The 57,096-nt window shown below is 73.2% G+C and carries 46 protein-coding genes and 3 tRNA genes (1 of these 49 cut by a window edge); 30 read left to right on the top strand and 19 right to left on the bottom strand.

Annotated features, from left to right (window positions below):
- The 3 genes from scpA to ACZ6RT_RS06240 form a co-directional block, all read right to left on the bottom strand.
- Window positions 1-1,588 carry the 5' portion of a methylmalonyl-CoA mutase gene (gene scpA / locus ACZ6RT_RS06250; protein ID WP_470152429.1) on the bottom strand. The gene continues 578 nt to the left of window position 1, outside the view, so only the first 1,588 of its 2,166 coding nucleotides appear in the window; the start codon lies at window positions 1,586-1,588; its stop codon lies off the left edge, out of view.
- Entirely contained in the window at window positions 1,585-3,378 is a 1,794-nt protein-coding gene (locus tag ACZ6RT_RS06245; RefSeq protein WP_470152428.1) for a methylmalonyl-CoA mutase family protein, read from the bottom strand. The genes scpA and ACZ6RT_RS06245 overlap by 4 nt, the downstream gene beginning before the upstream one ends.
- A gap of 79 nt (window positions 3,379-3,457) precedes the next feature.
- Window positions 3,458-4,228, bottom strand: a complete 771-nt coding sequence (locus tag ACZ6RT_RS06240; protein WP_470152427.1) for a peptidoglycan recognition protein family protein — start codon at window positions 4,226-4,228, stop codon at window positions 3,458-3,460.
- 229 nt (window positions 4,229-4,457) lie between these two features.
- On the opposite strand from ACZ6RT_RS06240, the gene ACZ6RT_RS06235 reads away from it, so the two are divergent.
- From ACZ6RT_RS06235 to ACZ6RT_RS06205, 7 genes are all read left to right on the top strand, one after another.
- Window positions 4,458-5,585: a DUF5925 domain-containing protein gene (locus tag ACZ6RT_RS06235; protein WP_470152426.1), complete on the top strand. Its 1,128-nt coding sequence runs from the start codon at window positions 4,458-4,460 to the stop codon at window positions 5,583-5,585.
- A 196-nt stretch (window positions 5,586-5,781) separates the two neighbouring features.
- A complete protein-coding gene (locus ACZ6RT_RS06230; RefSeq protein WP_470152425.1) occupies window positions 5,782-6,168 on the top strand; it encodes a DUF1622 domain-containing protein in 387 nt (128 codons plus the stop codon).
- Between the two features lie 1,044 nt (window positions 6,169-7,212).
- On the top strand, window positions 7,213-7,596 hold the full coding sequence (locus ACZ6RT_RS06225; RefSeq protein ID WP_399194124.1) for an Lsr2 family protein: 384 nt from the start codon (window positions 7,213-7,215) through the stop codon (window positions 7,594-7,596).
- Between the two features lie 842 nt (window positions 7,597-8,438).
- Window positions 8,439-9,845: a lipopolysaccharide biosynthesis protein gene (locus ACZ6RT_RS06220; protein ID WP_470152424.1), complete on the top strand. Its 1,407-nt coding sequence runs from the start codon at window positions 8,439-8,441 to the stop codon at window positions 9,843-9,845.
- A gap of 54 nt (window positions 9,846-9,899) precedes the next feature.
- Window positions 9,900-11,078 carry a DegT/DnrJ/EryC1/StrS family aminotransferase gene (locus ACZ6RT_RS06215; protein ID WP_470152423.1) on the top strand — a complete coding sequence of 393 codons (1,179 nt, stop codon included), beginning with the start codon at window positions 9,900-9,902 and terminating at the stop codon, window positions 11,076-11,078.
- 330 nt (window positions 11,079-11,408) lie between these two features.
- The gene (locus ACZ6RT_RS06210; RefSeq protein WP_399194130.1) at window positions 11,409-12,497 is read left to right on the top strand and encodes a GNAT family N-acetyltransferase; all 1,089 of its coding nucleotides are present in this window, start codon (window positions 11,409-11,411) and stop codon (window positions 12,495-12,497) included.
- Window positions 12,494-13,732 carry a DegT/DnrJ/EryC1/StrS family aminotransferase gene (locus ACZ6RT_RS06205; protein ID WP_470152422.1) on the top strand — a complete coding sequence of 413 codons (1,239 nt, stop codon included), beginning with the start codon at window positions 12,494-12,496 and terminating at the stop codon, window positions 13,730-13,732. The genes ACZ6RT_RS06210 and ACZ6RT_RS06205 overlap by 4 nt, the downstream gene beginning before the upstream one ends.
- 207 nt (window positions 13,733-13,939) lie before the next feature.
- On the opposite strand, the gene ACZ6RT_RS06200 is transcribed toward ACZ6RT_RS06205, so the two are convergent.
- Complete coding sequence (locus ACZ6RT_RS06200; RefSeq protein ID WP_470152421.1) at window positions 13,940-15,190, bottom strand: chymotrypsin family serine protease; 1,251 nt, start codon at window positions 15,188-15,190, stop codon at window positions 13,940-13,942.
- 189 nt (window positions 15,191-15,379) lie between these two features.
- Here ACZ6RT_RS06200 and ACZ6RT_RS06195 point away from each other — a divergent pair, with 189 nt between their 5' ends.
- Window positions 15,380-15,892, top strand: a complete 513-nt coding sequence (locus ACZ6RT_RS06195) for a DUF1203 domain-containing protein (protein WP_470152420.1) — start codon at window positions 15,380-15,382, stop codon at window positions 15,890-15,892.
- 88 nt (window positions 15,893-15,980) lie between these two features.
- Here the strand turns inward: ACZ6RT_RS06195 and ACZ6RT_RS06190 are convergent, their stop codons facing one another.
- The 3 genes from ACZ6RT_RS06190 to ACZ6RT_RS06180 all read right to left on the bottom strand — a co-directional run bounded on the left by ACZ6RT_RS06190 (window position 15,981) and on the right by ACZ6RT_RS06180 (window position 18,375).
- Window positions 15,981-16,421, bottom strand: coding sequence for an ATP-binding protein (locus ACZ6RT_RS06190; protein ID WP_399194138.1), 441 nt, complete (start codon window positions 16,419-16,421; stop codon window positions 15,981-15,983).
- Window positions 16,422-16,586: 165 nt separating this feature from the next.
- The gene (locus ACZ6RT_RS06185) at window positions 16,587-17,405 is read right to left on the bottom strand and encodes a DUF1206 domain-containing protein (RefSeq protein ID WP_399194140.1); all 819 of its coding nucleotides are present in this window, start codon (window positions 17,403-17,405) and stop codon (window positions 16,587-16,589) included.
- A 37-nt stretch (window positions 17,406-17,442) separates the two neighbouring features.
- The gene (locus ACZ6RT_RS06180; RefSeq protein WP_399194141.1) at window positions 17,443-18,375 is read right to left on the bottom strand and encodes a Ppx/GppA family phosphatase; all 933 of its coding nucleotides are present in this window, start codon (window positions 18,373-18,375) and stop codon (window positions 17,443-17,445) included.
- A 551-nt stretch (window positions 18,376-18,926) separates the two neighbouring features.
- Between ACZ6RT_RS06180 and ACZ6RT_RS06175 the strand changes: the two genes are divergently transcribed.
- Window positions 18,927-20,762: a tetratricopeptide repeat protein gene (locus tag ACZ6RT_RS06175; RefSeq protein WP_470152419.1), complete on the top strand. Its 1,836-nt coding sequence runs from the start codon at window positions 18,927-18,929 to the stop codon at window positions 20,760-20,762.
- 96 nt (window positions 20,763-20,858) lie between these two features.
- On the opposite strand, the gene ACZ6RT_RS06170 is transcribed toward ACZ6RT_RS06175, so the two are convergent.
- Together ACZ6RT_RS06170 and ACZ6RT_RS06165 are read right to left on the bottom strand one after the other, a co-directional pair.
- Complete coding sequence (locus ACZ6RT_RS06170) at window positions 20,859-21,860, bottom strand: phosphotransferase enzyme family protein (protein WP_399194145.1); 1,002 nt, start codon at window positions 21,858-21,860, stop codon at window positions 20,859-20,861.
- A gap of 189 nt (window positions 21,861-22,049) precedes the next feature.
- On the bottom strand, window positions 22,050-22,985 hold the full coding sequence (locus ACZ6RT_RS06165) for a class I SAM-dependent methyltransferase (RefSeq protein ID WP_470152418.1): 936 nt from the start codon (window positions 22,983-22,985) through the stop codon (window positions 22,050-22,052).
- Between the two features lie 392 nt (window positions 22,986-23,377).
- Here ACZ6RT_RS06165 and ACZ6RT_RS06160 point away from each other — a divergent pair, with 392 nt between their 5' ends.
- Together ACZ6RT_RS06160 and ACZ6RT_RS06155 are read left to right on the top strand one after the other, a co-directional pair.
- Window positions 23,378-23,779, top strand: coding sequence for a heme-binding protein (locus ACZ6RT_RS06160; RefSeq protein WP_399194149.1), 402 nt, complete (start codon window positions 23,378-23,380; stop codon window positions 23,777-23,779).
- A gap of 145 nt (window positions 23,780-23,924) precedes the next feature.
- Window positions 23,925-24,074 carry a hypothetical protein gene (locus ACZ6RT_RS06155; protein WP_399194151.1) on the top strand — a complete coding sequence of 50 codons (150 nt, stop codon included), beginning with the start codon at window positions 23,925-23,927 and terminating at the stop codon, window positions 24,072-24,074.
- A gap of 24 nt (window positions 24,075-24,098) precedes the next feature.
- Here the strand turns inward: ACZ6RT_RS06155 and rbsK are convergent, their stop codons facing one another.
- The 3 genes from rbsK to ACZ6RT_RS06140 form a co-directional block, all read right to left on the bottom strand.
- A complete protein-coding gene (gene rbsK, locus ACZ6RT_RS06150; RefSeq protein ID WP_344900192.1) occupies window positions 24,099-24,995 on the bottom strand; it encodes a ribokinase in 897 nt (298 codons plus the stop codon).
- 222 nt (window positions 24,996-25,217) lie between these two features.
- Window positions 25,218-25,865: a response regulator transcription factor gene (locus ACZ6RT_RS06145; RefSeq protein WP_399194153.1), complete on the bottom strand. Its 648-nt coding sequence runs from the start codon at window positions 25,863-25,865 to the stop codon at window positions 25,218-25,220.
- Entirely contained in the window at window positions 25,856-27,106 is a 1,251-nt protein-coding gene (locus ACZ6RT_RS06140) for a sensor histidine kinase (RefSeq protein WP_399194155.1), read from the bottom strand. The genes ACZ6RT_RS06145 and ACZ6RT_RS06140 overlap by 10 nt, the downstream gene beginning before the upstream one ends.
- Window positions 27,107-27,411: 305 nt before the next feature.
- Here ACZ6RT_RS06140 and ACZ6RT_RS06135 point away from each other — a divergent pair, with 305 nt between their 5' ends.
- The 5 genes from ACZ6RT_RS06135 (at window position 27,412) to ACZ6RT_RS06115 (ending at window position 32,646) form a co-directional block, all read left to right on the top strand.
- Window positions 27,412-28,638 (top strand): acyltransferase family protein, encoded by a 1,227-nt coding sequence (locus ACZ6RT_RS06135; protein WP_470152417.1) that lies wholly within the window; start codon window positions 27,412-27,414, stop codon window positions 28,636-28,638.
- Window positions 28,639-28,670: 32 nt separating this feature from the next.
- On the top strand, window positions 28,671-28,898 hold the full coding sequence (locus ACZ6RT_RS06130) for a hypothetical protein (RefSeq protein WP_470152416.1): 228 nt from the start codon (window positions 28,671-28,673) through the stop codon (window positions 28,896-28,898).
- Window positions 28,888-29,454: a hypothetical protein gene (locus ACZ6RT_RS06125; RefSeq protein WP_399194161.1), complete on the top strand. Its 567-nt coding sequence runs from the start codon at window positions 28,888-28,890 to the stop codon at window positions 29,452-29,454. The genes ACZ6RT_RS06130 and ACZ6RT_RS06125 overlap by 11 nt, the downstream gene beginning before the upstream one ends.
- A 120-nt stretch (window positions 29,455-29,574) precedes the next feature.
- Window positions 29,575-32,067: a DEAD/DEAH box helicase gene (locus tag ACZ6RT_RS06120; protein ID WP_399194163.1), complete on the top strand. Its 2,493-nt coding sequence runs from the start codon at window positions 29,575-29,577 to the stop codon at window positions 32,065-32,067.
- A 60-nt stretch (window positions 32,068-32,127) separates the two neighbouring features.
- Window positions 32,128-32,646 carry a DUF2087 domain-containing protein gene (locus ACZ6RT_RS06115; protein ID WP_470152415.1) on the top strand — a complete coding sequence of 173 codons (519 nt, stop codon included), beginning with the start codon at window positions 32,128-32,130 and terminating at the stop codon, window positions 32,644-32,646.
- A gap of 80 nt (window positions 32,647-32,726) precedes the next feature.
- Here ACZ6RT_RS06115 and ACZ6RT_RS06110 read toward each other — a convergent pair whose 3' ends face one another.
- The 4 genes from ACZ6RT_RS06110 to dusB all read right to left on the bottom strand — a co-directional run bounded on the left by ACZ6RT_RS06110 (window position 32,727) and on the right by dusB (window position 38,047).
- Window positions 32,727-33,689: a helix-turn-helix transcriptional regulator gene (locus tag ACZ6RT_RS06110; protein WP_399194166.1), complete on the bottom strand. Its 963-nt coding sequence runs from the start codon at window positions 33,687-33,689 to the stop codon at window positions 32,727-32,729.
- Window positions 33,690-33,772: 83 nt separating this feature from the next.
- Complete coding sequence (locus ACZ6RT_RS06105) at window positions 33,773-34,765, bottom strand: TAXI family TRAP transporter solute-binding subunit (RefSeq protein ID WP_470152414.1); 993 nt, start codon at window positions 34,763-34,765, stop codon at window positions 33,773-33,775.
- Window positions 34,762-36,684, bottom strand: coding sequence for a TRAP transporter permease (locus tag ACZ6RT_RS06100; protein WP_399194170.1), 1,923 nt, complete (start codon window positions 36,682-36,684; stop codon window positions 34,762-34,764). Before ACZ6RT_RS06100 ends, ACZ6RT_RS06105 begins: the two co-directional genes overlap by 4 nt.
- 241 nt (window positions 36,685-36,925) lie before the next feature.
- Window positions 36,926-38,047, bottom strand: coding sequence for a tRNA dihydrouridine synthase DusB (dusB, locus tag ACZ6RT_RS06095; protein ID WP_470152413.1), 1,122 nt, complete (start codon window positions 38,045-38,047; stop codon window positions 36,926-36,928).
- Between the two features lie 91 nt (window positions 38,048-38,138).
- Here dusB and ACZ6RT_RS06090 point away from each other — a divergent pair, with 91 nt between their 5' ends.
- The 12 genes from ACZ6RT_RS06090 to ACZ6RT_RS06035 all read left to right on the top strand — a co-directional run bounded on the left by ACZ6RT_RS06090 (window position 38,139) and on the right by ACZ6RT_RS06035 (window position 51,687).
- Complete coding sequence (locus ACZ6RT_RS06090; RefSeq protein ID WP_399194174.1) at window positions 38,139-38,801, top strand: amino acid-binding protein; 663 nt, start codon at window positions 38,139-38,141, stop codon at window positions 38,799-38,801.
- 171 nt (window positions 38,802-38,972) lie between these two features.
- Window positions 38,973-39,044, top strand: a tRNA-Gly gene (locus tag ACZ6RT_RS06085).
- 25 nt (window positions 39,045-39,069) lie between these two features.
- Window positions 39,070-39,140 (top strand) — tRNA-Cys (locus tag ACZ6RT_RS06080).
- Between the two features lie 16 nt (window positions 39,141-39,156).
- Window positions 39,157-39,231 (top strand) — tRNA-Val (locus tag ACZ6RT_RS06075).
- Between the two features lie 174 nt (window positions 39,232-39,405).
- On the top strand, window positions 39,406-39,948 hold the full coding sequence (lepB, locus tag ACZ6RT_RS06070) for a signal peptidase I (RefSeq protein WP_470152412.1): 543 nt from the start codon (window positions 39,406-39,408) through the stop codon (window positions 39,946-39,948).
- A gap of 262 nt (window positions 39,949-40,210) precedes the next feature.
- Complete coding sequence (locus ACZ6RT_RS06065) at window positions 40,211-41,536, top strand: S1 family peptidase (protein ID WP_470152411.1); 1,326 nt, start codon at window positions 40,211-40,213, stop codon at window positions 41,534-41,536.
- Between the two features lie 250 nt (window positions 41,537-41,786).
- A complete protein-coding gene (locus ACZ6RT_RS06060; RefSeq protein ID WP_470152410.1) occupies window positions 41,787-43,373 on the top strand; it encodes a S1 family peptidase in 1,587 nt (528 codons plus the stop codon).
- A gap of 210 nt (window positions 43,374-43,583) precedes the next feature.
- Window positions 43,584-44,969 (top strand): alkyl sulfatase dimerization domain-containing protein, encoded by a 1,386-nt coding sequence (locus tag ACZ6RT_RS06055; protein ID WP_470152409.1) that lies wholly within the window; start codon window positions 43,584-43,586, stop codon window positions 44,967-44,969.
- Window positions 44,970-45,134: 165 nt separating this feature from the next.
- Window positions 45,135-49,118 (top strand): Pls/PosA family non-ribosomal peptide synthetase, encoded by a 3,984-nt coding sequence (locus tag ACZ6RT_RS06050; RefSeq protein WP_470152408.1) that lies wholly within the window; start codon window positions 45,135-45,137, stop codon window positions 49,116-49,118.
- Between the two features lie 32 nt (window positions 49,119-49,150).
- Window positions 49,151-50,437, top strand: a complete 1,287-nt coding sequence (locus ACZ6RT_RS06045) for a M1 family metallopeptidase (protein ID WP_470152407.1) — start codon at window positions 49,151-49,153, stop codon at window positions 50,435-50,437.
- Window positions 50,434-50,844, top strand: a complete 411-nt coding sequence (locus ACZ6RT_RS06040) for a DUF2809 domain-containing protein (protein WP_399194186.1) — start codon at window positions 50,434-50,436, stop codon at window positions 50,842-50,844. Before ACZ6RT_RS06045 ends, ACZ6RT_RS06040 begins: the two co-directional genes overlap by 4 nt.
- Window positions 50,845-50,877: 33 nt before the next feature.
- Entirely contained in the window at window positions 50,878-51,687 is an 810-nt protein-coding gene (locus ACZ6RT_RS06035) for an Fpg/Nei family DNA glycosylase (protein WP_470152406.1), read from the top strand.
- A gap of 86 nt (window positions 51,688-51,773) precedes the next feature.
- Here ACZ6RT_RS06035 and ACZ6RT_RS06030 read toward each other — a convergent pair whose 3' ends face one another.
- Window positions 51,774-52,628, bottom strand: coding sequence for a tryptophan 2,3-dioxygenase (locus ACZ6RT_RS06030; RefSeq protein ID WP_399194190.1), 855 nt, complete (start codon window positions 52,626-52,628; stop codon window positions 51,774-51,776).
- 149 nt (window positions 52,629-52,777) lie between these two features.
- Between ACZ6RT_RS06030 and ACZ6RT_RS06025 the strand changes: the two genes are divergently transcribed.
- On the top strand, window positions 52,778-53,203 hold the full coding sequence (locus ACZ6RT_RS06025; RefSeq protein ID WP_399194335.1) for an Lrp/AsnC family transcriptional regulator: 426 nt from the start codon (window positions 52,778-52,780) through the stop codon (window positions 53,201-53,203).
- Between the two features lie 130 nt (window positions 53,204-53,333).
- Here ACZ6RT_RS06025 and ACZ6RT_RS06020 read toward each other — a convergent pair whose 3' ends face one another.
- Together ACZ6RT_RS06020 and ACZ6RT_RS06015 are read right to left on the bottom strand one after the other, a co-directional pair.
- The gene (locus tag ACZ6RT_RS06020; protein WP_470152405.1) at window positions 53,334-54,572 is read right to left on the bottom strand and encodes an alpha/beta hydrolase family protein; all 1,239 of its coding nucleotides are present in this window, start codon (window positions 54,570-54,572) and stop codon (window positions 53,334-53,336) included.
- A gap of 28 nt (window positions 54,573-54,600) precedes the next feature.
- Complete coding sequence (locus ACZ6RT_RS06015; protein WP_399194194.1) at window positions 54,601-55,287, bottom strand: GntR family transcriptional regulator; 687 nt, start codon at window positions 55,285-55,287, stop codon at window positions 54,601-54,603.
- A gap of 119 nt (window positions 55,288-55,406) precedes the next feature.
- On the opposite strand from ACZ6RT_RS06015, the gene ACZ6RT_RS06010 reads away from it, so the two are divergent.
- Window positions 55,407-56,744, top strand: coding sequence for an MFS transporter (locus tag ACZ6RT_RS06010; RefSeq protein ID WP_470152404.1), 1,338 nt, complete (start codon window positions 55,407-55,409; stop codon window positions 56,742-56,744).
- Window positions 56,745-57,096 lie beyond the last annotated feature (352 nt).

The raw sequence follows: 57,096 nt of genomic DNA, 5'->3' as shown, positions 1-57,096 counted from the left end.
CCGCCTCGATGGAGAGCGCGAGCAGGTTCCCGTCGCCCTCGGCCCCCTTGCTCAGCGCCGCCAGCGCCTCCTCGACCCTGGCGGGGTCGCGCTCGGCGCGCAGCCGGCGCAGCTTCTCCACCTGCTCGGCGCGTACCGCGGTGTTGTCGACCTTGAGCACGTCGATGGGCTCGTCGGCGTCGGGCCGGTACTTGTTGACGCCGATGACCGGCTGGCGGCCGGAGTCGATGCGCGCCTGGGTGCGGGCGGCGGCCTCCTCGATGCGGAGCTTGGGCAGCCCGGCGTCGATCGCCCTGGCCATGCCCCCGGCGGCCTCGACCTCCTCGATGTGCGCCCAGGCCCGCTCGGCGAGCTCGTGGGTGAGCCGCTCGACGTAGTAGGAGCCGCCCCAGGGGTCGATGACCCGGCAGGTGCCCGACTCCTGCTGCAGCAGCAACTGGGTGTTGCGGGCGATGCGGGCGGAGAAGTCGCCGGGCAGGGCCAGCGCCTCGTCCAGGGCGTTGGTGTGCAGCGACTGGGTGTGGCCCTGGGTGGCGGCCATCGCCTCGACGCAGGTGCGCACCACGTTGTTGTAGACGTCCTGGGCGGTCAGCGACCAGCCGGAGGTCTGGCTGTGCGTCCGCAGCGAGAGCGACTTGGGGTTCTTCGCACCGAAGCCGGAGACGATCCGCGCCCACAGCAGCCGGGCCGCCCGGAGCTTGGCGACCTCCATGAAGAAGTTCATGCCGATGCACCAGAAGAACGACAGCCTCGGCGCGAACCGGTCGACGTCCAGGCCGGTCTCCACGCCGGCCCGCAGGTACTCCATGCCGTCGGCGAGGGTGTAGGCCAGCTCCAGGTCGCAGGTGGCCCCGGCCTCCTGGATGTGGTAGCCGGAGATCGAGATGGAGTTGAACTTCGGCATCCGCTCGCTGGTGTACGCGAAGATGTCGGAGATGATCCGCATCGACGGCGCCGGCGGGTAGATGTAGGTGTTGCGGACCATGAACTCCTTGAGGATGTCGTTCTGGATGGTCCCGGCCAGCTGCTCGGGCGCCACCCCCTGCTCCTCGGCGGCCACGACGTACAGCGCCAGGACCGGCAGCACCGCGCCGTTCATGGTCATCGACACGCTCATCCGGCCCAGCGGGATGCCGTCGAAGAGCTGCCGCATGTCGTAGATGGAGTCGATGGCCACGCCCGCCATGCCGACGTCGCCGGTCACGCGGGGGTGGTCGGAGTCGTAGCCCCGGTGGGTGGCCAGGTCGAAGGCGACCGACAGGCCCTTCTGCCCGGCGGCCAGATTGCGCCGGTAGAAGGCGTTGGACTCGGCCGCGGTGGAGAACCCGGCGTACTGCCGTACCGTCCAGGGCTGGTTGACGTACATCGTCGGGTACGGCCCGCGCAGGTACGGCGCGGCGCCGGGGTAGGTGTGCGGGAAGTCCAGGCCGTCGATGTCGGCGGCGGTGTAGAGCGGCTTGACGTCGATGCCCTCGGGCGTCTCCCACACCCCGTCCGGGGCGGGGGCCGGTTCCGGGGCGTCCGCGACGCCGGCGGCACCGGCGGCCGGTCGCGGGCCGAGCTCGATCTCGGAGAAGTCGGGAATCACCGGGCCACCCCCAGGTCGTCGAATGTCGTGCGGAGCACGCCGAGCGCGTCGCATCCGGCGTACAGCCGGGAGTCCACGCCCTCGAACTCCCCCTTGCCCGCCAGCCAGATCCGCGTCGCGCCGGCCTTGCGCAGCGCGGCGGCCACCGCCTCGGCGTGCTCGGCGTACAGGCGGTCGCTGGAGCACAGGCACGCCACCGGGGTGCCCGCGGCGGTGAACGCGGCGGCGATCTCCTCGGGGTCGGTCGACGCGCCGCCGGGGACGGTGGCGATGCCGCCCGCCCGGAACAGGTTGGCCGCGAACGAGGCCCGCGCGGTGTGCGCGGCCGGCGGGCCGACGGTCGCGAGGAAGACCGCGGGCCGTCCCCGCTGCGCGTCGGCCAGGTCGCGCAGCGCCTCGTACTCCTGGGCGTAGTGCACGCTCTCCCACGGGTGCGCGCCGGCGCCCCCGCCGGGCCCCCTCTCCGGCCGGGGCCGCCTGAGGACGGGCCGCTCGTCGAGGTCGGGGAACTCGCTGACGCCGGTGATCGGGTCGCGGCGCCGGGCGATGGCGGCCGAGCGCCGCTCCCAGGTGGCCGCCAGCCGGCCTGCGACCAGGCCTGAGGCGAGGGCGCCGGCCATCCCTCCGGCGCGCTCGATCTCCCGGAACCACTCCCAGGCCGCCTCCGCCAGGTCCTCGGTCAGCCGCTCGACGTAGAACGAGCCCCCGGCCGGGTCGACCACCCGGGCCACGCCCGCCTCCTCCACCAGCAGCGACTGGGTGTTGCGCGCGATCCGGCGGGAGAAGGCGTCGGGCAGGCCGAGCCGGGCGTCGAAGGGCTGCACGGTCACCGCGTCGGCGCCGCCGGTCCCGGCCGCGAAGCAGGCGAGCGTGGTACGGAGCATGTTCACCCACGGGTCGCGGGCGGTCATCATGGCCGACCCGGTCACCGCGTGCTGCCGCTGCGGCTCGCCCGGGACGCCGCACGCCTCGGCGACGCGCGCCCAGAGCCTGCGGGCGGCGCGGAGTTTCGCGATGGTGAGGAACTGGTCGGCGGTGGCGGCGTAGCGGAACTCCAGCTGGCCGAACGCCTCGCGGGCCTGCAGGCCCGCGCCGGTCAGGGTCCGCAGCGCGGCGACGCCCGCCGCGAGGGAGCAGCCGAGCTCCTCGGCGTCCCCGCCGCCCGCGTCGTGGTACGGCGTGGCGTCCACGACGACCGCCCGCAGGCCCGGGTGGTCGGCCGCGCAGCGGCGGGCCAGCTCGGCCGCGGTCGCGGGATCGGCCAGCGGGTCGGCGCCCAGGGTCCCGGTGAGGGCGGCGCCCCCGCCGCCCGGTCCGTCCCCGCCGCCCCGGGCGGCCGTCGCGAACAGCGCCTCGGCCGCCTCGCGGGTCCGCCCGCCCGCGTCCAGCGCGACCGAGATCAGGTCCAGGTGGACCCCCTTCAGGGCGGCGGGCAGGTCCTCGGGCTCCAGGGCGAGCCAGAGCGAGGTGACGCCGTTCTCCAGGTCGGTGAGGATCGCCTCGGGGTCGGGCGTCTCGTGGCGCTGGCGCACCTCCCAGCCGCCCCGGGCGCGCGAGCCCCGGATGTAGGGGGCCCGTCCGGGCAGGCCGGGGTCGGCCGGAAGGTCGGAGGCGTCGTAGAGCGGCGCGATCGTCACGCCGTCGTGGGTGGTGGAGGCCAGGGCCTCCTCCGGGGAGCCGGTCTCGACTCCGGACTTGCGCAGCACCCCGAGCGCCAGTTCCCGCCACCGCTCACGGGTGACCGATGGGAACTCGCCGGCCGATCGAGGGTCCTCAGGCGGCACCGTCATGCACCGGATACTAGGCGCAGCCCGGCCGGCGGTGCTCGCCGGGCCCGGGCTCGAAGCCGATCTTCCCGGGGCGCGCGGGTCAGTCGACCGGCTCCTCCCAGGAGGCGTTCCAGGTCACCCGGTCGACCGCGCCGGTGACCCGCAATCCCTTCTCCTTCTGGAATCTGCGGCACACGTCCTCCGACGCCGGGCCGTACAGCCCGTCGACGTCGAGGTCCCAGCCGCGGTCGAGCATCTGCCGCTGCCAGGTGCGGACGTCCTCACCGCGCATGACCGGCGGCTGGGTGAGGGTACGGCCGGGGAAGGAGGGGTGCGGCTCGGGCGGGGTGCCGGGGCCCGCGCCGGGACGGGGGGCGCCCCTCCTGACCCAGGAGTAGAGGGGTTCGCCGGGGCAGCTGGTCGAGTAGCCGTCGCGGTGGCCCTTGATCTCCCTGCCGGCGCCGCCCTTGTCCCTGAGGTACTCGACGGCGTCCAGGATGCCGTGCAGGATGCCGTCGTTGGGCCGGGTGAACCCCGAGGAGCCCACCAGGCCGAGCACGGCGTAGTGGGCACTGTTGAGCCCGGCGCCGTTGGCGGCCGGCACGCGGTGCAGGCCGCGGCCCTCGAACACCTTCCGGTGCGGACAGACCAGCAGGGAGTAGCCCACGTCGATCCAGCCGTTGCCGTCCATGTGGTGGTTCTGGATGGACTTCACCATCGCGACGCACCGGGCGTGGTCCTTCACGATGTCCGGGCTGACCTGGCCCCCCGTGTAGTGGACCTTCACTCCCCTGGTGGAGTCGAGTCTGCTGTAGGAACCGCGCGGCGAGCGGGCGCCCCACTCGCGGCGGGTGACGAGATCGATGGCCAAGGAACGTCTCCACTGTCTGAGATATGTCGACTCATCGGAGCGTAATGGTTGACACGTGACCATATGGGCGGGTCGGTCAACGATCGTGGTCGCGTCGTGAGGCGGGGGCACTCCGGGGCGTCGGGCAGCGAAACAGCCGTCCCCCTGACCGCCGGCGGTAGGTCTAAACCACCGCACGGATGGTGAAAACCCGTCGACCGGCGGGCGTTCCGCGAGGATCATTACCGCCATGTCCGTACTCAAGGAGGTCCACTTCACCCCGGAGCCCGGCCCGCGGGAGCTGCCGATGAACGTCTGGCTCGACGACGGCGACTCGGCCGTGGACGTGATCGACGCGCTCGCGCTGTCGCCGTTCGCCACCGGCGCCCAGCCGTGGTCGTGCACCGCGAGCCTGGAGCGGGTCCGTACCGACGCCTCCCTCACCCCGGCCTCGGGGACGCTGGTGCGGGCGGCCTCGGAGAAGGACGGCCGCGAGTCGCGGCTGCTGCGCGGGGAGGGCTGGACGCTGCGCGTGATCCGCTACCGCAACCGCGCCGCCACGGTCAGCGTGACCGCGGTCGACGAGAAGCTGGCCCGCTCGGTGATCGAGGAGGTCACCAGGGACGCCGAGGAGCCCGCCCCGCAGAGCGACCACGTCGAGATGGGCTTCTGGTGGCAGGGCCCGCACGGCAGCCGGCGTTCGGAGAAGCCGATCACCGCCTCCCCCTGGGCGGAGGTCTGCGGCAACTACGCCGCCTCGGTGGGCGAGCCGCTCTCCCGGCTGATGTCGGTGACCCCCTCGGAGGTGCACGGACGGCTGGTGCTGCTGCACGGGCCGCCGGGGACGGGAAAGACGACGCTGCTGCGCACGCTCGCGCACGAGTGGCGGTCGTGGTGCCAGGTCGACTGCGTGCTGGACCCGGAGATGCTGTTCCACTCCCCCGGCTACCTGATGGAGGTGGCGGTCGGCATGGACGACGGCGACCACGGCGACGGGGACGGTTCCGGCGACCGGTGGAGGCTCCTGGTGCTGGAGGACTGCGACGAGCTGATCAGGTCCGGCGCCAAGGACGCCGCCGGGCAGGGCCTGTCGCGGCTGCTCAACCTGACCGACGGGCTCCTCGGCCAGGGCCGCGACGTCCTGGTGGCGATCACCACCAACGAGCCCCTGGCCCACCTGCACCCCGCCGTCACCCGGCCGGGCCGCTGCCTCGCCCAGATCGAGGTCGGTCCCCTGCCGTACGAGGAGGCGGCCCGCTGGCTCGGCACCACCGAGGGGCTTCCCCGCTCCGGCGCCACCCTCGCCGAGCTGTTCGCGCTCCGTGACGGCGTGCTCGACCGCACCACCATCCCGGAGAGCACCGGCCTCTACCTCTGAGACCCGGGACGGGCTCGGGACGGGTCCGGGACGGGTCTCCGGGCGGCCGGGGAACGAGGTCCGGGACGGGCTCGGGACGGGACCCGTGATGCCTGTGATGCCTGTGATGCCTGTGATGCCTGTGATGCCTGTGATGCCTGTGATGCCCGGCGGGTCCGGGATGCATGGGTTCGGGGCCGCCGGGTATCGGCAGCGCATGCTCAATCTTCTACCGGAGGAGTCCCTCCGGGAGTTCGTCAACCTGCTGGTCCGCCTCGTCGAGGCCGCCGGAGCGGCCGTCATCTTCGCAGGCGCGGCCATCGCGTTCGTGCGCTTCGTCGTGGTGGCCGTACGCCGGCACGATCACGGCTTCATCGCCGTACGGCTGTTCCTGGGACGCTTCCTGGCGCTCGGCCTTGAGTTCCAGCTGGCCAGCGACGTGCTGCGCACCGCGATCGCGCCGAGCTTCGCGCAGATCGGGCAGCTCGCCGCGATCGCCGCCATCCGTACCGCGCTGAACTTCTTCCTCAACCGGGAGATCGAGCGCGAGGGGCGCGCGGTGGAGGGCAAGGGGGACCGGGCCCGGCCGGGCGAGAAGAGCTGATCCCGGACCGGCCCCGCCCGGGACGACCGCGCATCCGGCGCATCCGGCGCGCCCGGCGCGCCCGGCCCGCTTTTCGGAGGGCGGCCGAACAATTCGGGAACGACGGTGGATTGATCCGCCGGGACGGTGGAACGGACCAATAGTCGTCATAGAGCGAACCACGCCCTTCGCGCTCGCCTTCCGCAATGCGAGACGCCCGGAATCGTCCCGCCCCCTGCGGCGGCCCTTGTCTTACCCGAGCGTGGCCGCACCACCCCCCAATGTGATCGACACCTCCCGGGGGACGTCTTCGAAGGCACCGATCGCACCGGCCGCAAACCCGCGGGAGGGCCGCCGCCATTCGGGAGCGAGTCACATCATTTGTCCTCCGGGAAACCCGCGGCGCGTTCGGTTACGGACATCCGGACCGCGTGAATTATCCACCGGACGACCGGCCCGGGCCGCCTCCGCCCCTTCCCGGACCCTCGTCCGGCCGGGTCCGTCCCGGCCGTGTCCCCGCGCCGTCCCGGGCGGTCCCGCGCGGTCCGCGCCGTCACCGCAGTGGTCACCCGTCACACCCGGACCAGGGAAAGTCCCCGGACCGGCGGGAGGAGCGGCGGCCCGTACCGGCACGCCCGGACCGTGGCACGCCGCGCCGGTCCGGCGGCCCCGCGGAGCCGGGACCCGGGGTGGGGCGCCCATTTTTCAGGGCGACAAGGGTGAAAACCACCCTTAGGTAACGAAACTTCAAAAACCATCGCGGCCGTGCCCGAAAAACCGGACCGCGGGCGGGCCGCGGCGCCGTCATACGCGTGTCAACGGGGCCGCCGGCGCCACGGTCGTTTTTAATCCCCTCCCGCAGGGAAGCATTTCACAATGACGTGAAGACCCGGAGTTCAGCCTCGGGTAATTGACCTGAGAGGGTGGATCTCCGGCGGACAGGGGTTTCCCGCGCGCGGCGGTGAAAGGAGGTACTAGAGTTTTGCGCGCGGGGAAGAGACGCGGGAACCATCGGTCGGCCGGGTTCGCAGCCGCACTCTGACGCCAACATTAAGGAGTGACACAATGGCACGTCAGCAAGTCGTCACGTTCACCGATGACATCACGGGGAAGCGCGCGGACGAGACGGTCTCGTTCGGTCTGGACGGCACCACCTATGAGATCGACCTGAGCTCGAAGAACGCCACCAAGCTGCGCGAGGCCCTCAAGCCCTTCCAGTCCGTCGCCCGCAAGGCGAGCACCTCCTCGGGGCGCAAGGGCAGGAGCAAGGGGACGGGTGGCAACCGTGAGCGGAGTGCCGAGATCCGGGCGTGGGCCAAGTCCCACGGGATAGAGGTCAGCGAGCGTGGCCGTATCGGAGGAAAGGTCGCCGAGGCCTTCGCCGCCGGTGACCCCAGCATGGCCAAGCCCGCGGCGAAGAAGACTCCGCAGGGCGCGCTCAGCGACTAGGACGGGCTCCCGGACCCTTCAGGGGTGACGGCGTCGTAGCCGGCCGGGAGTGCGCGAGGCAGTGAACGACGCGGCGACGAGGTGGTGACGGGACGACGGAAGGCGCCGCTCCCGGCCCGCAGGGGTACGCGCCTCCGGCCCCGGCCGCCGGTGATCGCCCGGACGCGCTCCGCCGGGTCCACGGGACGCCCGCGGGCGAGAACCCGCCGGACGTCCGAGGGCGTCCTCACACGTCCCCCGCGCCGCTTCCGCCCGCCCCCGGACCGCCCGCCTCTCCCGTCACCGGGCGTCCGCGACCGGTCCCGATGTGTGTCCGCTCACGTATCGCCGCTTGATTTCCCCAGAAAACAGGGCACTCCATATCACAATCCAGCCCACCCGTGGGCTTCCCCGCGCATGCCGGGCGCGGGCCGCCTGAAACTGGGGCATCATGGCTCACGTGCCGACTCTCATGCTCCCCTCCGTGACCGGCCGGTCCCGTGACGGGACGCCCGCACCCGTGACGCCGCCCCCCGGGCGACCGGGTGAGGCCGTCGTCCCGCCCCGCGCGAGCGCGTCCCCGGAACCGGCCCGCGGGTCCGCAGGAGAGGACGGCGCGCGCCGGGAGCGCCGGGATGCGTGAGGACGGCACCGGGCGGCACTCCCGGAACCCCGCGGCTCCCACGGCCCCCGGGGTCCCCGCAGACCCTCTCCACCGGGCCGATGCCCCCGCGCCGGATCCCCGGGCCCCCCGGACGGGCCCGCCGCAGGCGCCTACCAACGCGGCGACCGACCTCCGTACCGCCGATGTCCGTACAGCGGACGGCAAGGCCGGCGCAAGGGCCCCGGCCGATGATGGCCACGTGACGCGCGACGGAGGCGACCGGACGACGGGACCGACCACGACCCCGGCGACCCCGGCGGGCCCGGCGGGCTCGAGGACGGACGCCGGCCGCAGGCCCGGCCTGATGGACCGCCTGCGCAAGGACCTGCGCAACCCGCTGTTCCTCCAGGGCTACGCCCTGATGATCAACACGGGGATCACCGCCGTCCTGGGACTGGGCTACTGGTTCCTCGCCACGCACCTGTACACCGCCACCGCCTTCGGCGAGGGCCAGGCCGTGATCAGCGCGATGCGGCTCTTCGCCTCCCTGACCGGCCTCGCCTTCGCGGGCGCCCTGGCCAGGTTCATCCCGGTGGCCGGCCGCCGCACCGCCGAGTTCGTGCTCCGGGGGTACGCGATCGCCGGCGCCACCGGGCTGGTGGCGGCACTGGGGTTCCTGCTGACGCTGCCGATGTGGGGTGAGGTCTACACCCACCTGGGCGGGTTCGGGCCGGGGCTGTTCTTCCTCGCCTCGGTGCTCGTCTGGACCGTGTTCACCCTGCAGGACGTGACGCTGGCCGGGCTGCGCAAGGCCGTCTGGGTGCCGGTCAACAGCCTGGCGTTCGGGCTGGTGAAGATGGGCATGCTCGCCGCGCTGGCGGTCGCGCTGCCGCAGGGCGGGCTCTTCGGCGGGATCTTCGTCTCCTGGATCGTGCCGACCGCCATCGCGCTGGTGCCGATCAGCTGGTTCATCTTCGGCGTCATCATCCCCCGGCACGTCAAGGACACCGAGGTGAGCGCGGCCAACCCGCCGCGCCTGCGCGAGGTGGGGCGCTTCCTGGCCGGCGACTTCCCCGGCGCGTTCTCCATCCTGCTGATCCTCTACCTCGTCCCGGTGATCGTCGCGGGCTGGCTCGACGACGCCCCGACGTTCGGTTACTTCTCGATCGCCCACACGCTGGGCTCCATGATCGGGCTGCTGGCCGCGAACATGGCGGTCTCGCTGACCGTCGAGGGCTCCTTCAACGCCGCGCAGCTGGCCGAGAGCGTGCGCAACGCCCTCCGCCGTACCTTCCTGATCGTCGGGCCGGTCATCGCGGTGGTCGTGATCGGCGCGCCGCTGATCCTGAGCGTGTTCGGCCCGGGGTTCGCCGAGGCGGGCACGCCGCTGCTGCGCCTGATGGCGATCGCCGTGCTCCCCCAGACGGTGATCGAGATCTGCCTGAGCATGCTGCGCGCGCAGAGCCGGGCGCGCAGGCTGGCCCTCATCCAGATCGGGATGGCCGTTCTGGTGCTCACGTCGATCGTGGTGCTCTTCCCCCACTTCGGCATCGCCGCGGTGGGATACGCGATGCTCGGCAGCCAGCTCCTGGTCGCCGTGCTGATCTTCCCGAACATCCGCAAGGTGATCAGTTACGGCACGATGTCGCAGGTGAGCGCCGACTAGCCTCACTCCGCCGCCGCTTGTGGTCAAGGTGTCGTACGTGATAGACGGTCTCCGGTGACTCCTGAGCACATTGTGGCGAAGCGGACAGATCGCCTCTGCCTTTCGCTTCCCTCCAACCGCTTGGGCCTGTATCTGGCCCTGCGGCATTGGTGCCGTCCCGGCCAGCGGCTACTGATGTCCCCCCTTTCGGCCGACGAGATCCTCTTCCTCGTGCTCGCCGCCGGGCTCCGCCCGGTCATCGCCCCCCTGTCGGTCGAGGACGGCAACATCGACGCCGACGCCGTCGACCTCGGCACGGTCGACGCGGTCCTGACCACCAACCTGTACGGCCTGCCGGACCGGGTGGCCGCCTTCGCGGGCAAGATCCTGATCGAGGACGTCGCGCACGCGATCGAGACGTCCGTGCACGGCAGGCCGCTGGGCACCTTCGGGGTGGCCGGGGTGTTCAGCCTTTCCAAGCACGCCGGGGCGGGCTCCGGCGGGGTGCTCGCGGTGGAGCACCCCGAGGACCTGCGCGCCCTGGAGCGCGAGCGCGACCGGCTGCTGCGGCCGGGCGTCTTCCGCAAGGAGATCCACAGCGTGCTGACCTCGGCGAGCCGCCACGCCGCGCTGCGCCTGAACATGGTCCGCCCCGCGCTGCGCGCGATGCGCGCGCTCGGCATGGAGGAGGAGCGCGAGGGCTACCGGATCGCCCCTCGCCCGGTGGAGCTGCTGCGGGCCCTGGAGTACGCGCCGCAGCTGCCCGCGTTCGACTCCTGGGTCCAGGCCGACCTGCACGACTACCGGACCAGGCGCGGCCACCTGGCCCGCTGGTACCAGTCCCGGCGGCTGCGGACGCTGCCGCGCCAGCGGTCGCGGCGGATCGCCGGCGTCTCGATGCTGGCCGCGCTGCCCACCGTGGCGCCCGCGGTCCACCGCCACCTGGACCAGCCGTTGTTCCGGGTGCCGCTGCTGGTCTCCGGCCGGGACGAGGCCATCGCCGAGCTGGAGCGGAACGGGGTCGCCACCGGTTACCTCTACGACCCGCCCTACGACGGCTACCTGCCCGAGTTCACCGACCCCTCGCCGTCGCCCGAGGTGGCGCGCTGGTGGGGACGGCACGTGCTGCCGATCGACCCGCTGTACGCGCGGCGCGCGATGGCCGTCGTCGAGCGGCTCACCCCGGCGGTCCCGCCGGTGCGCTCAGGGAGTCCCACCGCGCCACCCGCCCCGGTGGTCTCGGACATCGCCTGAGGGGCTTTCGGCGTCACTCAGCGGCCGGGGCCGATATCGCTATAGATTTGCCGCGTCGGGCGGTGGTCCGGGGAGCGCCGGGGGGCCGGCGCCTTCCCGGACCGGCCGCGCCGGGCGGCGGTTCGGGGGGACGTCATCGGGATCGGGGGTCGTGGACGGCCCGCGCCCGGAGGCCGCCCCGGTCCGGTGCGCGGCCGGCTCCGCTGGATCGTTCCGAGACCCCCAGCGCCTGAGCCCAGGCCTCGAGAAAGGACCTCCCCCCGTGAACGGTAGGTTGGCGCCCGGCGCCGGTGCGGCCGGCGATCGTCCCGGTGGGGGCGGGGGCGGCCGGTGAGGGTCAGCGTCGTCCGGCCCGGGGAGCTGGGACCGGCCGAGATCAAGACCTGGCGCGAGATGCAACGTTCCAGCGCGCACCTGGCCAACCCCTTCCTGAGCCCGGAGTTCACGATCGCGATGGGAGAGGTCTCCGCGGAGGCGCGGGTGGCGGTGATCACCGAGTCGGACGGGCCGGTCGGGTTCTTCCCGTTCGAGCGGCACGGCGGCCGGGTGGGCGCCGCCCTCGGCGGGTGGGTCTCGCTCTGCCAGGGGGTCGTCCACCGGTCCGGCGCCGAGTTCGACGCGGACGCGCTGCTGCGGGCGTGCGGGCTGAGCGTGTGGGAGTTCGGCTGCCTGGTCGAGGGCCAGCGGTGGTTCCGGCCGTTCGAGACGCTCACCCAGCAGGCGGTGGTCCTGGACTTCGCCGACGGTTACCCGGCCTTCCTGGACGAGCTGCGCGGACGCTCCCCGAAGTTCGTCAAGAGCACCCTGTACAAGGAGCGGAAGCTCGGCCGCGACGTGGGCGAGGTCACCTCGGAGTTCGCCGTGCGCGACCCGGGGTCGCTCCGGCTGCTGCGCGAGTGGAAGTCGGCCCAGTACCGGCGGATGGGCCGCCCCGACCGCTTCGCCAGGCCGTGGGTCGTGGAGCTGGTCGAGCGCCTGCACGCCGTCGACACCCCGGAGTTCGCCGGGCCGCTCTCCATGCTGTACGTGGACGGCAGGCCCGTGGCGGGGCATTTCGGGCTGCGCACCGACACCACGATGATCGGCTGGTTCCCCGCCTACGATCCCGGGTACGCCCGCTACTCCCCCGGCCTGATCCAGCACCTGCGCATGGTCGAGGCCGCCGCGGAGATCGGGGTGCGCTCGCTGGACCTGGGGATCAGCAACGGGTCGGAGTACAAGGACGCGCTGTGCAGCAGGACCGTCCCGGTCTCCGAGGGCATCGTGCGCCGCAGGTCGGCGGCCGCGGCGGCGCACTGGCTGCGCACCGAACCGGTCCGCCGGGCCCGCCGCCTCGTCCTGGACACCCCCGCGCTGTACGGCGTCGCCGACCGGGTCATGAAACGGTACGGGCGGCTGCGCGGCGGGAGGGCCGGATGAGCGGGCCGGGAGCCCCGGGCACCCCGGGCACCCCGGGCACCGCAGGCACTTCGGGCACCGCCGGTGCCGGGGACGGCCGCCGGGCGCTGGAGGCGGCCATGCGCGACCGGATCGGCCAGGAGTGCCTGCACGTGCCGTCGGCCAGGTTCGGGCTGCTGCTGGCGCTGCGGCACTGGTTCGGCCGCGGTGAGCGGGTGCTGATCTCCCCGACGAACTGCGAGACCGTGCTGTTCACGGTGCTGGCCGCCGGGCTGGAGCCGGTGACGGCGCCGGTCTCCCACCGCGACGGCAACATCGACGTCCCCGAGGTGGACTGGACCGGCCTGGCCGGTGTGATCACCACGCACCTGTACGGCCTGCCCGACCGGGTGGCCGAGCTGGGGGCCGAGTGCGACCGGCGCGGCGTGGTCCTGCTGGACGACGCCGCGCACGCCATGCAGACGACCGTGGACGGCCGCCCCGCGGGCACGTTCGGCGAGGCCGGGGTGTTCAGCCTGGCCAAGCACGGGCGGTCGATGTCCGGGGGGTTCCTCACCGCGCGGGACCCGTCCGCGCTGGCCGCGCTGGCGCGTGCCAGGGAGGAGCTGCTGCTGCCCGGCGGGACCGGGGCCCAGCTGTCGGGGACGCTGCGGCCGGTGCTGCGCGAGACGATCTACCGCACCGGGCTGGTCCGGCCGGTGTGGCACGCCCTCAAGGCGGCCGGTGTCGTCACGTGGACGGGTCACCGCTGCCCGCCGCGCGAGGACGAGCTGCGGAAGGTCCTCGCCGCCGGCCCCGTCGACCTGGACGCCATGCGGTACTGGCTCCGGATCGATCTGGACGACTGGAGGATGCGCCAGGGTGCGCCGCTCCTGGGCTACCAGCGGTCCCGTTTCCGGGTGATCGACCGTGAGCGGGAGCGGCGGACGGCCGGGGTGGAGCTGCTGCGCGCCACCCCGTGGGCGGCCGAGGGCGTCCGGGAGACGGCGCCCCTGCCGCTGCTTCGGGTGCCGCTGCTGGTGGAGGACCGCGACGGGCTCGTGGCCCGGCTGGAGAGCCGGGGCGTGGTGCCCGGCTTCATCTACGACCCGCCGCTGGACGACTACCTGGACCTGGTGCCCGCGGGGCCGGCACCGGAGGTGGCCCGGTGGTGGACCCGGCACGTGCTGCCGGTGGATCCGCTGCGCGCGGGCCGGATGGCCGGGCTGCTGACCGAGCTCGGCGCCCGCCCGGCTCCCCCGCCCCCCGCGCCCTGAACGGCTCCCTCCCGGGACGCCGGGCGGCTCCCGGGTGGATCCGGGCGGATCCGGGCGGCTTCGGGGGGCTTTGAGGGGGCTTCCGGGGGGCTTCGACGAAACCGGGCGGAGCCCTGGGGCCACGACGGCCCCGGGGCTGCGCGGGTCTCGCCCTTCTCGCCCTGTCCCCGGGGTGCCGCCCGCCCGGGCGGAGCCCCGGGGCACGGGTCAGGAGACCAGCAGTGACGCCTCGAAGGCGAGGAGCACGTCCCAGGCGCGGGGGAAGACGATCACGGATCCCCCGGTCGCGCCACCGCAGTTCGCGCTGTTGGAGAAGCCGGAGAAGATGCCGTGCGCGTTGACGTCGCCGTAGTAGTTGGCGTGGCTGTAGACCGGTCCGCCGCTGTCGCCCTTCGCCCCGGCGCAGGAGGCGTTGACGTGCTTGGCGCGGATCATGTGCTTGACGTGCTGCCCGGTGCTGTAGGTGCCGCTCCAGCCGTAGTGGGTCACCTTGATGTTGCAGATCTGCCCCATCGTGGAGCCGGAGTTGCACACGAAGTTGCCGGGGTAGCTCTTGACGACGCCCACCACCTTCGCGCCGGCCGAGGAGGTCTTGCCACCGACGAAGACCCTGCGGGTCGTGTCCGCGTTGACGATCGCGGCGTCGCGTTTGGTGATGTACCAGTTCAGCGTGCCCGTGTAGTTCGCCTGGCTGCTGACGCCGCCGCCGTCGTAGAACTCGTTCCACAGGCTGCCGCAGTGGGACGCGGTGAGGTAGCCGGTGTCACCGTTCCTGTCGACGACCGGGAAGCCCGCGGTGCACCCTTTCCCCTGCTGCTTGTTGATGATGCGGCCGCCCCCGTAGTAGCTGGGGACGTCGTTCTGCCGGTCGTAGGCGGTGGTGAAGGTCTCGTTCCCCTCGACGGCGATGGGCGCCGTCGCTCCGCCGGGCCGCTGCAACCGGTCGGGGGAGGTGTCGGCCCCCGCGACGGAGAGCTGGACGCCGCTGCCGTCCGGCTGCGGCACCGCGCCGGTGACCTGCCCGGCCTCCACCCACCTGGTGGCCTCCTGGAGGAGCTCGGCGTGCGTGTGGGCCGCGGGCAGCACGCGGACCGGTGCCACCTGCCGTCCCTGGTCGACGGCCGTCTGCACGGCCGCGGGCACCGCGCCCCGCCAGTACAGGCGCACCTCGTGGTTCTCGGGGGCGACGACGATCCCCGCGTACCCCTCGGCCGTCTCCGCCCGCTCGGTGATGCGGTCGGCCACCCGGTTGAGCCGGTCCTGCTCCGCGAACAGGGTGTCCCAGCCGGTGAACCCGGCCGGCACCGGCTCCCTGGGAGCGTCCTGGTTGACGATCGGCGGCTTGTCCGCGGGGCCGTCCGCCGTCCGGGCGCCGGCGGTGCCCGTTCCCGACAGGGTCAGGAGCGTGAGCGCTGCGGCGCCGATGGCCGCCACGCGTAAGCGCGTGCTGGTTTCCATTGTTTCCCCTCGTGGTCGTCCGTGAGGGGCAATGAGACCAGCGTCCCGGTGGCGTTTCTTCGCCCTTTTACGAGGTGTGAGGGGTGATTCGCCCTTGTACGTCCCTCAGGGGAACGGGCACCGGGCGGGACGAGCGCGCCGTCCGATCACCGCCAGCGCGCCCGTGCCCCGGAGGGCACGATGGGGCGCATGAACCACACCGAGACCACGAGGACACGCCACCGGGTCCGGGCCATCGCCCCGGACGTCCTGCGCGAGCTGCTGGAACGCGACGACGCGGGAGGCGCCCCCCGGATGGTCCTCGACGAGGAGGGCGGCAACCCGATGCGCTGCTGCCTGGGCCGGAGCCTGCCCGGGGAGAGGATCGCGCTGGTGTCGTACGCGCCGCTGCGGCGCTGGGCCGCGGAGACCGGGGCGGACCCGGGACCGTACGACGAGGTGGGGCCGGTGTTCGTGCACACCGGCGGCTGCGCCGGCCCGGCGGGATCCGGCTTCCCGGACGCAATGCGCGGCGACCGGCGCGCGCTGCGCGCGTACACGGCGGACGGCCGGATCCTGAAGGGACGCTACGTGGAGGCCGGTGACGGCCGCCCGTCGATCGAGGAGGAGCTGGACGACCTCTACCGCGACCCGGAGGTGGCCGCGGTGCACCTGCGGGCGGTGGAGTTCGGCTGCTTCCTGCTGGAGACCCGCCGGGACTGACGCCCGTCCTCGTGCCCTCCCGGGTGGAGGGACGGCCCGCACCGGTGCCCAGCGGGAGGCGGGGCCGGGGTCCATCGGTGCCTCGCGTTCACCCGGCCACCGCCAGACGGCCGGCGCGCATCCGGGCCGGCTCCAGGACCAGCTCGAACCAGACCTCGTTGGAGCCGGCCTCCCGGACCAGCCCCCAGCGGTGGGCCAGCGCCTCCAGCAGGGGAAGGCCGCGGCCCCCCGTCGCGTCGGACGAGGCGCGGCACGCGCAGGGCACCTCGCCGGAGCCCTCGTCCTGGACCGAGACCCGCACACCCGTCACCGAGCAGGTCACCGTGACGGTGAACGTTCCGCCGTCCGCGGACCGGGAGTGGACGACCGCGTTGGTGGCGATCTCGCTGGTCAGCAGGACGCAGTCGTCGTGGAGGGGATGGTCCCTCCCGAGAGTGGCCGAGACCAGGCGGCGGGCCCTGGCCACCTGCTCCGGCAGCCCCGCGAGGCGGAGAACCCATTCGTCGCCGTCGTACTCCGGCATGTTCATGCCGCCCCCTCCGTGTCGTTCTCGCTTCTGGGAAGACGCGGAGGTCGACAGGGGAGATGTCTCAGAAAAGTAGGAATGTGATCACTTGCCGGACAGGCAGGTGGGGCTTGCCGGAAGGGCCCCCACCTGCGTGTCCGTACCTGCCGTACCGCGTGACGTCATCCGTCACATGCGGTGCCAGCGAGCCTCGAAGAAACAGTAGACCGCGAACAGCAGCAGGCCGATCGCGACGAGCCCGAGCAGCCACGGACCGGCCGGGGTCTCGGTCAGCGAGCGCAGCGTCGCGTCGATGCCCTTGGTCTTCTCCGGGTCGTAGGTGACCGCGGCCTGGACGACGAAGACACCGGCGACGGCGGCGATCACACCGCGGGCGATGTAGCCGGCCATGCCGAGCTTCTCGGCGAGACCGCGCGCCTGGGCCGACATCTGGCCGGTGCGCAGGTCCTCGAGGAACTTCTTCTTCCAGCCCTTGTGGATCCAGTAGGCGCCCAGCGCGATCAGGCCGAGCCCGATCAGCCCCACCAGGAACTGGCCGGCGGGAAGGTCCATCACCACGCCGGTGACGTCCTTGGACTTACCGTCCATGGAGGCGCCCGGGTCGTTGTGCAGCACCATGCCGAGCAGCGTGGCCACGATCAGCGCGTAGACGGCGGTGCGTCCCGCCGACTCCACCCGGTCCTTGGTCCTGCCGCGGCCGATGAGCGCCTCGGACAGCTGCCAGAGGGTCAGGGCGACGAAACCGACGACCATGAGCCAGAGGAGCACCTGGCCGAACGGCTGCTCGGCCACCATCTCGATGGCGCCGGTCTTGTCGGCCTCCTTGCCGCCGCTTCCCCCGCCGAAGGCGATCTGCAGCGCAAGGAAACCGATCAGACCGTAGAGGACACCCCGGCAGGCCATTCCGACCCGTGCCAGCCTGTCCAGCGTCTGACTGTCGGCCGCTCTTCGAGCGGCCCCTTCCACCTGAGCCTGAGGGCTGTTCATAACTCTGCGCTCTAACCCGCTCGGCGCCTGGTAAACCTCAGTTCTCGGGCATGGCGTCCAGCCTGCGCAAGATCACTCCCTCGCGCAGCGCCCACGGGCACACCTCCAGCTCCTCCACCCCGAACAGGTCCATCGCCGCGTCGGCGACGATCGCCCCGGCGGGCAGCTGCGGTGCCCGCGCCTCCGAGACCCCGGGCAGCCCGACCCGTTCGCGCGTCTTCATCCTGGCCAGCCGGTCGGCCCAGCCGACCAGGTCGGCGTGCCTGAGCACCCGGCGCACCCGCTCCCCCTCGCTGGAGGGCGCGGCCCCGGCGATCCTGGCCAGCTGCCTGAACGTCTTGGACGTCGCCACCGCGTGGTCGGCCGAGCCGTACCGGCACACCTCGCCCACGGTCCGGGCGATCTGGGTCCGTACGTGCCGGCGCAGCGCCCGGAGCTCGTCGGCGGGCGGCGGGTCGGCGGTGAGGTGGTCGCGGGTGAGGCGCCCGGCGCCCAGCGGGAGCGAGACCGCGGCGTCGGGCTGCTCGTCGAGGCCCGTGGCGATCTCCAGGGATCCGCCGCCGATGTCGAGCACCAGCAGGCGCCCGGAGGACCAGCCGAACCAGCGGCGCACCGCCAGGAACGTCAGCCTCGCCTCGTCCTGGCCGGACAGCACCTCGATGTCGACGCCCGTGCCGTCCTTGATCCCGGCGATGACCTCCTCGCCGTTGACCGACTCCCTGACCGCGGACGTGGCGAAGGCCATGAGGTCCTCCACGCCCTTGTCCTCGGCGATCCGGAGCGCCTCCTCGACGAACTCCCGCAGGCGCGTGGCCCCCCGGACGGAGAGGCGGTCGCCGTCCTCCATGTGCTCGGAGAGCCGCAGGTCCACCTTGTGGGAGTAGGCGGGCAGCGGCCGAGCCCCCCGATGCGCGTCCATCACCAGGAGATGGACCGTGTTGGAACCGATGTCGAGAACGCCCAGTCGCATGGGATGAAGTTACTACCCCGTGCCCGCTCCTCCACCCGGGGTCCGCGGACGGGCGCGCGGCGCACCGCTCACCCGCCGCCGCCCCGTCGTCCCGCCCGCGACCGGCCCGTCGTACGCCCGTCGTCGCCCGGCCGGTTCGCCCGTCGTCGTCCGTCCTGTCGTCCAGCCCGTCCGTCCGTCACCGCCAGGCTCGTCACCGTCCGATCGGTTCGCCCTCGGCGTCCGGCTCGTCACCGTGCGGCCCGTTCGCCCGTCACCGGGTCCGCCGTCCACCCGCGGGGTGGCCTGATGCGGCCACGAAAGGAAGTAGATCTTGTGAAGATGCCCCTTTTCTGCAAATACTTGCCATTTGTCGCTATTAACGGGGAGGTTCTCATGAAACGCGTCATCATTCACAAGCCCGGCACCGTCGCCCTCAGCGGAAACGCGAGTCCCAAGCACGTCGGCTGAGATCTGATCGCAGAACCGGCGTCCCACGCTGGACGCCGGCCCACCGAACACGGTGTTCCCGATACCATCGGAGAACCCCTGAACCGACGCGAAGGAGCCCGGTGAGCCGGGAACCGCACCCGCCAGGAGACCCCCGCCCCGCCCCGCCGCTTCCCACGGTGGACGCCGGCCGGCACCTGCTCGGGCCCTACACCGCCGGAAGCGCGCTCGTCGCCGCGCTGCTGCCCGGCGCCCCGCCGGACCTGGTCTCCCGCTACGACATCGAGCTGCGCGCCGTCGCCCCCGACCTGCACGACCGCATCCCCGTACGACGCCGCTCGGTGGCCGCGGGCCTGCCCGAGGCGGAGCGGATCCTGGTGCACGCCCCGCGGCGCACGCTGCGCCTGTCCAACGGGCTGGCCGAGTTCGTCCGCGAGCGCCTGGCCGCGACCGGGCCGCGGACGCTCGTCGTGGAGAACCTCGCCCTGGCCGACCCCACCGACCTGGAACTCCTGGCGGTGCTGCGCCGCCGCGTGCCCGCGGAGCTGCTGACCGTGGTGACCCGCGAGGAGGGCACGCCGCCGGAGACGCTCACCCCGTCCGGGCACGACGCCCGCGCCGACGAGCTGGAACGGCTCGGGACGGTCGGCGCGCGGCTCGGGGCGATCCCGTACCACCGGGAACGGGGCGAGGACCCGGCCAGGGCGCTGGAGGCGCTCGCGTTCGCGGTCCGCTGGTGCCTGGACGCCGGGTGCCACGACGCCGTGGCGGATCTCGGGCGGCGCGCCCTGCGCCTGGCCGACCCCGAGGGCGACCCGGCGACCTGGTGGCGGCTGCTGCACAGCACCGCGACCGCGCTGGCCGCGCTGGGCCGCGAGGACGAGGCCGAGGACCTGTTCGACCTGGCCAGGAGGGAGAGCGTCTCCCCCGCCGTGCACGCCGCGGCCGCCTACGCCACCGGGATGCTCAAGGTGCGCCACCACGACCCGGCGCGGCGCGACACCGGCGCGGCGCTGGCCATGGTGAACCAGGCGATCGCCATCTCCTCGCTGCTGCCCGATCCGCGCGAGCGGGCGTTCAAGCTGGGGTTCGACCTCAACGGCCGGGCGCTGGTGGAGACGCGGCGGGGCCGTCCCGCCAAGGCCATGGAGCTGGTGCAGGAGGCCGTCGACCTGGCCGATCGCGGCCTGCGCCCCGGCGAGCACCCGATCCACCGGCTGGTGCTGCTGGCCAACAGGGCCCAGCTCGCCGTGATGCTGGACCGTCCCGAGGAGGCCCTGGCGGACCTGGACGCGGTGATCGCGGCCGATCCCGGCTACCCCGACTACTACATCGACCGGGGCAACCTGCTGCACCGGCTGGGCCGGATGGACGCCGCGGTCGCCGACTACGAGACGGCGATGCGCGCCGGGCCGCCCTTCCCCGAGCCCTACTACAACCGGGCCGAGATCCGCTTCTCCGCGGGCGACCACCGCGGCGCGCTCGAGGACCTGGACCACGCGCTGGAGCTGGACCCGTCGTTCGTGGACGGGCTCGCCAACCGGGCGGGGCTGCTGGCCGGTCTCGGCGAGTACGGCAGGGCCCGCGCGGACGCCGAGGCCGGGCTGGCCATCGCCCCCGACAACCCGTACCTGCTGTGCGCGCTGGGGCAGGTGGAGACCGCGGAGGGCCGGCACGCCACGGCGCGCGCGGCCTTCGACCGCGCGCTGGAGCTCTCCCCCGGCCTCGCCGCCGCCTGGGCCAACCGGGGGCTGCTGGCGTTCGAGACCGGCGACCCCGAGGGCGCCGCCGCCGACTTCACCCGGGCCCTGGAGTCCGGGCCCGACCCCGCGCTGCTGTTCAACCGGGCGATGGCGCTGCGCGCCGCCGGACGCGACGAGGAGGCCGTCGCCGACCTGACCCGGGCGCTGGAGCTGGCCCCCGACGACGAGGACATCCGGCGCGAGCTGAAGTCCTGACCCGGACGGGACGTCCGGTCCGGGTCCCTCGTCCGGGTCCCCGCTCCGGGCCTTCGATCCGGGTCCTCGCTCCGGACGGGACCGGGCGGGACGGGGTCAGCCGAGCGCGCCGGAGAGGTAGCGCTCGGCCAGCTCGCAGGTGCCCTCGGTGTAGCCGGGGCCGAGCTCGGCGGCGATCTCCGCGCCGGTGTGGGTACCGATCCAGGCGACCAGCAGCAGCCTGCGGAACATCACGAACGTCCAGATCTCGGCCGCGTCCCCGGCCGGCAGGTCCAGCACGGTCCGGTAGCCCCGCACCCAGGCGTCGAGCAGGTCGGGGACCTCGGGACGGTGCTCGACGAAGCTGACCGCCGCGGCCAGGTCGTACAGGTACCAGCCGAAGCCGCAGTCGTCGAAGTCGATGACGGCCGGGGGCCCGTCGCCGGCCACGAGCAGGTTGGCCGAGCGCAGGTCGGCGTGGATCAGGCCGTAGCGTTCCGGCCCGCGGCCGAAGCGGTGCAGCCGCGTCCGCAGCTCCGCGTCCAGCCGTCCCAGCAGGGTGCGCGCCTCGGCGTCCATCCCCGGGCCGTCCTGCCAGCGGCCCCAGCGTGACCCCGCACCGAGGGCGGCCTCGTGGTCCCAGTGGAAGCGGGTGAAACCGGCCGGCCGGGACCAGCCGCGCGCGTGCCGGTGCATGCGCGCGGTGAGGGCGCCCAGCCGTTCGAAGCCGGGCACCGGGCGCTCGCCGGACGGCTCGGTGCCGGGCAGGAACTCGAACATCACGCAGTCGCGCGGTTCGGCGCCCGGGACGGTCAGCACCCGGGAGCCGCCGGGGGCCGGGATCACCCGGGGCGTGCGGACACCGGCCTCCTCGCGCAGCGCCTCCAGCCAGGCCAGCTCCGACAGGATCTCCGGCGTGGTGTGGTAGCCCAGCCGGTGCACCCGCAGGACGGACCGCAGCCCGGTGTCGGGGTCGTCCACCCGGTAGGTGGCGTTCTCCGACACGTTGACCAGGGTGACCTCGGCGCCGGGCAGGCCGTACGCCCTCGTCGCCGCGCGGGCCACGTCGTGGACGCGGTCCAGCACGTCCCCCCCGGCCGACAGGTCGTGGGCGCGCATGGGTCTCTCCCCGGGGGTCGGTCCAGGGCCGGCACCGGGCCGGCGTCGGGCCGGGGGCCGGCCCGGCGTCGGATCCTATCCGAGGGGTCTCGGATCCTGTCCGGGGGGTCCTCGCGCCGCCCGCCCGGCTCCGGGCCCCGCCGAGGTCCGGCGCCGCGCCCTGGTCCGGTGCTACGCCCGGGTCCGGCGCTACGCCCGGGTCCGGAGACGATCCGGTACGTCCTCCTCCGGCCGGTCACCGTCGCGCACGGAGCCCTCCCGCGAAGGGTGCTCCTCGGCGTCCGCGGTCTCCGCGGTGTCCGCGATCTCCGCCGCCTCCACGGCCTCCGCGACCTCCGCCGTCTCCGCGCTCTCCGTGACGGCGCCGGGCACCGTGATGCGGATCTTGGACTGCCGGTGCGGGAGCCGCTCCCAGTCCTCCATGAAGGTCGCCCGGAGCCCGCACCGGGCGGCCAGGTCGACCAGGGTCTCGGTGCGGTAGTAGAAGTCCTCCCCCAGCACCTGGTGCTCCTCGCCCTCGGTCCGGTCGAAGGTGAAGTCGAACCAGCCGCCCGGCTTCATGATCCGGCCGACGTTCCGGAAGCACTCCTCGATCACCTGGATCGGGGAGTGCGAGAAGACGCTGTGGGCGTGCACGACGTCGAAGGCCCCGTCGGGCAGCGCGGTGAAGCGCAGGTCCCTGACCGGCATCAGGTGCGGGAACCTGTCCCGCAGCCGGTAGCGGGCCAGGGTGTCCTGGGCGGCGATCAGGATGTCCGGGGAGATGTCGATCCCGTGGTAGTTTCCGGCGTCGAGGTAGCCGATGAGCAGCCGCCCGGCCCGCAGGTTGCCGCAGCCGATCTCCAGCACGCGGTGCTCGGGCCTGAGGCCGTGCCGGACCAGGTAGTCGAACTGCATCTTCCCCAGCGCGGTCCAGCGACGGTGGGACGCGCTGCCCACGGCCGCGTACGGGTCGCGCGCCGCGTCGGATCTCATGACGGCCCGGTAGTAGGAGACGTGGTCGCGGTTCCTCAGCCGCAGCCACGCGTTCCTGGTCCATCGGCGCAGGTGGCGGGGGATCCGCCCGGGATGACCGATGGCGTACCTGATCTGGTGGAGGATGCTGGAGCGGTTGTGGCGGTGCATGGCCCCTCCCTCGTCGGAACGGTGTCCGGCGGCTCCCACCGGCCAGGTGATCATATCCGTGAGCGACACCTTCGTCACCCCAGGTGACCGTCATCGGAATGTCGCCCGTCGCCGTCGCCCTCTCCTCCGCCCTTCCGCGGCGGCCCTGTCGCGGTACGGGAAGCAGTACGGTAACCGGTCCCACGGCACCGTCGCGCACCCGGCGCACCACCCGTCCCGCCCCTTTCGCGTCCTCCTGCCCGGGACGCCTTCTCGCGAAGACCGCGGGCGGCGCCGGTCCTCCGGGGGGCCCGCGCGGGCGTCGGATCGTTATGACGTTTTCCATCACCCGACCGGCGGCGCGCCGTATCCGGCCGTACACGCCGGAGGTCTTCGAGACGATGAGGAGCTCGGTGAACCTGGAACTCGCGTTGCGCATGTGTGAGGCCGCGGTGAGGCAGGCCGCGCGGGAGGGGGCGCTCATCTCGGTGGCGGTGGTGGACGCGGGCGGGCATCTGGTCGCGTTCCAGCGGATGGACGGCGCGCGCATCGCCGGCCCGGCCCTGGCGGCCGGCAAGGCGTACACGGCGGTGGCCCATCATATGCCCACCGCCGAGCTGGCGCCGCTGGTGGCGCCGGGAGGCGAGCTGTACGGCCTGGCGGGCGACGGCTACGTCTGCCTCGGCGGCGGCGTGCCGCTCACCGGTGCCCGCGGGGACGGCGGGGTGCGCGGCGCGATCGGCGTCAGCGGGGGGAGCATCCCCCAGGACGTGGCCTGCGCCGAGGCCGCCGCCGCACTCTGCGAGGGGACATAACACGGTATGTCCGTTAATGTCCATAGCCGTCGGCGACAGGTTTCTGATGAACCGAGAGCTTTCGCGTTATCTCCGATGATCGCGGGGCAGTGAACGCCTGCCCCGGACGATGATCGTCCGCGGGCGGACACTCTGGAGGATTCTCATGGAAGCTCTCGTACTGCTCGCCCTGGTCTGTTTCCTGGCCTCCGCGATCTGGTCCGCCATCAGCCGGTCGTGGCCGATCGCGCTGCTCGCGGCAGGCGCCTTCCTGCTCACGCTCTCGGAGACCTCGCTCCTGGGCGGGGGGAGCTGAGCGGACCCGTACCGACGCGCCGGTTCAGGCGTCCGTCCCGGAGAGGGCGTGGTCGATCTCGGCGCGGGTGGGCATCGAGGTGCTGGCGCCGGCGCGCTGCACGGACAGGCCCGCCGCCGCGGTGGCGAAGCGGACGGCCCGGTCAGGGGGCTGCCGCTCGACCCGGGCCGCGGCGAGGGCGCCCACGAAGGTGTCGCCCGCGGCCGTGGTGTCCACCGCGGGCACCCGGGGCGCCTCCACGTGCACGACGGGACCGTCCCCCGAGGCGGTGAGCGCGCCGCGCGACCCCAGGGTGACGATGACCCAGCCGACCGTGCCCCGCAGCTCCTCCAGGGCCCGCTCGTGGTCGGCCTGGCCGGTGATCGCCGCGGCCTCGTGCTCGTTGGCCACCAGGACGTCCACGGCCTCCAGCAGCTCGGCGGGGAGCGGCTGGACCGGCGCGGGGGTGAGGACCACGGTGGTCCCGGCCGCGCGGGCGGCGCGGGCCGCGGCGGTGACCGCCTCGATGGGGAGCTCCAGCTGGAGCAGGAGCACGTCGGAGCGGGAGATGACCTCGATCTCGGCCGGTGAGGGGGAGGTCACGGTCCCGTTGGCACCGGGCACCACGATGATCGAGTTGCCCCCGTCGCCGTCCACCACGATCTGGGCGATGCCCGAGGGGCCCGGGACCGTGCGCAGCTCGCTCACGTCGACCCCGGCCGCGGCGAGCGTCCGCCGCATCTCGGCGCCGAAGTCGTCGTCGCCCACGGCGCCGAGGAAGGCCACCCGGGCGCCCGCCCGCGCCGCGGCGATGGCCTGGTTGGCGCCCTTGCCGCCGGGAACCGTGGCGAAGGCCCGGCCGGTCACGGTCTCGCCGAGCGCGGGGGCCACGTCGACGTAGGCCACCAGGTCCATGTTGGCGCTGCCGAAGACCGAGATCATTGTTCCTCCACCACCAGGGCCGCCGCACGGCCGGGGCCCGGCCCCGTACCGACGACCGAGCCTACAGGTGGCCCGCCCGGCACCTCCGCCCGCCCTCACCGCGTCACCGCGCCGCGGCCTCACCGCGTCACAGCGTCGTCGTGTCGCCGCATCGCCGCATTGCCGCATCGTCGTGTCACCGCGTCACCGGCCTCGCCGCGTCGCGGTCCTCCGGTCTCCCGGTCAGGAGCGCAGGTAGGTCAGGACCGCGAGGACCCTGCGGTGCTGGTCGCCGTCCTCGGCGTACAGGCCGAGCTTGGCGAAGATGCTGCGGACGTGCTTCTCCACGGCGCCGTCGCTGACCACGAGCTGGCGGCCGATGGCGGGGTTGGACCTGCCCTCGGCCATCAGGCCGAGCACCTCGCGCTCCCGCGGGGTGAGCAGGGCCAGGGGGTCGTCACGGCGGCGCCGTACCATCAGCTGGGCCACCACCTGGGGGTCGAAGACCGTCCCGCCGGCCGCGACCGTGCGCAGGCCCCCCATGAAGTCGTCCACGTCCACGACGCGGTCCTTGAGCAGGTAGCCCACCGCGCCCCTGGCGTCGGCGAGCAGGTCGTCGGCGTAGGAGACCTCCACGTACTGCGACAGGATCAGCACCGGGGTGCCCGGGACCCTGCGGCGCGCCTCCACCGCGGCCCGGAGGCCCTCGTCGGTGAAGCCGGGCGGCATCCGCACGTCCACCACGGAGACGTCGGGCCTGTGCTCGGCGACGGCGTCCACCAGCCCGTCCCCGTCCCCCACCGCGGCGACCACCTGGCAGCCGAACTCCTCCAGAAGCCTGATCAGCCCCTCCCTGATGAGCACCGCGTCATCGGCCACCACTACCCGCACGGAACCTCCGCCACTATGACCGTCGGCCCGCCGACGGGTGAGTCGACCGCCAGCTCGCCGTCCACCGCCCTCAGGCGGTCGCCGAGACCGGACAGGCCATGCCCCTTGGCGACGTGTGCGCCGCCCACCCCATCATCCCCGATCGTGAGCATCAGGAAGTCCCCCGTCCTGCTCAGCGAGACCGTGCAGATCGTGGCGCGGCTGTGCTTGGCCACGTTGGTGAGGGACTCGGCGACGACGAAGTAGACGGTGTTCTCCACGGCGGCGGGGAAGCGCTCCGTGATCTGCAGGTCCAGCTCGACCGGGACGGTGCAGCGCCCGGCGAGCGCGGCCAGCGCCGGGGCCAGGCCGCGGTCGCTGAGGATGGGCGGGGCGATCCCGCGCGAGAGGGCGCGCAGCTCGTCCAGGGTCTCGCGGGTGGAGGTGATGGCCTGGTCGAGCATCCGGCCGACGGCCTCGGGGTCGCGCTTGAGCTGGCGCTGTGCCCGTGACAGGTCCATCGCCAGGGAGACCAGGCGCTGCTGGGGGCCGTCGTGGATGTCGCGCTCCAGCCGGCGCAGCGCGTTGGCCTCGGCCGAGACCGCGGCGGCCCGGCCCTCGGCCAGGTCGTCGATGCGCTCGTGCAGCTCGGCCACGCCGGTCAGCATGGCCCTGCCGAGCCCGGCCTGCACCAGCGCGGCACCCCGCACGATCATCGGGAGGGTGAGTGCGAACAGGATCCCGATGGTGGTGTTGACGAGGACGTCGATCCACAGCTCCGGGCCCAGGCCCAGCAGCATGCCGAGCCCGCCGGTGTTGCCGGGGATGGCGTTGACGATCCATCCGTAGAGCGGGTAGGTGAGACCGGCGATCGACCCGGCCCACCAGACCACCGCCAGCACGAAGGTGATGATGGAGATCGGGAAGGCCACGATGCCGTAGAGCAGGTCCAGCCACGACTGGCCGTTGGTGAACGGGTTGATCATCCTGCGGAACCAGCCGGCCTCCGGCGGGGAGGGCCGGTACCTCGGCCGCGCGACCGGCCGGCCGAGCACCTCGGGCAGCCAGCGCCGCTCGACGTCGGCGAAACCGCGGGCGGCCAGCAGGGTCGTCGCGAGGATCGGCAGGCCCACGAACACGGCGGACGTCGCCGCCCCCACGGCGAAGCCCGCCACCATCAGAACGAACCAGATGATCGACAGGGGGAAGCCCACGACCAGGTACCGGGTGTCGGTACCGATGCGGCGCAGCAGGGGTCTCATGACGCCAACGCTAAGGGGAGCAGGTCACGGGCATCGACCCGGCGGACCCGCCTGGCGGGGTGGGGCCAGCACTACCTCCGCCGGTGGTGCGTTCGCTCCGCAAGAGTGCCGCGTGCGTCAATGCGCCGCCGGGGCCGGGCGAGGAGGCTTCTCTCATCGCCTCACCCGCCCCCTTGGAGAATCGAGAGCCCGTGACCGCCGTGATCCCCCACCCGGCAATCCGGCCGGCGACCGCACCGGTGACCGCGCCGCCGCTCGTACCGGCGCCCCGCCCGGCGCGGTCCGCCGCCGCTCGTGACCCCTTCGTGGACGTGCTCCGGGTGTTCGGCATGGCGCTGGTGGTGCTCCAGCACTGGAGCATGCCGCTGCTGTCCTTCGACGAGGGCCGCATCGTCACCGGGAACGCGCTGGCCACGGGGAACGCGTGGATGATCACCTGGATCAGCCAGGTGATGCCGCTGGTCTTCTTCGCGGGCGGCGCGGCCGGGGCGATCAGCCGGCGGAGCGCGGAGCGGCGCGGTGACACGCCCGCGGCGTGGCTGGCGGCCCGCGTGCGCAGGCTGGCCTGGCCGGTGCTGCCTTTGGCGATGGTCTGGGTCCCCCTGCCGCACCTGCTGACAGCGCTCGGCATGCCGGCGCAGCCGGTCGAGACCGCCTCGCGGCTGGCCGGGCAGCTCCTGTGGTTCCTGGTGATCTATCTGGTCGCGGTGGCGGCGACCACGCCGATGCTCCGGCTGAACGCGGTGTACGGCTGGCGGGTGCCCGCGGTGCTGGCGGGGGCGGCCGTGGCGGTGGACGTGCTGCGCTTCGCCGGCGGCCTGGAGGTGGCCGGCCTGCCCAACACGGTGCTGGTCTGGCTCGCGGTGTACCAGCTCGGTTTCCTGTACGCCGACGGCAGGCTGACCCGTCCCTGGGCGATGGCCCTGGGCGGCTACGGCACGGCGGCGGCGCTGGTGGCCTTCGGCCCCTACCCGGGGAGCATGATCGGGATGCCGGGGGCGGTCTCCAACATGGCCCCGCCCACGGTCGCGCTGCTCGCGGTGGGCGTCGGCCAGATCGGGCTGGCGCTGGCCCTGCGCCGGTGGATCGTCTCCTTCGCGCGCTGGCCCGGGGTGTCACGGGCGCTGGGCTGGGCCTCGGAGCGGATGATGACCCTCTACCTGTGGCACATGAGCGCGCTGTTCGTCATCGTCTCGGTGGTCGTGGTGGGGCTGGGGATCTCGACGCCGGCGCCGGGCACCTCGGCCTGGCTGTCGGGCTGGCCGCACTGGCTGCTCCTGCTCGCGCTGGCGATGTGGCCGCTGCTGCGGGGCTTCGGCCGGTTCGAGACGCCCCCGGCGGGCCGTCCGTTCACCGGTGGGGCGGTCCGGGCCGCGACGGCCACCGTCCTGGTGGGGGTGGGGCTGCTCACGTTCACCGTGACCGGTTTCGTCCCGGGAGTGGCGCCGCTGGCCGGCGCGGGCGCGCTCGTGGCGGGCCTGGCGCTGACCGGTTCGCTCACCCGCACCGCCCACTCGTCAACCATTGGTTGACGATACCGGTCGCGTCAACCTATGGTTGACGCATGACCTCACACGTCCAGCGAAAGTGGACCCTCGGCTACACGTTGCTGATGATCCCGCCGTTCATCGGCCTGCCGCTCGTCCTGTTCGATCCCCCGCGCTGGCTGGAGATCGTCGCCCTCGTCGCGATCCTCGCCCTCGTCTACTTCGGCACCCGGCTCCTGTACAGGCAGCGGGGCGGGTGGCGGCCCTCCAGCACCCTCCCGGAACGGGCCGGCGATGACCACTGACCGGGCCGGTTCCGACGCGGTCCACGAGGCCCTGACCCGGATCCTGATGGAGAACGCCGCCGTCGAGGACCCGTACGGCACCGAGGACTTCCTGCGGCTGGTCGCCGGCGCCGCCACGCTGCAGGAGGAGGCGGCCACGCTGCTGCGCACGACCGTCGCCTCGGCCCGTTCCGCCGGGGTCACCTGGCAGAGCATCGGTGCCACGCTCGGGATGACGAAGCAGGCGGCGCAGAAGCGGTTCGCGCCGCCCCTGGCCCCCAGCGCCACCGGGCTGGACCCGCACGAGCGCGTCCTGGGCCCGACCACCACCTTCGACGAGATGCGCGAGCTCGCCCTGGCCGGCCGGTACGGGTGGCACAGCGTGGAGTTCGGCGCCACCTACCACCGCGTCGTCCGGTCCGGTACGCAGTGGGAGCACACGAGGGTGACGATGTCGCCGAGCCGGGTGCGGCGGCTGCGCGCCGAAGGCTGGGAGGTGATCGGCTCGGGCTTCCCCTACACCTACCTGAAGCGCGACACCGGCGTCCCCGCGCTCCAGGAGCCGCCCTCGTCCTGACTCCCGGCTTTACAAAAAACCAGCCATAATCCCGCAATGGCGTGCATTTTCCGGCGAACGCGGCGTGATCCAGCGCCCTCACCGGTCCGACCACCGCGAGTTCTTCGGCAGTATTGGACCGTGAGCCTTGTAGACCGCCTGCCAGAAGAGATCGACGCCGACCCCGACACCATCTTCGACGCGTTCGTCGAGTGGAACTCCGAGCGGGGGCTGACCCTCTACCCGGCGCAGGAGGAGGCTCTGATCGAGGTGGTCTCGGGGAACAACCTGATCCTGGCCACCCCGACCGGTTCGGGCAAGAGCCTGGTCGCCGCCGGAGCCCACTTCACCGCGCTGACCCGGGACGTGCGCACCTTCTACACCGCCCCGATCAAGGCGCTGGTGTCGGAGAAGTTCTTCGACCTGTGCGCGGTGTTCGGCACCGAGAACGTCGGGATGATGACCGGCGACGCCAGCGTGAACCCGGGGGCGCCGATCATCTGCTGCACCGCGGAGATCCTCGCCAACGTCGCCCTCCGCGACGGCGCCCAGGCCGACATCGGCCAGGTCGTGATGGACGAGTTCCACTTCTACTCCGAGCCCGACCGGGGCTGGGCCTGGCAGGTGCCGCTGCTGGAGCTGCCGAACGTCCAGTTCATCTTGATGTCGGCGACCCTGGGGGACGTCACCCGGTTCGAGGAGGACCTCACCCGGCGCACCGGCAGGCCCACCGCGGTGGTCAAGAACGCCGAGCGCCCGGTCCCGCTGGTCTACTCGTACCGGATGACCCCGCTGCACGAGACGCTGGAGGAGATGCTCACCACCAACCAGTACCCGGTCTACGTCGTCCACTTCACCCAGGCCTCGGCCATGGAGCGGGCCCAGGCGCTGATGAGCATCAACATGTCCAGCAAGACCGAGAAGGAGGCGATCGCCTCCATGATCGGCCACTTCCGGTTCACCACGAAGTTCGGCCAGGCGCTCTCCCGCCTGGTGCGGCACGGCATCGGCGTGCACCACGCGGGGATGCTCCCCAAGTACCGCCGGCTGGTGGAGCGCCTGGCCCAGGCCGGCCTGCTGAAGGTCATCTGCGGCACCGACACGCTCGGCGTCGGCGTGAACGTCCCGATCAGGACCGTGCTGTTCACCGCCCTGTCGAAGTACGACGGCAACAGGGTGCGCCGGCTGCGCGCCCGCGAGTTCCACCAGATCGCCGGGCGGGCCGGGCGGGCCGGGTTCGACACCATCGGCTACGTCGTCTGCCAGGCCCCCGACCACGTGGTCGAGAACGAGAAGGCACTGGCCAAGATCGGCGACGACCCCAAGAGGCGGCGCGGGTTCGCCCGCAAGAAGCCGCCGGAGGGCTTCGTCGGCTGGAGCGAGGAGACCTTCGAGAAGCTGCAGACCGCCGAGCCGGAGCCGCTGAACTCCCGCTTCAAGGTCAGCAACGCCATGCTGCTCGCGGTGATCAACCGTCCCGGCGACTGCTACGCGGCCATGCGCCACCTGCTGACCGACAACCACGAGGACCGCAAGTGGCAGCGGCGGCACATCTCCCAGGCCATCGCGATCTACCGGTCGCTGCTGGCCGGGGGCGTGGTGGAGACGCTCTCCGAGCCCGACGACCAGGGCCGGATGGCCCGCCTGACCGTGGACCTGCAGGAGGACTTCGCGCTGAACCAGGCGCTGTCGACCTTCGCGCTGGCCACCCTCGAACTGCTCGACATGGAGTCGCCGAACTACGCCCTGGACATGGTCTCGATCATCGAGTCCATCCTCGACGACCCCCGCCAGATCCTGTCCGCGCAGCTCAACAAGGCCCGCGGCGAGGCGGTCGCGCAGATGAAGGCCGACGGCGTCGAGTACGAGGAGCGGATGGAGCTCCTGGCCGACGTCACCTACCCGATGCCCCTGGCCGACCTGCTGCTGGGCGCGTACGAGACCTACCGGCGCGGCCACCCCTGGGTGGGCGACTACACCGTCAGCCCCAAGAGCGTCGTGCGCGACATGTACGAGCGGGCGATGACCTTCGCCGACTACGTGCAGTTCTACGAGCTGACCCGCTCCGAGGGCACCGTCCTGCGCTACCTCGCCGACGCCTACCGCACCCTGTCGCGGACCATCCCCGAGCACCTCAAGACCGAGGACCTGGTCGACCTCATCGAATGGCTCGGCGAGCTGGTCCGCCAGGTCGACTCCAGCCTGCTGGACGAGTGGGAGCAGCTGCAGAACCCGACCGGTGAGCTGGAGGCGCCCTCCCTGGAGGAGACCACCAAGCCGGTCACCGCCAACACCCGCGCGTTCCGGGTGCTGGTGCGCAACGCGATGTTCCGCCTGATCGAGCTGGCCGCCGTGGAGGACGAGCAGGAGCTGGAGCGGCTGGCCCCCGACGTCGACTGGGGCGCCGCGCTCGACGCCTACTACGACGACCACGAGGAGATCGGCACCGGCCCGGACGCCCGCGGTCCCGGCCTGCTGCGCATCGAGGAGGAGAAGGAGTTCTGGCGGGTCCGCCAGGTCGTCGCCGATCCGGCGGGCGACGGCGACTGGGGCATCGACGCCCAGGTCGACCTGGCCGCCTCCGACGAGGAGGGCCGCGCGGTGGTCCACGTCATCGGCCTGAACCGCCTCTGAGACCGCCCCGGGAGCACCTGTGCGATCACCTGGGCTCCCGGGACCCGGGAGAATGACGGGATGAGCGACGAGGCGATCAGGCAGGTGCTCGGCCTGCTGTACCAGGAGGACACGCTGCGGGTGCTGGCGGCGCTGGTGCTGGAGGGCGAGCCCGAGAGGGACTCCGGCCTGGAGCGGGAGGCGCTGAGACGCGCGCTGGACCGCCTGGAGCGCGGCGGGCTGGCCGTCCCGGACGAGGACGGCCGCTGGAAGGTGCGCCGGGAGCGGTTCCGCGAGCTGCTGCACGCCACGGCCAGGCCCGCGGCCCCGGTCTCCCAGCAGGAGAAGGTGCTGCAGTCCTTCCTCGTCGAGGGACGGCTGCGGGCGATCCCCAGCAAGCGCGACAAGCAGCTCGTCGTGCTCGACTACGTGGTCCAGGTCTTCGAGCCGGGGGTGCGCTACTCCGAGAAGGACGTCAACGTCGCGCTGCGCGCCTTCCACGACGACTACGCGGCGCTGCGCCGCTACCTGGTCGACGAGGGCATGCTCAGCCGGGAGAACAACGTCTACTGGCGCAGCGGCGGCTCCGTCGAGCCCTGACGGCCTCACCGCCCGCTGACGGCGCCCTTCGAGGCCCGTGCGGTGGAGGCTCAGCCGGGTCAGCGGACCTCCACCGGCCGTCACCGGTCCGCCGCGGGCTCCGTGGAGGCCCGCAGGCGGGCGGCCAGCGTCCTGATGTGCTCGACCAGCTCGGGCGGCTCCCGCACGGTGAAGTCCAGGCCGAGCAGGCCGATGCTGAGCGCCAGCCACTCCAGCGAGTCGTCGCCGGTGCGCAGCAGGCAGCTGTGCTCGTCCAGCTCCTCCAGCACCCAGCCGGGCCCCGAGAAGCGCTCGGCGACCACGGCCGACGGCGCGTGCACGACGACCACCGCCCGGTGACGGCTCAGGGGGGCCGTGATCGACTCCTCGACGTGGCCGGGGGGCGGCTCGCGCGGCGGGAAGCGCACACCCGTGCCCCGCGGGTCGGTCAGCCGGTCCACCCGGTAGGTCCGCCAGTCCTGCCTGCCGACGTCCCAGGCCACCAGGTACCAGCGCCGCCCGGTGGAGGCCAGCCGGTACGGTTCGGCGACGCGGTCGCTCCGGAGCCCGTCGCGGCGGCGGTAGCCGAAGCGGATCCGCTCGCGGTCCCTGCAGGTCTGGGCCAGCAGCGTCAGGGTGGCCGCCTCCACGGTGGGCGCGGCCCCGATCGGCGCCACGGGCTGCGTCTGCGACTGCAGGGTGTGCACGCGCAGGCGCAGCCGGGAGGGCAGGACCTGTTCCAGCTTGGCCAGGGCCCGGACCGAGGTCTCCTCGATCCCGGCCACCGTGCCGCTCGCCGCCGTGCGCAGGCCCACCGCGATGGCGACGGCCTCCTCGTCGTCGAGGAGCAGCGGCGGCATCGCGGCGCCCGCCTCCAGCCGGTACCCCCCGGCCGGTCCGGGGGTCGCGCTCACCGGATAGCCCAGCTCGCGCAGGCGGTCGACGTCACGCCTGAGCGTGCGCGCGCTGACCCCCAGCCGGCCGGCGAGCTCGGGCCCCGGCCACTCCCGGTGCGCCTGCAGCAGCGACAGCAGCTTCAGCACCCGTCCCGTGGTGTCGGCCATGTCCCCACGATGCCACCGATCGCGGCCGGGAACCGACCTCGATCGGCCCCGGCGCGACCGGACGGGACGGGAAGGGGCGGGGATCAGCCGTAGTACTTCTTCGCGCCGTCGTGCAGCGGCACCGGGTCGGCCTCGGGAGCGTTGTCGCGGGTGATGTCCTTGGCCGCCGGGTGCACCTTCTCCAGGTCGGCCTTGCGGTCGAAGATCAGTCTCGTCAGGCTCTCGGCCAGGGCGGGATCCATCGTCTCGTTCACCACGAGCAGGTTGGGCACCGAGATGGTGGGCACGTCGGCCGGGGTGCCGTAGACGTCCTTGGCGATCGTGCCCGCGGCGTACACCCGGCCGTGCTCGGCCTGCATGGCGGGCAGCACCGTGTCCAGCGGCACGAAGGCGACCTTCTCCTTCAGGGAGGTCAGCAGGTCGGTGATGCCCGGCGTCGGCAGGCCGCCCGACCAGACCAGCGCGTCGAGGTCGCCGTCCTTGAGGGCCTGCACGCTCTCGGGCAGGCCGAGCGACTGGCGGGTGACGTCCGCCTCCGGGTCGAGCCCGGCCGCCTTCAGCAGGCGCAGCGCGATCACCTCGGTCCCGGAGTTGGGCGAGCCGGTGGAGACGCGCTTGCCCTTGAGGTCGGCGATCGACCTCACGCCGGAGGCGGTGGTGGCGACCACCTGGGTGGAGTTGTCGTAGAGGCGGGCCAGGGCGCGGATCGGCTGGGGCGCGGTGAAGGCCCCCTTGCCCGCGACCGCGTCTGCGGCGGTGTCGGCCAGGGTGAAGGCGATGTCGGAGTCGCCCCTGACGACCCGCTGCACGTTCTCCACCGAGGCGCCGGTCGCCTCGGCGGTGGCCTGGTGACCGGGCAGGTGCTTGCCGATCTGGTCGGCCAGCCCGCCGCCGAGGACGTAGTAGACGCCGGTGGTGTTCCCGGTGGCGATCGACAGCCGCCTGCCCGCCGCGGTGGAGCCGTCGCCGCCCGGCGCGGCCCGCTCGGCCGACCGGTCGCCACCGCAGCCGACCAGGAATCCGCCGAGCATCAGCGCCCCCGCCGCCAGCACGGCGGCCACTCGTTTGACGGTCATCGCTTCGCCTCTCGTTGTCGCGTCACCAGATGGAGGAGAACGGCCAGGACCAGCAGCCCCGCCCCCGCCAGCACGGGCAGCGGCGACAGGAACAGCAGCAGCACCGCCGCCACCGCGCACAGCACCCGCTCGGCGGGCCCGGCCGGGCCGAGCAGCCGCCCACCGGTGGCCGCGGCCAGCGCGGCGACCGCCAGCGCCGAGACCGCGGTGGCCACGAGGACCTCGCCGAGCGTGCCCTGGGCCAGCAGGGCGGCCCCGCCCGGGGTCAGCACGAAGGCGAACGGGACCAGGAACGCCGGCAGCGTGTACTTCCAGGTGGCCGTCATGGTCCGGTAGGCGTCGCCCCCGGTGATGGCCGAGGCCGCGAAGGCCGACAGCGCCGTGGGCGGGCTGACCTCCGACAGCACGGCGTAGTAGAAGATGAACATGTACGCCTCGGCCTGGCTGACGCCCAGGTCCATCAGGGCTGGCCCGATGATGACGGCCGCGATGACGAACGACGCGGTCACCGGCACGGCCAGGCCGAGCACGAGCACCGCGACCGCGCACAGCAGCGCGGTGACCGCGAGGTTCCCGCCCGAGGCCCCGACGATCAGCGAGCTCGCCTTGAGGCCCAGCCCGGTGAGGGTGACGACGGCGACGATCAGACCGGCCGCCGCGCAGGTCACCGCGACCGGCAGCACCCCGGTCGTCCCGGCGGCCAGGGCCCGCGCCGCCCTGCGGGGGGTCAGGGCGTGCTCGCGGTCGAGGAAGGAGAGCGCGAAGGCCAGCAGGGTGGCGTACACCACGGCGCGGAAAGGCGACTGGCCCAGCGCCATCAGGACGACGATCACGAACAGCGAGCTGAAGTGGTAGCCGAACCGCCTCACCAGCGGCCACAGGCGCGGCGCGTCCACCTCGACCGCCCGCGTCCCGTACCGGCGGGCGTCGATCTCGATGGCCAGGAAGATCCCCAGGTAGTACAGGACCGTCGGGACGGTGGCGTACAGCAGCACGGTGAGGTAGCTCACCCGCATGTACTCGGCGATGATGAACGCCGCCGCGCCCAGCGTGGGGGGCGACAGGATGGCCCCGATGCCCGCGGCCGCGAGCACTCCCCCGCCCTGCTCGGGCGGGTAGCCCGCCCGGCGCAGGATCGGCCAGGCGACGCTGCCCACGCTCACCGTCGTCGCCACGCCCGAGCCGCTGACCGTGCCGAGCAGGAACCCGGCCAGGGTGACGGTACGGCCCGGCGCGGACCGCGAGCGGCGGAACGCGGCCATGGAGACGTCCACGAAGAACCGTCCCGCGCCGGAGTGGTCGAGCACCGCGCCGTAGACGGTGAACAGGATGATGTACGTGGCCGCCACGTCCAGCGGCACGCCGTACACGCCGTCGGTGCCCATCACGAACGAGACCAGGATCCGGTCGAGGTCGTAGCCGCGGTGCCCGACGACCCAGTCGAAGGGCAGGTAACCGCCGTAGTAGGCGTACCCGGCGAAGGCCACGCAGACCGCGGGCAGGATCCACCCGACGGCGCGCCGGCAGCCCTCCAGCACCAGCAGCACGATGACCGCCCCGGCCGTCACGTCGAGGGCGGTCGGCTCGAAGGCGCGCCGGATGAAGTCGTCGAAGACCACCAGCGGGTAGAGGCAGGCGGCCAGGGCCAGCGCGGCGAGCACCCAGTCGACGGCCCCCGGCCGGTCGGTGCCGCGCCGCCCCGGCTTGTAGCAGACGAAGGTGAGGGGCAGCACGACCGCGAGGAAGACCATCCGGTACGGCAGCACGGCCCCGGCGCGGAAGGCACGGTAGAGGACGTACAGCGACAGGCCGAGGGCCACCAGCGTGACGGCCTGCCCCACCCGGCCGGAAAGGCGCCGGGCGGGCCGTTCCGCGTCGAACTCCGCGATCAACTCGTCCGCTGAAGTGGTGCTCGTCAACCGCCGTCCCCACGTGTGAGCCGCGACCTCTGACCGCAGAGTACAGAGATCGTTGACGCCCGTCCGTCAGAGCGCGGTCACATTCCCGTCACACCTGCGGTGCGCGCCGCTCCGTACCGGCCGATCCGGCACGTCCTGACGGCACGGCCGGGACGACGGAACGGGACATCCGGGCGGCACGGCACGTCCGCAGGCGAGCGCGCGGTGGCCGGATCACGGCCGGGCGGGACGGCCGGGCCGGTCAGCCGCCCGAGGTGTCGTTCTCGGCGTCGGCGGAGGGGACCGCCATGTCGTAGGGGTCGTCGAGCCAGCCGGCCGGGAGCTGGACGCGGTCGCGCGGGTTGGTCTTGCCGCGCGGCAGGTCGGCGCCCTCGGGCCAGGGCTGGTCGGCCTCCAGCTCGGCCAGGCCCTCGCGCAGGCCGGCCAGGGTCTCGGAGGTGGCCAGCCGGCGCCGGAGGTCGGAGCCCACGGTGAAGCCCTTGAGGTACCAGCCGACGTGCTTGCGGAAGTCGGCCACGGCGTGCGGCTCGCTCTCGAAGCACTCGGCCAGCAGCGTGGCGTGCCGGTCCATGGTCGCGGCGACCTCGCCCAGCCGGGGGCGGCGGGTGCTCTCGACCCCCTCGCACATGGCGGCCAGGTCCGCGAACAGCCAGGGGCGGCCCAGGCAGCCCCGGCCCACCACGACGCCGTCGCAGCCGGTCTCGTCCATCATGCGGCGCGCGTCCGCGGCGCTCCAGATGTCGCCGTTGCCGAGCACCGGGATCTCCGTCACGCTCTCCTTCAGGCGCGCGATCGCCTCCCAGTCGGCCGTCCCGCCGTAGTGCTGGATCGCGGTCCTGCCGTGCAGCGCGATCGCCGAGACGCCCTCCTGCACCGCGATCCGCCCGGCGTCCAGGTAGGTCAGGTGGTCGTCGTCGATGCCCTTGCGCATCTTCACGGTCACCGGCAGCGTCCCGGCGTTGCGCACGGCCTCGCGCAGGATCGCCCGGAACAGGTTCCGCTTGTACGGCAGGGCGGAGCCGCCGCCCTTGCGGGTGACCTTGGGCACCGGGCAGCCGAAGTTGAGGTCGACGTGGTCGGCCAGGTCCTCCTCGGCGATCATGCGGACGGCCCTGCCCACGGTCACCGGGTCCACCCCGTAGAGCTGGAGGCTGCGGGGGCTCTCGTCCGGCTCGAACCTGATCATCTTGAAGGTCTTGGCGTTGCGTTCCACCAGCGCCCGCGTCGTGATCATCTCGCAGACGAAGAGCCCGCCGCCCTGCTCGCGGCAGAGCCCGCGGAACGCGGTGTTGGTGATCCCGGCCATGGGCGCGAGAACGACCGGCGGCCACACCTCCAGCGATCCCAGCTTCAAGGACTCCACCTGGCTTTTCTACCGCACCGCGACGAGCGGGACGAATCCCCGCTGGATATGGTGTCCCTGGCTCAGTCAGACGTGGCATGGGAGGCCCCGGATGCTCCTGCGACTGCGGATCGCGCTGCCCGACCAGCCGGGCTCCCTGGGGAAGGTCACCCGGGTCCTCGGCGTCGCGGGCGCGGACATCACCCAGGTGGTCGTCCTGGACCGCGGCGAGGGCCGGGCGCTGGACGACATCACCGTCTACTGGCCCGACTCCGCGCCCCGGCAGACCCTGATCGACGGGCTGGAGAGCGTGCCGGGGGTGACGATCGAGGGCGTGTGGGGCACCCGCGAGGCGCCGGGCACCTACCCCGAGCTGGAGATCCTCAAGTACATCACCACGGCGGGCGACCGGGCCCTGGCCACCCTGCTGGACTCCATGCCCGTGCTGTTCAGCGCCGACTGGGCCGCGGCCGGCACCGAGCGCATCCCCCGCGCGATCGTGCACTCCAGCTGGCGCGCTCCCGAGCAGGTGCCCTTCCCCGACGACACCCCGGCCCGCCCGACCGCCCTGACCCTCGACCCGGGGCTGCACGTGATCGCCGCCCCGCTGCCGCCGCTGGCGCTGACCCTCCTGCTGGCCCGCGCCGACGGCCCGGCCTTCCACCGCATGGAGGTGCACCGCCTCACCCGCATCCTGGAGATCTTCCTCACCCTGCCCGCGGTGGAGCGGGGCGTCGCCCGCCAGCTGCGCCGCCCGCCGGAGCCGGCCGAGTGAACCGGCCGGCCGCGCCGATCACGACGGTCGCGCCGACCGTGTCGGCCGGTCCGGACGCTCGGTCGGGCCGGTGGACGGCGTCGGCCGGTTGAACGGACGGTTACGCAACCGCCGGGAAAACCCGCTAGAGTTCTCTCGTCGCCACCGGGTACGAAACCCGGAGGAAAGCACGCGGAAGTGGCTCAGTGGTAGAGCATCACCTTGCCAAGGTGAGGGTCGCGGGTTCGAATCCCGTCTTCCGCTCGAAGGGTCCTAGGGCTCTCACTCCGGTGGAGTGGCCGAGAGGCGAGGCAACGGCCTGCAAAGCCGTCTACACGGGTTCAAATCCCGTCTCCACCTCTGGTCTTTCCCATGCGGACGATTAGCTCAGCGGGAGAGCGCTTCCCTGACACGGAAGAGGTCACAGGTTCAATCCCTGTATCGTCCACCACCACCCGTAGCACCTCGACGGCCGCCACGGCCCCATCCCAGGGCCTGGCGGCCTTCTCTTTCGCCTCCCGACAGCGCCGTCTCCCCTCCCGCTTCCCCGCCTCTCGCCGCCCCCGACCCCGTCCGGGATCGTGTCAGGACGTGCGTCGCCCGGCGGGCCGAGCCAAGGACGATCATGTCGTTCCACAGATCGAGAATCCTCCTCGTCCCTCTCGCGCTGACGCTGCTGTCCGCGTGTTCGGCCCTGCCCGGCCCCGTGTTCTCCAAGCTCACCGGAAAGCAGAGCTACCGGGTCTCGGGCGAGGCGATGGAGCCCACGCTGACGGCCGGCCAGATGGTCACCGGCACCAGGACCGACGGCACGTACACCCCGGTGGCCGGTGACGTCGTCGTCCTTCGCCTCCCGGAGTCGTGGGGGCTGGGGGGCGGGCACGTCATCAAACGGGTCATCGGTGTTCCCGGAAGCACCGTCGGCTGCTGCGACGCGGCGCACCGGATGATCGTCGACGGCAAGCCGCTGTTCGAGCCCTACGTGGCCGACGAGCGGGCCTCGAACCTGGAGTTCGGGCCGCTCACCGTGCCCGAGGGGCACGTCTGGGTCCAGGGCGACCACCGGGACATCTCCCTCGACTCGCGTAATCACCGCCTCAAGGCGGGCGGCGGCATGGTCCCCGCGACCGACGTCACCGCGGTCATCGACGTCAGAACCGCCGGGTAGCGCGGCCCCCGATCACCGGCGGCACCCGGCGGGGACGGGTGCCGCCCGTCCACCGGGGTCGCCGTTCCCGATCCGGCCCCGCGTGGTGGACGGTCCGGTGAAGGCGTCGGCGCACGCCGGACGATTCGGCCCGCGTGGCGTACGGCCCGTGCGCCGGTGAACGGCGTCGGCTGATCTAAGGTGGCTGTGCTCCGTCGTCCACCGGTGACGCGGAGCGACCTCCCCTCACGCCGTGAAAGCCGAGGCCGAGGAGAGAAGATTCATGTCTCGCGGACATGCCGTCACCACCGGATGCGCCCTGCTGGCCACCGCGCTGACGCTGGCCGCCGTTCCGGCCGGCGCCGATCCCCGCAGGAACGCGCGGACGGAGGCGGAAACCCCGGCACCCCCGGTGGCCGCGGCCTTCAGACCACCGCCGGGCATGGTGGAGGCCATCGTGCGCGACCTGGCCCTGTCCCCGGCGCAGGCCAGGACCCGCCTGCTCAACGAGGCGCGCCTGATGCCGATCGCGGCGCGGCTGAGCAGAAGCCTCGGTCCCCGCTTCGGCGGCGCCTGGCTCCGGCCGAAGACCGCGCACACGCTGATGGTCGCCACCACGTCGGCCTCCGACATCCCCCAGATCGTCGAGGCCGGCGCCCAGGCGGAGGTCGTCTCCACCTCGCTTGCCGAGCTCACGAGGATCAAGCAGAGGCTCGACGCCGCGCTGCCCCCGCACCCCTTCGTGTCGAGCGTGCGCTACATCGACATCAAGACCAACAAGGTGGTCGTCCTGACTCCCGAGCCCGGCCTGGCGCAGACCTTCATCGCGAAGGCCGACGTGGACCGCTCCTCGGTGGTCGTGCTGCCCTCCACCGAGGTCCCCCGGCCGCTGTACGACCTGGTGGGCGGCACCGCCTACTACACCGGCGTCACCAGCCGCTGCTCGATCGGCTTCTCCGTCCTCAGGGGAACCCGGGAGGGTTTCGTCAGTGCCGGTCACTGCGGCAGGAAGGGCAGCACCACGACCGGTTTCAACCGCGTCGAGCAGGGCGTCTTCGAGGGATCGGTCTTCCCCGGCAGTGACCACTCCTGGGTGGCGGTCAACGACAGGTGGAGGGCCACGCCGACGGTGAACAACGGCGAGGGAAGCACCATGGTCGTCACCGGCGCCATGGCCGCCGTCGAGGGCGCCTCGATCTGCCGGTCCGGCTCCACCACCGACTTCCACTGCGGCCTCATCCAGCAGCGCGACGCCAGCGTCACCTACCCCCAGGGCACCGTCTTCGGGCTGACCCGCACCACCGTCTGCGCCGAACCCGGCGACTCGGGAGGCTCCCTCGTCTCCCTCGACCAGGCCCAGGGCATCGCCTCCGGCGGTTCGGGAGACTGCGCCCTGGGCGGTGTCACCTACTTCCAGCCGATCGGCGAGATCCTCACCGCCTACGGTCTCGTCCTGAAGACCGGAGCGGGCGACGCGCCACGGGACGCGGGCATCTGCGCCGGTCATCCCGGCACCCCAGGGGCACGCCGGCCGCGGGACGGTCGGCCTACGAGCCGAGGAACGTCTACTACCGCACCACCGCCACGGGGGTCCACTCCGGTTGCCTGAACGGCCCCGACGGCAGTGACTTCGACCTGTACCTGGAGAAACAGAACGGCACCGTCTGGTCGGCCGTCGCCGCCTCCGAGGGCGCGAGCCCGGACGCGCGGCTCACCTACACCGGCACGGCCGGCCACTACCGCTACCGGGTGACCGCCACGGCCGGCTCCGGCACCTACACCCTGGGATTCCGGGCGCCATGACCTCTCCCGTCCCCGCCTCCGATCCGCGGGAGGCACACCGTCTCACGGAACACGTCATGAGCACCCTCGGGAGGCCCTCCATGTCCCACCGGCACGTCATCGTCACGGGATGTCTCCTGGCGGCCACCGTGCTCGCCCCCGCGGCCGTCCCGGTCGCGGCCCGCCCTCCGGCGGCACAGGCCGCTGCGGCGCAGGCCGTGACGGCACGGATCCCGGCCGGCCCGGCCGGCCCGGCCGGCCCTCCGGTCACCGGGGCACCGTCGGAGGGCATGCTGCGGGCGCTCCAGCGCGACCTCGGTCTCACCCGGGAACAGGTCCAGGCCCGGCTGCTCAACGAGACCCGGCTGGCACCGGTCGAGGTGAAACTGCGCAGAAGGCTGGGTGCCCGCTTCGGCGGCTCCTGGTTCACCGGGAAGACGGCCGGCGCCCTGGTCGTCGCCACCACCAGCGCCGCCGACATCCCGGCCGTCGTCGCCGCGGGCGCCCGGGCCGAGGTCGTCGGCGCGTCGCTGTACGAGCTCACGATGCTGAAGAGGAGGCTCGACGCGGCCATGGCGTCCCACGGGCACGGGGGCAGCGTGCGCTACGTCGACGTGAGGGGCAACAGGATCGTCGTCCTGTCCGCGACGCCCACCGCGACCGTGAACCTCGCCAAGGCCGCGGGCATGGACACGGAGAAGGTGGTGGTGGTCGCCTCCTCGGAACGCCCCCGTCCCCTGTACGACCTCAAGGGAGGGGATCCCTACTACATCGGCGTCACGAGCCGCTGCTCCGTGGGCTTCGCCGCGATCGACGCCACCGACCCGGCCGAGCGCGGTTTCGTCAGCGCCGGTCACTGCGGCGAGCAGGGCAGTCTCACCAACGGCTTCAACCGGGCACCCCAGGGCGTGTTCCAGGGGTCGAGTTTCCCGATCGACGACTACGCCTGGATCACCGTGAACGAGAACTGGACGCCCACCCCGGCGGTGGACGACGGCGGCGGCGGCGTCGTGCCCGTCGCCGGCGCGCGGGTCGCCATCGAGGGTGCCTCGGTCTGCCGGTCGGTTTCCACCAGCGACTTCCACTGCGGTGTCGTCCGGCAGCGCGACGCCAGCGTCACCTACCCCCAGGGCGCCGTCTTCGGCCTGACCCGTACCGACGCCTGCGCCGAACCGGGCGACTCGGGCGGTGCGTTCATCGCCGTCGACCAGGCCCAGGGCGTCACCTCCGGAGGCTCCGGCGGCTGCGGCGTCGGCGGCGGCGTCACCTACTTCCAGCCGGTCGGCGAGATCCTGACGACCTACGGCCTGGCGCTGGTGACCACCGCCCCCGTTCCGCCGCTTGCCCCGGACACCTGCGCCGGTTTCCCGAACACCTCCACCGGCACCCTGGCGACCGGCCGGTCGGCATACCTGCCGAGGGGGCCCCGCTACCGGCGCAGCGTCGCGGGGACCCGCTCCGCCTGCCTGAAAGGCCCGGAGGGCGGCGACTTCGACCTGTACCTGCAGAAGTGGAACGGCGCCTCCTGGTCGACCGTCGCCACCGCCGACGGCCCGGCCCCCGACGAGAGGATCACCCACACCGGCACGGCCGGGTACTACCGCTACCGGGTGACCGCCACGGCCGGCTCCGGCGCCTACACCCTGGGATTCCGGGCTCCGTGACCTTCGCGCGGCCGGGACGTCCCTCGCGGTGGCCGTGCGGGACGGCGTCCGGCCGTCGGCGCCCTCCGGGAGGGCGCCGGCGGCCTTTCCGTCCCGCTGTTCCCGGGACGTACGGAGATCGATTACGATGCCCAGGTCGTCGGAGTTCCGAGAACGGCCGCGTCATCGGCTTCAGCGCCGCGGAAGCGGCCGGGGAGAGGCCGGTGCACCATGGACATCACCGAGTACGCCGACACCGTGTGGCGGGGCGAGGTCCCCGACAGCATCGTGCAGGCCGGTCCGGCCGGGCAGGGCTTCGCGGAGGTCGCCGACGGCGTCGGATTCCGCAACGGCTTCGGCAACACGATCGCGCTGCGCCAGGACGGGGAGGTGACCCTGTTCGACACCGGCAGCCCCTTCGGCAAGGAGGGGCTCCACGCCGACCTGCGGGCCTGGACCGCCGAGCCGGTGACCGCCGCGATCTACTCCCACGGGCACATCGACCACGTCTCGGGCGTCGGCCCGTTCGACGCGGAGGCCGACGAGCAGGGGTGGCCCAGGCCCGCGGTGATCGGGCACGAGGCGATCGCCGCCCGGTTCGAGCGGTACGCGCTGACCGGCGGCTACAACGCCGTGATCAACCGGCGCCAGTTCCAGCTGCCCGACCTGACCTGGCCCACCGAGTTCCGCCACCCCGACGTCACCTACCGCGAGGAGATGTCCCTCGACCACATCGAGCTCTTCCACGCCAAGGGCGAGACCGACGACGCGAGCGTCGGCTGGATCCCCTCCCGGCGCATCCTGCTCCCGGGCGACCTGTTCATCTGGGTCACCCCCAACTGCGGGAACCCGCAGAAGGCGCAGCGCTACCCGCGCGAGTGGGCGGTCGCCCTGCGCAGGATGGTCACGCTGCGGCCGGAGATCATGCTGCCCAGCCACGGTGCCCCGATCTTCGGTGCCGACCGGGTCGAGCAGGCGCTGACCGAGACGGCCGAGTGGCTGGAGTTCATGGTCGAGCGCACCCTGGGCATGCTCAACGAGGGCGCCCGGCTCGACGACATCGTGCGTGCCGTACGGCCGCCCGCGCACCTGGCCGGGCGGCCCTACCTGCGCCCGCACTACGACGAGCCGGAGTTCGTGGTGCGCAACATCTGGCGGCTGTACGGCGGCTGGTACGACGGCAACCCCGCCCGCCTGAAGCCCGCGCCCGACGCCGAGCTGGCCGCGGCCGTGGCGGAGCTGTCGGGGGGCGCCGGGCGGCTGGGCGACGCGGCGCTGCGGGCGCTGGCCTCGGGGCGGGAGCGGCTGGCGGGGCACCTGGCGGAGATGGCCGTACAGGCCGCGCCGGACGACACGGCGCTGCACGGGATCCGGGCCGAGGTGTTCGCCGCCAGGGCGAGGTCCGAGGCGTCGCTGATGGCCAGGGGGGTGTTCACCTCGGCGGCCGAGGAGTCCAGGAGGATCACCGAAGGCGGCCGGGCCGGGGGCGACGCCCCGGGCGCGGGAGGCGCCGCGTTTCCCGGAGAGGCCCCCGGTGCGGAAGAAACGACGAGCCCGGGACAGGCCCCGGCCGGGGGTGACGCTCCGGATCGGCCCGGTCCCGCGCTTTCTTCCTGAAAATGCCGGAAAAGGCGGCGCTGCCCCCTCTACTCCGACCAGGGGAGACAATGAGTGGAAAGGAGCCGTTCACTCTTTGTACACCGATGCGTCGGCGATGCCGTCCTCCCGGACACGTAGGCTGTTCCGGGCCCATCGGGGGCCGTAGCCACCTGGGGGAAGACCGTGGGTTCGTCACCGGCCGACATCGCCGCGCCACCGCGAGCGCTCTTCCGGGGGGCGGACGCGCCACGGGCCAGGACGTTGCTGGACGTCCTCGACGAGACGACCCGGCGTCACCCCCACGCGACCGCCCTCGACGACGGGCGGACCCGCCTGGACTACACCGGCCTGCGGGCCGAGGCCGGACGGATGGCCCAGCGGCTGCGGGACGCCGGGATCGGGCGCGGCGACCGGGTCGGGGTGCGGATCCCCTCGGGCACCGTCGGCCTGTACGTCGCCATCGTCGCGGTGCTCACCGCGGGAGCGGCCTACGTGCCGGTCGACGCCGACGACCCCGACGAGCGGGCCGAACTGGTCTTCGGCGAGGCGCGGGTCCGCGCGGTCATCGGCGAGGGCGGCAGGATCCTGCCCCACCCCGCACCGGCCCCCTCCCCCTCCGGGACGGACGCCCCCGGCGAGCGGCCCACCCCCGCGGACGCCCCTGTCCCGTCCCCGGCGTACCCCGCCCCCGAGGACCACCGCGACGAGCGCCCCACCCCCGAGGACGACGCGTGGATCATCTTCACCTCCGGGTCCACCGGCCGGCCCAAGGGCGTGGCGGTGACCCACCGCAACGCGGCGGCGTTCGTGGACGCCGAGGCGGAGCTGTTCCTCCTCCCGGAGCCCATCGGCCCCGGTGACCGGGTGCTGGCCGGGCTCTCGGTGGCGTTCGACGCCTCCTGCGAGGAGATGTGGCTGGCCTGGCGGCACGGCGGCTGCCTGGTGGCGGCCCCCCGGGCGCTGGTGCGCACCGGCATGGACCTGGGGCCGTGGCTGATGGAGATGGGCATCACGGTCGTGTCGACGGTGCCGACCCTGGCGGCGCTCTGGCCGGTCGAGACGCTCGACGACGTACGACTGCTGATCTTCGGCGGTGAGGCGTGCCCGCCGGAGCTGGCCGAGCGGCTGGCCGTGCCCGGACGCGAGGTGTGGAACACCTACGGCCCGACCGAGGCCACGGTGGTGGCCTGCGCGGCCCCCCTGACCGGGGAGGGCCCGGTGCGGATCGGGCTGCCGCTCGCGGGCTGGGACCTGGCCGTGGTCGGCGGGGACGGCGAGCCGGTGGCCATGGGCGGGACCGGTGAGCTGGTCATCGGCGGGGTCGGGCTCGCCAGGTACCTCGACCCGGTCAAGGACGCCGAGAAGTACGCCCCGCTGGACGCGCTCGGCTGGGAGCGCGCCTACCGCAGCGGAGATCTCGTACGGGCCGAGCCGGAAGGGCTGGTCTTCGTCGGGCGGGCGGACGAGCAGATCAAGCTCGGCGGGCGCAGGATCGAGCTGGGCGAGGTCGACGCGGCCCTGCGGGCGCTGCCCGGGGCCGCGGGGGCCGCGGCGGCGGTCAAGACCACCGCCGGTGGGCACCAGGTGCTCGTCGGCTACGTCGTCCCCGCCGAGGGACCCGGCCTGGCGTCCGACCGGGCGTCCGACCGTGCCTCCGGCCGGGCCTTCGACCGGACGGAGGCCGCGGAACACCTCCGGCGGACCCTGCCCGCCGCGCTGGTCCCCAGGATCGTCGTCGTGGACGACCTGCCGACCCGTACCTCCGGGAAGATCGACAGGGACGCCCTGCCCTGGCCGCCGCCCGGGGATCTCGGCGGGGCCGACGGCTCCGGGGGCTCCGTGGCCGCCGCGCTGCCGGGCGTCGACGCGTGGGTGGCCGGCCGCTGGACGGACGTCCTCGGCGGCGCCGAGGGCGACTTCTTCGCCGAGGGCGGCACCAGCCTGGCCGCGGCCCGGCTGGTCGCGGCGCTGCGGGAGCGCTACCCCGCGGTCACCGTCGGCGACGTCTACGACAACCCGACGCTCCCGTCGCTGGACGCCCACCTGTCGGCGCTGGACGCGCCGGAGATCGTGACCACCGGCCGGACGGTCGCACCGGTGCCGCGCCGCGCCGCGGTCCTGCAGGCGGTGCTCACCGTGCCGCTGCTGACGGTGGGCGCGCTGCGCTGGGTGGTGGCGCTGGCCGCGCTGAACAACGTGGTGGGCCTTCCGTGGGCGCCCGCCGTCTCCTGGTGGTGGGTGCTCGCGGGCGCGCTGCTGTTCGTCAGCCCGGCCGGGCGGATCGCGCTGGCCGCGGGCGGTGCCCGGCTGCTGCTGCGCGGCCTGGAGCCGGGCACCCATCCCCGGGGCGGCGGCGTGCACCTGCGGCTCTGGTTCGCCGAGCGGTTCTCCGAGCGGCTGGGCGTGGGCGAGGTGGCCTGCGCCCCCTGGCTCACCCACTACGCGCGGGCGCTCGGTGCCCAGATCGGCGAGGACGCGGACCTGCACACGATGCCCCCGGTCACCGGCATGCTCAAGCTGGGCAGGGGCGCGGCGGTGGAACCCGAGGCCGACCTGAGCGGTTACTGGATCGACGGCGACCGGGTGCACATCGGCGAGATCAAGATCGGCGCCTCGGCCACGGTCGGCGCCCGCGCCACCCTGTTCCCCGGCGCGAAGGTCGGCAAGAACGCGCAGGTCGCGCCGGGTTCGGCGGTCGCGCGATCGGTACCGGCCGGGGAGCGCTGGGCGGGCGTGCCCGCCGGACGGGTCGGCAAGGCCCGCCCGCCGGCGGCCGGGCGGCCGCCGCGCTCGCGGCTCTGGGCGGCCGTCTACGGGCTGTCCGCGGCGGTGCTCTCCCTGTTCCCGGTGATCGCCGCGGTGCCGGGCCTGGCCGTGCTGCTGCGCGACGGCGCCCCCTCGCTCGCCTCCGTCCTGTACGCGGTGCCGGTGGCCACGGTGGTCTCGATGGCCACCCTGGCCCTGCTGATCGTGGTCTCGGTACGGCTGCTCTCGATCGGGCTGCACGCCGGGCAGCATCCGGTGCACAGCCGCCCGGCCTGGCAGGCGTGGGCGACCGGCCTGCTGATGTCGATGGCGCGGGTCTGGCTGTTCCCGCTGTACGCCAGCACGGTCACCCCCGCCTGGCTGCGCGCCCTGGGCATGAAGGTCGGCCGGGACGTGGAGCTGTCGACGGTGCTGGCGCTGCCGTCGATGACCTCCGTCGGCGACGGCGCCTTCCTCGCCGACGACACCATGGTGGCCCCGTACGAGCTGGAGGGCGGCAGGCTCCGCGTCGACCACGTGCGGATCGGCAAGCGCGCCTTCCTCGGCAACTCGGGGATGACCGCCCCCGGGCGCAAGGTGCCCAAGGACGGGCTGGTCGCGGTGCTGTCCGCGGCGCCCAAGAAGGCCAGGGCGGGCTCGTCGTACCTGGGCATGCCGCCGGTGGAGCTGCGCCGGGCGGCCGAGGGGGGCGACCGGAGCCGTACCTACGAGCCCCCGGTGCGCCTGCGGGTCGCCCGCGCCTCGGTCGAGGTGTGCCGTGTCGTGCCGGTGATGTGCGCGGTGGCCCTGACGGTGCTCGTCGCCGCGTGGCTGGAGTGGCTGGCCGGGACGTACGGCTTCGCGGTGGCGGCGGTCCTGTCCGGGGCCGGGGTGCTGGGCGGCGGGGTGGTCGCCGCCGCGCTCGCCAGCGCGGTCAAGTGGGCGCTGCTGGGGCGGATCTCGGTGGGCGACCGGCCGCTGTGGAGCTCGTTCGTGTGGCGCAACGAGCTGGCCGACACGTTCGTGGAGGTGCTGGCCGCTCCCTGGTTCGCCCGGTACTGGCTGGGGACGGCCCCGCTGAACCTGTGGCTGCGCTCGCTGGGGGCCCGGGTGGGCCGGGGCGTGTGGTGCGAGACCTACTGGCTGCCCGAGGCGGACCTGGTCGACCTGGGGGACGGGGTGTCGGTGAACCGGGGATGCGTGCTGCAGACCCACCTGTTCCACGACCGTGTGATGAGCATCGATAGTGTCGTCATGCGAGCCGGATCGACCCTCGGACCTCACGGGGTGATCCTGCCCGCGGCGACGATCGGGGAGAACACCACGGTCGGGCCCGCCTCGCTGGTGATGCGCGGCGAGTCCGTGCCCGCCGGAACCCGCTGGTTCGGCAACCCGATCGCGGCCTGGACCCGGCGGAGATAGCGCAACAGGACAGTGGAACGAAGGTAGCCGGCGTGGTTCTGAGCACGATCCCCCCGTTGTACTTCCCCATGCACGGTGACGACGGCTACCGGGTGGAGCACTACGACCTGACCCTGGACTACCGGGTGGGCCCGAACCGTCTGGGCGGCGTGGCCGTGATCTCGGCGGTGGCCCTGCGCCCGCTCACCCGGCTCACCCTGGACCTGGGCGCCTTCCGGGTGGGCGCGGTGCTCGTCGACGGCGCGCCGGTGCGGTTCACCCACCGCGGGGGCAAACTCCACCTGTCACCGGCCTCGCTGCGGGCCGGTCTGTTCACCATGGAGGTGCGCTACTCCGGTGCCCCGCGGCCGGTGAACAGCCACTGGGGCGGGCTCGGCTGGGAGCAGCTGACCGACGGCGTCATCGTGGCCAGCCAGCCCATCGGGGCGCCGTCGTGGTTCCCGTGCAACGACCGGCCCGACGACAAGGCCTCCTACCGGATCTCGGTCACCACCGCCTCGGCGTACCAGGTGATCGCCAACGGGGAGCTGGTCTCCCGGCGGCAGGCCGCCTCGACGACCACGTGGGTGTACGAGCAGGCCGAGCCGATGGCCTCCTACCTGGCGAGCGTGCAGATCGGCCGCTACCGGCAGGCCGAGCTCGGGCCGGGGATGCGGCTGGTCTTCCCGGCCGGGCAGGCCACGCGGGTGCTCCACGACTTCGCCCGGCAGCAGCTGATGATGGAGCTCTTCACCGAGCGGTTCGGCCCGTACCCGTTCGGCTCCTACACCGTGGTGGTGACCGGCGACGAGCTGGAGATCCCGGTCGAGGCGCAGGGCATGTCGATCTTCGGGATCAACCACGTGGACGGCAGGCGCGGCGAGGAGCGGCTGGTCGCGCACGAGCTGGCCCACCAGTGGTTCGGCAACAGCCTGACCGTGTCCGACTGGCGCTGCATCTGGCTGCACGAGGGGTTCGCCTCCTACGCGGAGTGGATCTGGTCGGAGAACTCCGGCGGGATGTCGTCCGACGACCACGCGCTCCGCTGGCACCGCAGGCTCTCGGCCCTGCCCCAGGACTTCGTGCTGGCCGATCCCGGCCCGCGGCGGCTGTTCGACGACCGCGTCTACCGGCGCGGCGCGCTCACCCTGCACGCCCTGCGCCGGACCGTCGGCGACGACTCCTTCTTCGCACTGCTCAGGGAGTGGACGGCCGGGCACAGGCACGGGAACGTCACCACCGAGGCGTTCACCGCGCTGGCCGCGCGCCGCACGTCGCTGCCGCTGGACGAGCTGTTCACCGGGTGGCTGCGCGAGCCGCGCCTGCCCGCCCTGCCATGAGCGCCCGGCGCACCCGCCTGGCCGCCGCGCTCGCCGCGGGCCTGACCGTGGCCGCCGGGCTGACCGTCCGCGCGGTCGCCGGCGGCCCGTTCGGCGAGCACGCGGGCGACGCCCTCTACACCGTGCTCGTGCACGCGCTGATCGTGCTCGTACGGCCCAGGATCACCCCGGTGCGGGCCGCGCTCGGCGCGCTGGCGTTCAGCTGGGCGGTCGAGCTGGCCCAGCTCACGCCCGTCCCGGCCGCGCTGTCGCGGACGAGCGCCGTGGCCGCGCTGGTGCTGGGCAGCACCTTCGTCGCGGCCGACCTGGTGGCCTACGCGGCCGGAGCCGCCCTGGCCGCGGCGGTCCACACCCTGGCGGCGCGGGGACGGCGGGACCGGGCGGAGCGGGAGGGCGTCCCGTCCTGAGCACGGCCGGGCGCGTCATATCCTGGCCGGACCATGCCTGAAGGACACGTCATCCATCGCCTGGCCCGGGAGCACCGGCGGGCCTTCGGCGGCCACCGGGTCCGCGCGCGGAGCCCCCAGGGGCGCTTCGCCGACGGGGCCCTGCTGATCGACGGACGGGTGCTCACCGAGGCCGACGCCCACGGCAAGCACCTGCTGCTGGGGTTCGACGACGAGCGCTGGCTCCACGTCCATCTGGGGATCTACGGCAGGTACACCTTCGGCCCATCGCCCGCTCCCGCGCCGACCGGGATGGTGCGGCTGCGCCTGAGCGGCGACGACGAGTACGCCGACCTGCGCGGCCCCAACACCTGCGAGCTGCTCGACCCGGCCGGGAAGAAGGAGCTGCACGCCAGGCTGGGGCCCGACCCGCTGCGCGCGGACGCCGACCCCGAGCTCGCCTGGCGGCGGATCGGCCGGAGCCGCACCTCCATCGGGATCCTGCTGATGGACCAGTCGGTCGTGGCGGGCGTGGGGAACATCTACCGGGCCGAGGCGCTGTTCCGGCAGGGGATCGCCCCGTCCCGGCCGGGCCGCGACCTGTCCCGGGCCCGGTGGGAGGCCGTCTGGGAGGACCTGGTCGCGCTCATGGCCGACGGCGTCCGGGTGGGTCACATCGACACCGTCAGGCCCGAGCACACGCCCGAGGCGATGGGGCGCCCGCCCCGGGTCGACGGCCACGGCGGCGAGGTCTACGTCTACCGGCGCTCGGGCATGCCGTGCCACCTGTGCGGCACCGAGATCCGCACCGAGGTGCTCACCGGGCGCAACCTCTTCTGGTGCCCGGCCTGCCAGACCGGCTGACCGCCTCCGTCCGGGGCCCGCACACACGTCCGAGCGGCCGGGACCGCGATCACGGACGGCGCGGACGTGGACGGCCGGGCGCGGTCTCACATCAGGGTGCGGGCCGTCCAGAGCTCGGGGAAGATCTCCCGCCGCATGCTCCGCTCCAGCCAGCTCAGGCCGCTGGACCCGCCGGAACCCGGCTTGGCGCCCATCGAGCGCCGTACCGCCATCAGGTGCCGGTAGCGCCAGTCGGAGAACTGCTCGGCCAGGTCGGTCAGGGCCTCGGCCAGCGGTGCGAGCGGCCCGGCGTAGACCTCGACCCAGGCCGCCTCGACCTCGGCGCTGGGCTCGTACTCCGCGCTCAGGTCGCGCTCCAGCACGGACGCGGGGATCGCGTACCCCTGGCGGGCGAGCAGGGCCAGCACCGAGTCGTACAGGCTCGGCCGGTGCAGCGCCTCGGTGAGCTCCCGGTACGCCTCGGGGTTGCGCCGGTGCGGCCGGGTGAGCACCTCGGACTTGTTGCCGAGCAGGAACTCCACGTGGCGGTAGAGGGCCGACTGGAAGCCCGACCCCTCGCCCAGGGCGTCGCGGAAGGAGTTGAACTGCGCCGGGGTCATCCAGCTCAGCGAGGCCCAGGCGGCGTTGAGCGCCTCGAAGTGCCGGACCGTCCGCTTGATCGTCAGGGTCGCGGCGGCGACGTCGTCGTCGTCGAGCTGCCGCTGCGCCAGGAGCCACTCCGAGCGGAGCAGCCCGAAGTACAGCTCCATCACCTGGGTGGTCACCAGGAACGCCAGTTCCTCGGGGACGTCGGTGACGGTGCGCTGAAGGCGGTGCAGCGCGGCGGTTCCCACGTAGTCGTCGTAGGGGGTCCCGGACTCGAAGCCGAGCGTCGGCAGCCCCGCGTTCTCCTCGGCCCGTGCCCTTCTGTCCTCTTCGGTGAGCTGCTTGATCCCGGTCATCGCTCCTCCTTCGTCTGTACACCTCCATGGTGCGCTGTATCGGTCACTACGGAAATAATGGAAGAAAGGTGATTATCAACCGGGGCCTTCGGAACGGAAGGCATCGGGCGGATCGAGTTACGACGTGACGGAGCGTGATCGTGGACGCGATGGACTGGGCCCTGCTGGCCGAGCTGCAGGACGACGCGCGGCTGTCGTACAGCGAGCTCTCCCGGCGGGTGCACCTGTCGGCTCCGGCGGTGGCCGAGCGGGTGCGGCGGCTGGAGGAGACCGGGGTGATCACCGGCTACCACGCCCGGGTGGACGCGGCCCTGGCCGGGCGCGCGGTGGCCGCCCTGATCAGGATGTCCTGCTACGGCCCCCGCTGCGTGCTCCGCGACGAGCAGGCGCTGGCCTGGCCGGAGATCCTGGAGGTGCACCGGGTGACCGGTGACACCTGCTGCCTGCTCCGGGTGGCCGCCACCTCGATGTCGGCCTTCGAGGAGATGATCGACCGGCTCGCCCCGTACGGGCACCCGTCGAGCATGATGGTGCTCTCCAGCCCGGTGCCCTGGCGGCCGCTCTCCGCGGGGTGACCGGCCGGCGCCCGCCGTGACGGGGCGCCGGGGAGACCCCGGGGCAGACCCCACGGTGGGGCCGGGCGCGGCGGGTCAGGTACCGGGAAGACCTCGTGGCAGACCTCGTGGCGGGACCGGGCGCGGCGGGTCAGGCCGGGCGGGCCGCCACGACGTCGGCGACGGCCCCGGCGGTCGCCCGCCAGATCGGCGAGGCCGGGTCGATGACGTCGAAGTGGTCGCCGGACATCTCCAGGTAGGTCACCTCGTCCCCGGCCTCCCGCGCGGCCCGGGCGTAGCGGCGGCCGAAGTCGACCAGGTCCAGGTCGTCCCCGCCGCCCTGCACGATCAGCTGGGGCACTCCCAGCGGCAGGCGCTCCAGCGGCCCGGAGCGCGCGTAGACCTCGGGGATCTCGGTGACGGACCCGCCCAGGGCGGCGGCCACCGCGCCGGAGCTCAGGTGCCTGCGGTCGCCCTCGGCCAGGTCCAGCACCCCCGCCAGCGAGACGGCCAGGGTGATCCGGTGGTCGTCGGCGGCGGCGCGCAGCGCGAGCTGCCCGCCCGCCGAGTGGCCGATCACCACCAGGGGCCCGGTGGCCTCCCGCGCCGCCGCGGCGACGGCCCGCGCCACGTCCCGGGTGGTGGCCGCCCAGCCGTGCGGCTCGGGGCGGCGGTACTCGACGTTCCAGGTGGCGAACCCCCGGCCGGCGAGGTCCACGGCGAGCGCGTCCATCAGGTCCGCGCCCCAGACCGGGCGCCAGAAACCACCGTGCAGCAGCACCGCCACGGGCACCGGCCCGGCACCGCCGGACGGCCCCGTCCCCGACGGGGGCGCCTCCCCGGCCGCCGTCCCTGCGGACGCCGTTCCCGCGGGAGGCGTCCCGGGAACCGTTTCCGTCGCGGACGGCTCCTGCGCGGCGCGCGGCGGGCGTACGTCGGCCCACTGGTCGGGGTGGTCGCCGTAGGCGACCCGGTGCGCGGGGTGGCGCGACCGGTGCACGGCGTGCCTGATCGCCCAGGTCAGCCCCCAGACACCGCGGCCGTGCAGGTACGCGCCGGTCGCGCCGACGGTGCCGACGGGGCCGTCGGCACCGGTGGGGCCGGGAGGGGGCGCGGGGAGCGGGGTCCGCGGCCGCGTCACGTCGAGCCAGACCGCCTCGGGACGCTCGGCGCGCAGCCCGCGGGCCCGCGGGTCCGGGCCCGGCAGGACGACCAGGACGCCGGGTGACTCCAGGGCCGCACGGAAGGCCGGCAGGTCGGGGGCGGAGGACAGTTCCCCGGTGACGCCCAGGGCCGCGAACTCCCGGTCGGCCACCTCGGTGAGGAGGCGGAGATCGGCGACCAGACCGGGGCCGGTGACCACCAGGACGTGCGGATCCGGAGGAATCATCCGCTCATTGTGCCCCATCACACGATGATTACGGCTCAGGGATATATGCCCGTACGAGCAGTTCCTCGGCGTGGTTCAGGTAGCTCTCCAGGGCCCGTTCGGCCTCGGCGATGCGCCCGCTCTCCATGAGCTCGACCAGCTCCAGGTTGCGGGCCACGAAGGGCTCGTGGAAGGAGCGCGGGTTCTTCATGACGTGGAAGACCAGGCGCAGCTCGGCCAGCAGCTGGCGCATCGTCTCGTTCAGCCGCGGGCTGCCGTTCAGCGCGGCGAGGTTCTGGTGGAAGCGGATGTTGGCCGTCCCGACGTCCTGCCAGCGCTCCTGTTCGGCGGCGCGGGTCCCCTCCGCGACGGCCTCCTTGATCATGGCCAGGGCGGCGGGCGTGACGTTCGCGCTGTGGCGGACCGCGGCGCCCTCGATGACCCTGCGCACCCGGTAGATGTCGGCCACGTCCTCGGCGGAGAGCACCCGGACGAACACCCCCCGGTTGAGCCGGTGCTCCAGCAGCCGTTCGTGCCCCAGCAGCCGGAACGCCTCGCGAAGGGTGTTGCGCGAGACCTCCAGCACCGCGCCGATGCTCTCCTCCGACAGCCGCTCGCCCGGGACGAAGGAGCCGTCGGCGATCCGGTCCCGCAGGATGTCGGCGACCTTCTCGGCGGTGCTGCTGCGCCCGAGGCGCCCCCGGTCGTGCCGCAGGGCGGCGGCCACGTCTTCCACGGTCTCAAGAAATCATGAAACAAAAGTCTTGTCGAATTGTTCAACGATTCTTATGTTGAATGCATCCGGCAGCAGCATCCCGGAGCGACCTCTCCCCCGCGTACCAAGGAGTACACGCGATGGCACAATCCCAGACACGGCGGGTCATCGTGGCCGGCCTGATCGGCACCTCCCTGGAGTGGTACGACTTCTTCCTCTACGGCTCGGCCGCCGCGCTGGTCTTCAACAAGCTCTTCTTCCCCACCTTCGAACCGCTGACCGGGACGCTGCTGGCGTTCCTCACCTACGCCACCGGCTTCATCGCGCGGCCGCTCGGCGGCATCGTGTTCGGCCACTTCGGCGACCGGATCGGCCGCAAGAACGTGCTGGTGGCGACGTTGCTGCTGATGGGCGCGGCGACCTTCCTGATCGGCCTGCTGCCCGGCTACGCCACCATCGGGGTGGCCGCCCCGCTGCTGCTGGCCACCCTGCGCTTCGTGCAGGGACTCGGCCTGGGCGGCGAGTGGGGCGGGGCCGTGCTGATGTCCATCGAGCACGGCGACCCGCGGCGGAGCGGGTTCAACGCGAGCTGGCCCCAGGTCGGGGTGCCCGCGGGGAACCTGCTGGCCGCGGGCGTGCTCGGCATCATGTCCGCGACCCTGCCGGAGGAGGCGTTCCTGTCGTGGGGATGGCGGGTGCCGTTCCTGCTCTCGGGGGCGCTGGTGGTCGTCGGGCTCTGGATCCGCCTGCGGATCGTGGAGTCCCCGCTCTTCGCCCAGGTGGAGCAGGCGGGTGCGAAGGCCCGGATGCCGCTGGTGGAGGTGCTCCGCACCCACCCGCGCGCGCTGATCTCCGCGGGCTTCGCCAGGATCGGGGTGGACGTCGCCTTCTACACCTTCGTGACGTACATCCTCGCCTACGTGACCGGTCCCCTCGGGCTGGAGCGCGGGGTCGCGCTGAACGCGGTGCTGATCGGCTCGGCCTTCCAGCTCTTCCTGATCCCGCTGTTCGGCGGGCTGTCGGACCGGGTCGGCCGCAGGCCGGTCTACCTGGCGGGCGTGCTCGGGGCCGCGGTCTGGGTGTTCGCCTTCTTCCCGCTGCTGGACACGCGCTCCTTCCCGCTGATCACGCTGGCCTCGGTCGTGGCGCTGGCCTGCCACGCCGCGATGTACGGCCCGCAGGCCGCCTTCATCGCCGAGCTGTTCAGCACCCGGCTGCGCTACAGCGGCGCCTCCATGGGCTACCAGGTCGCCGGGATCTTCGGGGGCGCGCTCGCCCCGATCATCGCGATCTCGCTGTTCGACCGGTTCGGCAACACCCTCGCCATCTCGCTCTACGTGGTCACCGCCCTCGCCGTCACCGCGGTGGGCCTGGCCATGGCCCCCGGGACGCGGAACGACGACGACCTCCCCGCCCCGGCGGGCGACCCGGGCGGCGACCCGGGAAAGCACGCGGGAACCGCTCCCCGGGAGGCCTGACCCCGCTTCCGGACACCTCGGGCCCCGCACCCCGGGACGGTTCCCGGCAGCGATCGGCACCCCCTCGAACCCGCCACGAAGGGGGATCCGGCGGGCGGTGGCGCAGGACGGCCATCCATGCCACCGCCCCCGGCCCTCCGCCCGGCCCTTCGCCCGGCCCGCCCTCGACCCGGCCCGCTCGGAGCCGCGGGCCGCACAGGACCGGGCCGCTCGGAGCCGGGGCCCGAGCGGCCCGGGGGGGGGGGGGGGGGGGGGGGGGGCGAGCGAAGGGGCGTGGTTGGAGAGACAACCCCCCCCCCCAGGGTGAGAACACAAAGAAAGAAAGAAAGAAGGGCGGGAAACAGAAAAGAAA

Source organism: Streptosporangium sp. NPDC050148 (assembly GCF_055586505.1).
This window is presented reverse-complemented; position numbering and strand designations above follow the sequence as displayed.

What these genes read in the sequence shown, in the direction of transcription:
- ACZ6RT_RS06245 (WP_470152428.1), bottom strand. Translation starts at nt 3,378, where the DNA reads ATGACGGTGCCGCCTGAGGACCCTCGATCGGCCGGCGAGTTCCCATCG.
- ACZ6RT_RS06235 (WP_470152426.1), top strand. Translation starts at nt 4,458, where the DNA reads ATGTCCGTACTCAAGGAGGTCCACTTCACCCCGGAGCCCGGCCCGCGG.
- ACZ6RT_RS06230 (WP_470152425.1), top strand. Translation starts at nt 5,782, where the DNA reads ATGCTCAATCTTCTACCGGAGGAGTCCCTCCGGGAGTTCGTCAACCTG.
- ACZ6RT_RS06225 (WP_399194124.1), top strand. Translation starts at nt 7,213, where the DNA reads ATGGCACGTCAGCAAGTCGTCACGTTCACCGATGACATCACGGGGAAG.
- ACZ6RT_RS06205 (WP_470152422.1), top strand. Translation starts at nt 12,494, where the DNA reads ATGAGCGGGCCGGGAGCCCCGGGCACCCCGGGCACCCCGGGCACCGCA.
- ACZ6RT_RS06200 (WP_470152421.1), bottom strand. Translation starts at nt 15,190, where the DNA reads ATGGAAACCAGCACGCGCTTACGCGTGGCGGCCATCGGCGCCGCAGCG.
- ACZ6RT_RS06195 (WP_470152420.1), top strand. Translation starts at nt 15,380, where the DNA reads ATGAACCACACCGAGACCACGAGGACACGCCACCGGGTCCGGGCCATC.
- ACZ6RT_RS06190 (WP_399194138.1), bottom strand. Translation starts at nt 16,421, where the DNA reads ATGAACATGCCGGAGTACGACGGCGACGAATGGGTTCTCCGCCTCGCG.
- ACZ6RT_RS06185 (WP_399194140.1), bottom strand. Translation starts at nt 17,405, where the DNA reads ATGAACAGCCCTCAGGCTCAGGTGGAAGGGGCCGCTCGAAGAGCGGCC.
- ACZ6RT_RS06180 (WP_399194141.1), bottom strand. Translation starts at nt 18,375, where the DNA reads ATGCGACTGGGCGTTCTCGACATCGGTTCCAACACGGTCCATCTCCTG.
- ACZ6RT_RS06170 (WP_399194145.1), bottom strand. Translation starts at nt 21,860, where the DNA reads ATGCGCGCCCACGACCTGTCGGCCGGGGGGGACGTGCTGGACCGCGTC.
- ACZ6RT_RS06165 (WP_470152418.1), bottom strand. Translation starts at nt 22,985, where the DNA reads ATGCACCGCCACAACCGCTCCAGCATCCTCCACCAGATCAGGTACGCC.
- ACZ6RT_RS06155 (WP_399194151.1), top strand. Translation starts at nt 23,925, where the DNA reads ATGGAAGCTCTCGTACTGCTCGCCCTGGTCTGTTTCCTGGCCTCCGCG.
- rbsK (WP_344900192.1), bottom strand. Translation starts at nt 24,995, where the DNA reads ATGATCTCGGTCTTCGGCAGCGCCAACATGGACCTGGTGGCCTACGTC.
- ACZ6RT_RS06140 (WP_399194155.1), bottom strand. Translation starts at nt 27,106, where the DNA reads ATGAGACCCCTGCTGCGCCGCATCGGTACCGACACCCGGTACCTGGTC.
- ACZ6RT_RS06130 (WP_470152416.1), top strand. Translation starts at nt 28,671, where the DNA reads ATGACCTCACACGTCCAGCGAAAGTGGACCCTCGGCTACACGTTGCTG.
- ACZ6RT_RS06125 (WP_399194161.1), top strand. Translation starts at nt 28,888, where the DNA reads ATGACCACTGACCGGGCCGGTTCCGACGCGGTCCACGAGGCCCTGACC.
- ACZ6RT_RS06115 (WP_470152415.1), top strand. Translation starts at nt 32,128, where the DNA reads ATGAGCGACGAGGCGATCAGGCAGGTGCTCGGCCTGCTGTACCAGGAG.
- ACZ6RT_RS06110 (WP_399194166.1), bottom strand. Translation starts at nt 33,689, where the DNA reads ATGGCCGACACCACGGGACGGGTGCTGAAGCTGCTGTCGCTGCTGCAG.
- ACZ6RT_RS06105 (WP_470152414.1), bottom strand. Translation starts at nt 34,765, where the DNA reads ATGACCGTCAAACGAGTGGCCGCCGTGCTGGCGGCGGGGGCGCTGATG.
- ACZ6RT_RS06090 (WP_399194174.1), top strand. Translation starts at nt 38,139, where the DNA reads ATGCTCCTGCGACTGCGGATCGCGCTGCCCGACCAGCCGGGCTCCCTG.
- lepB (WP_470152412.1), top strand. Translation starts at nt 39,406, where the DNA reads ATGTCGTTCCACAGATCGAGAATCCTCCTCGTCCCTCTCGCGCTGACG.
- ACZ6RT_RS06065 (WP_470152411.1), top strand. Translation starts at nt 40,211, where the DNA reads ATGTCTCGCGGACATGCCGTCACCACCGGATGCGCCCTGCTGGCCACC.
- ACZ6RT_RS06060 (WP_470152410.1), top strand. Translation starts at nt 41,787, where the DNA reads ATGAGCACCCTCGGGAGGCCCTCCATGTCCCACCGGCACGTCATCGTC.
- ACZ6RT_RS06055 (WP_470152409.1), top strand. Translation starts at nt 43,584, where the DNA reads ATGGACATCACCGAGTACGCCGACACCGTGTGGCGGGGCGAGGTCCCC.
- ACZ6RT_RS06040 (WP_399194186.1), top strand. Translation starts at nt 50,434, where the DNA reads ATGAGCGCCCGGCGCACCCGCCTGGCCGCCGCGCTCGCCGCGGGCCTG.
- ACZ6RT_RS06035 (WP_470152406.1), top strand. Translation starts at nt 50,878, where the DNA reads ATGCCTGAAGGACACGTCATCCATCGCCTGGCCCGGGAGCACCGGCGG.
- ACZ6RT_RS06030 (WP_399194190.1), bottom strand. Translation starts at nt 52,628, where the DNA reads ATGACCGGGATCAAGCAGCTCACCGAAGAGGACAGAAGGGCACGGGCC.
- ACZ6RT_RS06025 (WP_399194335.1), top strand. Translation starts at nt 52,778, where the DNA reads ATGGACTGGGCCCTGCTGGCCGAGCTGCAGGACGACGCGCGGCTGTCG.
- ACZ6RT_RS06020 (WP_470152405.1), bottom strand. Translation starts at nt 54,572, where the DNA reads ATGATTCCTCCGGATCCGCACGTCCTGGTGGTCACCGGCCCCGGTCTG.
- ACZ6RT_RS06010 (WP_470152404.1), top strand. Translation starts at nt 55,407, where the DNA reads ATGGCACAATCCCAGACACGGCGGGTCATCGTGGCCGGCCTGATCGGC.